Origin of the sequence: Nostoc sp. NMS2 (assembly GCF_017115105.1) — a bacterium.
GTDB lineage: Bacteria > Cyanobacteriota > Cyanobacteriia > Cyanobacteriales > Nostocaceae > Nostoc.
Genome location: NZ_JABXKH010000095.1, coordinates 95,796 through 139,834 on the forward strand (window position 1 = coordinate 95,796; position 44,039 = coordinate 139,834).

At 41.2% G+C, this 44,039-nt stretch carries 29 protein-coding genes and 2 pseudogenes (1 of these 31 only partly in view); 14 read left to right on the top strand and 17 right to left on the bottom strand.

What is annotated here, in order from left to right:
* Positions 1-276, bottom strand: the 5' portion of a protein-coding gene (locus HWQ36_RS17645; RefSeq protein ID WP_012406891.1) for a bifunctional nuclease family protein. 222 nt of this gene lie to the left of the window's left edge; only the first 276 of its 498 coding nucleotides appear in the window; it begins with the start codon at positions 274-276; its stop codon lies off the left edge, out of view.
* 340 nt (positions 277-616) lie between these two features.
* On the opposite strand from HWQ36_RS17645, the gene HWQ36_RS17650 reads away from it, so the two are divergent.
* Positions 617-1,297 (top strand): riboflavin synthase, encoded by a 681-nt coding sequence (locus HWQ36_RS17650; RefSeq protein ID WP_292704986.1) that lies wholly within the window; start codon positions 617-619, stop codon positions 1,295-1,297.
* Positions 1,298-1,629: 332 nt separating this feature from the next.
* Here HWQ36_RS17650 and HWQ36_RS17655 read toward each other — a convergent pair whose 3' ends face one another.
* Both HWQ36_RS17655 and HWQ36_RS17660 read right to left on the bottom strand, forming a co-directional pair.
* Positions 1,630-3,183: a peptidoglycan DD-metalloendopeptidase family protein gene (locus tag HWQ36_RS17655; RefSeq protein ID WP_292704987.1), complete on the bottom strand. Its 1,554-nt coding sequence runs from the start codon at positions 3,181-3,183 to the stop codon at positions 1,630-1,632.
* Positions 3,184-3,273: 90 nt separating this feature from the next.
* Positions 3,274-4,092 (bottom strand): biotin--[acetyl-CoA-carboxylase] ligase, encoded by an 819-nt coding sequence (locus tag HWQ36_RS17660; RefSeq protein ID WP_292704988.1) that lies wholly within the window; start codon positions 4,090-4,092, stop codon positions 3,274-3,276.
* Positions 4,093-4,169: 77 nt separating this feature from the next.
* Here HWQ36_RS17660 and pgeF point away from each other — a divergent pair, with 77 nt between their 5' ends.
* On the top strand, positions 4,170-4,955 hold the full coding sequence (pgeF, locus tag HWQ36_RS17665) for a peptidoglycan editing factor PgeF (RefSeq protein ID WP_292704989.1): 786 nt from the start codon (positions 4,170-4,172) through the stop codon (positions 4,953-4,955).
* Position 4,956: 1 nt separating this feature from the next.
* Here pgeF and HWQ36_RS17670 read toward each other — a convergent pair whose 3' ends face one another.
* From HWQ36_RS17670 to csaB, 3 genes are all read right to left on the bottom strand, one after another.
* Positions 4,957-5,409: a retroviral-like aspartic protease family protein gene (locus HWQ36_RS17670; protein ID WP_292704990.1), complete on the bottom strand. Its 453-nt coding sequence runs from the start codon at positions 5,407-5,409 to the stop codon at positions 4,957-4,959.
* 24 nt (positions 5,410-5,433) lie between these two features.
* Positions 5,434-6,894 (bottom strand): glycosyltransferase family 87 protein, encoded by a 1,461-nt coding sequence (locus tag HWQ36_RS17675; RefSeq protein ID WP_292704991.1) that lies wholly within the window; start codon positions 6,892-6,894, stop codon positions 5,434-5,436.
* 149 nt (positions 6,895-7,043) lie between these two features.
* Positions 7,044-8,081: a polysaccharide pyruvyl transferase CsaB gene (gene csaB, locus HWQ36_RS17680; protein ID WP_292705014.1), complete on the bottom strand. Its 1,038-nt coding sequence runs from the start codon at positions 8,079-8,081 to the stop codon at positions 7,044-7,046.
* A gap of 198 nt (positions 8,082-8,279) precedes the next feature.
* Between csaB and HWQ36_RS17685 the strand changes: the two genes are divergently transcribed.
* Genes HWQ36_RS17685 through hisA form a run of 3 tightly spaced genes read left to right on the top strand, consistent with a single transcriptional unit; the run spans position 8,280 to position 9,739 of the window.
* A complete protein-coding gene (locus HWQ36_RS17685; protein WP_292704992.1) occupies positions 8,280-8,615 on the top strand; it encodes a DUF2499 domain-containing protein in 336 nt (111 codons plus the stop codon).
* Complete coding sequence (locus HWQ36_RS17690; protein WP_174709542.1) at positions 8,612-8,911, top strand: DUF3593 domain-containing protein; 300 nt, start codon at positions 8,612-8,614, stop codon at positions 8,909-8,911. Before HWQ36_RS17685 ends, HWQ36_RS17690 begins: the two co-directional genes overlap by 4 nt.
* Positions 8,912-8,965: 54 nt before the next feature.
* Positions 8,966-9,739, top strand: coding sequence for a 1-(5-phosphoribosyl)-5-[(5-phosphoribosylamino)methylideneamino]imidazole-4-carboxamide isomerase (hisA, locus tag HWQ36_RS17695; RefSeq protein WP_292704993.1), 774 nt, complete (start codon positions 8,966-8,968; stop codon positions 9,737-9,739).
* Positions 9,740-9,929: 190 nt separating this feature from the next.
* Here the strand turns inward: hisA and HWQ36_RS17700 are convergent, their stop codons facing one another.
* From HWQ36_RS17700 to HWQ36_RS17730, 7 genes are all read right to left on the bottom strand, one after another.
* Positions 9,930-11,207 (bottom strand): glycosyltransferase, encoded by a 1,278-nt coding sequence (locus HWQ36_RS17700; protein ID WP_292704994.1) that lies wholly within the window; start codon positions 11,205-11,207, stop codon positions 9,930-9,932.
* Between the two features lie 408 nt (positions 11,208-11,615).
* The gene (locus HWQ36_RS17705) at positions 11,616-12,875 is read right to left on the bottom strand and encodes a glycosyltransferase family 2 protein (RefSeq protein ID WP_292705015.1); all 1,260 of its coding nucleotides are present in this window, start codon (positions 12,873-12,875) and stop codon (positions 11,616-11,618) included.
* 198 nt (positions 12,876-13,073) lie between these two features.
* A complete protein-coding gene (locus HWQ36_RS17710; RefSeq protein WP_292704995.1) occupies positions 13,074-13,541 on the bottom strand; it encodes a DUF2141 domain-containing protein in 468 nt (155 codons plus the stop codon).
* Between the two features lie 79 nt (positions 13,542-13,620).
* The gene (locus HWQ36_RS17715; protein ID WP_292704996.1) at positions 13,621-14,604 is read right to left on the bottom strand and encodes a glycosyltransferase family 2 protein; all 984 of its coding nucleotides are present in this window, start codon (positions 14,602-14,604) and stop codon (positions 13,621-13,623) included.
* 214 nt (positions 14,605-14,818) lie between these two features.
* Entirely contained in the window at positions 14,819-15,823 is a 1,005-nt protein-coding gene (locus HWQ36_RS17720) for an NAD(P)-dependent oxidoreductase (RefSeq protein ID WP_292704997.1), read from the bottom strand.
* Positions 15,824-16,028: 205 nt separating this feature from the next.
* On the bottom strand, positions 16,029-17,207 hold the full coding sequence (gene devC / locus HWQ36_RS17725; protein WP_292705016.1) for an ABC transporter permease DevC: 1,179 nt from the start codon (positions 17,205-17,207) through the stop codon (positions 16,029-16,031).
* A gap of 74 nt (positions 17,208-17,281) precedes the next feature.
* Complete coding sequence (locus HWQ36_RS17730; RefSeq protein ID WP_292704998.1) at positions 17,282-18,490, bottom strand: ABC exporter membrane fusion protein; 1,209 nt, start codon at positions 18,488-18,490, stop codon at positions 17,282-17,284.
* A gap of 1,484 nt (positions 18,491-19,974) precedes the next feature.
* Here HWQ36_RS17730 and HWQ36_RS17735 point away from each other — a divergent pair.
* The 7 genes and pseudogenes from HWQ36_RS17735 to HWQ36_RS17765 all read left to right on the top strand — a co-directional run bounded on the left by HWQ36_RS17735 (position 19,975) and on the right by HWQ36_RS17765 (position 37,852).
* Positions 19,975-20,252: pseudogene (locus HWQ36_RS17735) on the top strand (hypothetical protein).
* 341 nt (positions 20,253-20,593) lie between these two features.
* Entirely contained in the window at positions 20,594-26,005 is a 5,412-nt protein-coding gene (locus HWQ36_RS17740; protein ID WP_292704999.1) for a type I polyketide synthase, read from the top strand.
* A gap of 113 nt (positions 26,006-26,118) precedes the next feature.
* Positions 26,119-27,846: an SDR family NAD(P)-dependent oxidoreductase gene (locus HWQ36_RS17745; protein ID WP_292705000.1), complete on the top strand. Its 1,728-nt coding sequence runs from the start codon at positions 26,119-26,121 to the stop codon at positions 27,844-27,846.
* Positions 27,847-28,065: 219 nt separating this feature from the next.
* Entirely contained in the window at positions 28,066-32,817 is a 4,752-nt protein-coding gene (locus tag HWQ36_RS17750; RefSeq protein WP_292705001.1) for a PfaB family protein, read from the top strand.
* A 280-nt stretch (positions 32,818-33,097) separates the two neighbouring features.
* A complete protein-coding gene (locus HWQ36_RS17755) occupies positions 33,098-34,774 on the top strand; it encodes a PfaD family polyunsaturated fatty acid/polyketide biosynthesis protein (protein ID WP_292705002.1) in 1,677 nt (558 codons plus the stop codon).
* A gap of 2 nt (positions 34,775-34,776) precedes the next feature.
* The gene (locus tag HWQ36_RS17760) at positions 34,777-36,291 is read left to right on the top strand and encodes a thioester reductase domain-containing protein (protein ID WP_292705003.1); all 1,515 of its coding nucleotides are present in this window, start codon (positions 34,777-34,779) and stop codon (positions 36,289-36,291) included.
* Positions 36,292-37,048: 757 nt separating this feature from the next.
* Positions 37,049-37,852, top strand: coding sequence for an SDR family oxidoreductase (locus HWQ36_RS17765; RefSeq protein ID WP_292705004.1), 804 nt, complete (start codon positions 37,049-37,051; stop codon positions 37,850-37,852).
* Between the two features lie 106 nt (positions 37,853-37,958).
* On the opposite strand, the gene hetI is transcribed toward HWQ36_RS17765, so the two are convergent.
* Positions 37,959-38,678, bottom strand: coding sequence for a 4'-phosphopantetheinyl transferase HetI (hetI, locus tag HWQ36_RS17770; protein ID WP_292705005.1), 720 nt, complete (start codon positions 38,676-38,678; stop codon positions 37,959-37,961).
* A gap of 578 nt (positions 38,679-39,256) precedes the next feature.
* On the opposite strand from hetI, the gene HWQ36_RS17775 reads away from it, so the two are divergent.
* On the top strand, positions 39,257-39,388 hold the full coding sequence (locus HWQ36_RS17775; RefSeq protein ID WP_292705006.1) for a hypothetical protein: 132 nt from the start codon (positions 39,257-39,259) through the stop codon (positions 39,386-39,388).
* Between the two features lie 212 nt (positions 39,389-39,600).
* On the opposite strand, the pseudogene HWQ36_RS17780 reads toward HWQ36_RS17775, so the two are convergent.
* The 3 genes and pseudogenes from HWQ36_RS17780 to HWQ36_RS17790 form a co-directional block, all read right to left on the bottom strand.
* Positions 39,601-39,708, bottom strand: a pseudogene (locus tag HWQ36_RS17780) (four helix bundle protein); the annotation flags it as partial.
* 83 nt (positions 39,709-39,791) lie between these two features.
* Positions 39,792-41,405, bottom strand: coding sequence for an SUMF1/EgtB/PvdO family nonheme iron enzyme (locus HWQ36_RS17785; protein ID WP_292705007.1), 1,614 nt, complete (start codon positions 41,403-41,405; stop codon positions 39,792-39,794).
* 286 nt (positions 41,406-41,691) lie between these two features.
* Complete coding sequence (locus HWQ36_RS17790; protein WP_292705008.1) at positions 41,692-42,135, bottom strand: hypothetical protein; 444 nt, start codon at positions 42,133-42,135, stop codon at positions 41,692-41,694.
* 560 nt (positions 42,136-42,695) lie between these two features.
* Between HWQ36_RS17790 and dnaN the strand changes: the two genes are divergently transcribed.
* Positions 42,696-43,859, top strand: a complete 1,164-nt coding sequence (gene dnaN / locus HWQ36_RS17795; protein WP_292705009.1) for a DNA polymerase III subunit beta — start codon at positions 42,696-42,698, stop codon at positions 43,857-43,859.
* Positions 43,860-44,039: the final 180 nt, after the last annotated feature.

Here is a 44,039-nt window from a genome sequence, read left to right on the forward strand (position 1 = left end):
CTGGACGATTAAAGCTGCATAAAATGTATCCTTTTGCAGGGAATGAATGATCACCTTTTCTAGAGTCATATTCCAAGTCTCTAGAAGATTCACAATCAGGTCGTGGGTTAAGGGTCTGGGAGGCTTCTGATTCTCCAGTGCGCCCATAATTGCCCTAGCCTGTTCCTGACCAATGTAAATTGGCAAAGCCCGCCGATCTGAAGAATCTTTCAAAAGGACGATCGGGCTGCGGGTTATGGCATCTAATGCTATGCCAGCAACTTTCATTTCAATCATTGCCTAAGCCTCTACAATGCTTTGAGAGCCTTGGATGCTGTGTAACAAATAGCACCCCTTTTTGGGCGGTTTGGCGACAGTAATAAACATAAGCATTCGTTCTCTATAATTGCTTCTATTAAACTCCGAACTTGTGGTGAAAACCAGAGTAAGTCAAATTGGTCTTCTTAGACAATAACCTTCTTACCCAAGTATGCCTTGTGAAGGATGCTAATGTGTTAATATTCCTATACGAAAAGAAGTCAGAAAATATACTTGGATGTTCGACATTTCTGTGACAATTACCAATTGATTTCAGGGAAATTTAGGCAATAAATAGAGTTAGTTTGACAAAAAAGCCGTGTTTACAGGATTAATCCAAGCATTAGGAACGATGGAACCCTTGGGGGGCGATTCTTGGCAAATTACTTGTGAAAGCCAGTCGGGTGAAGTAATTATGCAAGATTTGGCTTATGGTGACAGTGTTGCAGTAGATGGCGTTTGCTTGACAGTGGAAAAAGTTTTAAAAGACGGGTTTATCGCCACAGCTTCACCGGAAACGCTACGCCGCACGACGTTAGGAGGTGAGCAAACGCAACAGAGATATGTCAATTTAGAAGCGTCTCTAAAGGTGGGCAGCAAAGTTGGCGGTCATTTTGTGATGGGTCATGTAGATGGCATCGGTCGATTGCTAGTGGCAGAACAAACGGCGAGTTCTTGGGAAATGACCTTTATTGCATCTGATGCGATCGCGCGGTACATTGTCCCTAAAGGTAGCATAGCTGTTAACGGCATCAGCCTCACAGTAGCCGCTTATGACTCAGAACTCTCCCAGTTCAAGGTAGCGGTAATCCCCCTCACATATAGCGAGACAAATCTTCGTTATTTGGTTGCTGGAAGTTTGGTGAATCTAGAAGGGGATATTCTCGGCAAATACGTCGAAAAATTCCTTTACTCTGGCAACCCACACACCACAGCCCATGATGAAACAAGTCTAGATGGCATTACACCCGCATTCTTAGCAGAACACGGGTATTTGTGATTGGGGAATGGGCATTGGGCATTGGGCATTGGGCATTGGGCATGGAGAAGAGACAAGGTAGACAAGGAAGAGGGGGGAGACAAGGAGAGACTCAATTTTAATAATTCCCCCTTGTCACCCTCATCCTCCACTCCCTTTCTAACGCTCTTTTATGACTCTCGTGGGATAAAAATCATCCACCCTTATTTTTAAGGACTTTGATGAACTTAGGCGTAGGTTGGGTTGAGGAACGAAACCCAACACCAACAATCTCTGATTTTGTTGGGGTTTCACTAAAGTTCAACCCAACCTACGAATATTTTATTTTTTCGGAGTAATAAAAGAGCGCTAATCTAGCTACCTGGTTCTTGGCTAACCTGGGCGGTCTGCAAGCCTCGCACTAACTGGCTGAGGGCGCTTTGTAATTCCACGCCTGGGTCAGTAGCAACCCACCCGTTAGGTGTTAGGTGGCGGACTTCAAAGTGCAGGTGAGGGCCTGTGGATGCCCCGGTGCTGCCAACTCGGCCGATGACAGTTCCAGGTTGTACCCACTGACCAGGTTGAACAAGGATCTCTGACATGTGACCGTAGAGAGTTTGTTCAGCCGATTTGTGATTGAGGATAACGGTTAAACCATAACCACCCATCCAGTTAGCAGTTTCGACTTGACCGCCTGCTGCCGCTAAAACTGGTGTTCCCGTAGGCGCACCTAAGTCTGTGCCAGCATGGAAGCGTTGATTACCTGTGATTGGATGAACTCGCCAACCAAACAATGAAGTAATGGGAGCGGGTATAGACAGGGGATACATCATTCCCGTCCCATTATATGCAACTGCCCCTGTGTAGGGGATTTGCGGCAATACTGATGCTAGTGAGAAGTCGTAAGCTACGTTGCTGGGACGGGGTGCAATGTTGCCATCTGCCATTGGTGGCGGTAAAGTCCCGCCACTGGGTGCGATAGGAGTTGCACTCACTCTTGTGGGGCTAAACTCGCTGGGATTCGGGATAAACCGATTTGGGCGATATGCGGTCTTGGTGTCACCACTAGAACCATTTTGAGCAGCACGCCATCTACTGGTGTTGCCAGTAGTTGCAACTTGCCGTGTGGTTGGAACTACTGGCAATTGGGCATTTTGACTTCTTCTCAGCCAATTAGGTGCTGCTTTACCATTAGAATCAGCTACATTCCTTTGGGGTACTTTGGCGCAAACGCCGCCTAATACGCTTTGTCCTGAAGGCAAAATGGCTCGGCAACCACTGGAGCGTTCTGTGAGAATTACAGAATTTGGTGCTTGATAAGTACCTGTAGCACCATTTTCATAACTATTAGGATCAATATAGGCGTTATTATAATCCTTGGTTTTACCCGGCGTTGCACTAACAGAACTGTTGGAGTTATTTGATGGTTGAGCAACTTCTGGGAGTTTTTCAGGTAAAGAGCGGGCAGGGGTATTGGGTTTTTCCTGTGTCACCCTTGCAGGAGTAACCTGGGAGGCCTCTACCTTGGGTTTTGCCTGTCTAATAATAACAACAGGTTCAGCATCGATTTTGGGCGTAGACTGCCTAACTGGTTCTTTTGATTGAGCTACCTCTGGCTTGCGTAGTCTCTGTTTGAGTCTGGCTCGCCGTTGGGAAAATTCCGGTTGCGCTTGAGCTGCTTCGGGTGCAACAGCCTGCGTTTTAACCGGATTTGTAACTGCTGTTGGCTGGGAAGTTTCAACAGTGGGAACGATGTTATCTACTTGTGTTTCCGTTTGGGCAAACACAAAGCCGCCGCTAAGAAGGCTGACGCTACTCAGCCAACAGAGGCTCTGGGCTGGTAGCGTTGAGGCAAAACGTTTTTTTGTTAGACCTTGCTGCCGTAAGTAATGCAAACGATGATGGGCAGAATTATTGCGCTGCGTCATTTGTTCTCTCAGTTGTGTGTAATTAGCCTAAAGAGATGATGCTAGTGGTTTGTCTTGCCCAAAGAGCGAAATTTTGAACAAACCTCAAATTTAAACGGAAGATTTATGGTACCCCAAACTGATTGTACCGGGTTGAATATAAATTTCCGGTGTAATTAGTTCCTTTGTATCATCTGTTTCTAAATCAACTCGTAAATTTCCTTGAGATGTCACCCCAACTACAGTACCTAAAAGATTATTGACATACACCTTATCGCCCATGTTTGTAAGCAAGTTTAGATAGCGAGACAAGAGTATGCTTACTCCTTCTTGCTGAAGGCACTCCATACCGGATTCTATTCCCAGTAAGACTGTAGAGGTGAGTATTTCCAGACAAGAGATGGGTCTGAAATCTTGGGATGTTTGCCACGATTCCAGGTTGATTCCTGTTTCTGGTACTGGATTTATCCAGTTAATACCAACACCAATAACTGCTTGGGTGATTTGTCCTTTGTTTACTTTGGTTTCTGTCAAAATGCCGCCTAGTTTGCGACCATTTAAAACTAAATCATTGGGCCATTTTATCCCAACATCTATACCGCGCTGACGCAATTGAGACGCAATTCCCCAAGCAGTAGCAAAAGTTAGCTGATAGCTGTCAGTAGCTTCTATTTTGTGGTCGAAAGAAATCGCCACGGAAATATATAATCCGCCAACTGGAGAAATCCATTCGCGTCCCCATTGTCCCCGTCCAGCAGATTGCTGAGTTGCAATGACTACTGTTCCTGAAATAGCCCCTTGGTTGAGTAAGTTCCAGAGGGTTTGGTTTGTTGAAGAGACGCTTTCAAAAAAGTGGAGGGAAAATGGTAAATATGTATACTTACGCCCTGCTTTCAAGGCTGCTTCCAAGTTTTGCAGATTAAATCCCACAGCAATTAACCCAAATTCCGTTGTTCAAGTTAGCATTGATTGGCTGATGAGTGATTTTTGTTTAGGTTTGGTTGAAGATGCACACTTGGCACTGGCGCAATTGGGAAGGACTGCCTTATCTAACTTGTAGTATTCTGGAACATTGGCATCACGGCTTCTTTACCCAACAGTTTTGGCCGCGATCGCCACAAGTTATCACAGAAGTATTGCAACCAGAGGCATCAGTCTATCGCTTAAAGCAGGTTCATGGCAATACTGTTCTCACCCCCCAAGAAGTTGAAAGCTTCTTAAGCTCTGCTGAGGAGGATTTAGCATCGGCGGATGGTTTAATGAGCGAACAGCCTCTCCAAGCTGTTTGGGTAGCTAGTGCAGATTGTACACCCGTGTTGATTGGGGATGTGAAAACTGGACGGGTGGCAGCATTACACGCGGGTTGGCGGGGGACAGCCAAGAAAATTGTGCCCCAAGCGATCGCTCGATTACAATCTCAAGGCAGTAAACTCGATGATTTACGGATTGCGATGGGCCCGGCGATCGCTGGTGAGGTTTATCAAGTCTCTATCGAAGTGGCTGCCGAAATCGGGGCTACCATTATACCAGATTATGACGAACAAAAAATTGTAACTGCATTACATGAGCTACCAAATTCACCTTTGCTAGAAGATGCCGATCCTGGTAAGGTACGGCTGGATGTGCGGCGAGTGAATACCTTACAACTGGAAAATATGGGAATTAGTGGAGAACAAATTGCGATCGCACCTTATTGTACTTTCCAAACTCCAGAGCATTTCTTTTCTTATCGTCGAGAGAAAGAGAAAAAAGTTCAATGGTCAGGGATTGTTAGCAGTAAAACGAGTCACTAGCCTATATTCTCATCACAGGATAGTTAGGATGTTCTGGATTCGGGATAAGTCGCTGATTTCTACAGTCCACCAGTAAATCCAGCGTCTCAAGCACCGTTTGTCCAATCAAAACTATATCGCCTGTAACCAATGTGGCTTCGGTAGTTTCCCGTCCTGTCAATTCAATGATTACGGGTTCAGTCACGCCTATAGATTCTTCACTACCGTTGGCGTATTGAGCAATCTGCTGTCCTCGAATTCTCAAACCAAGTTGCTTGACAATAGATATGGGTAGTACAGTACGTACTGCCCCGGTGTCCACTAATGCTTCTGTTTCATACACCCGTAGCATATTTGGATTGAGCATTCCTCGGCTAACAAGCGCTTCATCAATGGCATTAGTGAGCTTAACTTTGACTCGAACTGCACCCATAGGTTGATTGCTGGCAGGATGGTAACGGTTGAGATTTACCATAGTTTGTATGTTTTTGAAAATTCTTTAATCTGCTTCTAGAGTATTCTGTTTTTGACGCAGTGAACTAATTGCTAAGACTAAAATACTCAGGGTGATTCCTAGAATTGCATAACTCGGTAGGGCGAAGATAGTTACTTTCATAAAGTAGGGTAATTCCCCTGCTTTCACATTCCATCGGTTTGCTAGAGAGCCGATGAGCCAGCGATGAATAACTGCTGTTTGCACTGCTAGACAGCAAACCCCTGCTAGCCAAACAGACATTCTTCTCCTAGAGAATTTACAATGCCTGATCTGATACAGCAAATCATTTAGCAAAAAAACAACAGCAGGTACTAACATAACAGAACTAGTTTGCTGTGAATAATTAATGGCAATACTTAAGCAAGAAAATAGTAACATTTCTGGTAAGTATATTTTTTTTGACCAGGCTGTGACAGATTGTTGTAAATACCAATACCAACCCACCAAACCAACAAGTATCAGAACAATTAAGTTTGACAAAAGCTTGGCAAAGAATGGGTTATTGGGAAAAAATCTCGGGCCCACGACCATCAAATCCAGGCGACTGATTGAAATATAGGGGCTAACTGATGGATCATTTAGCCAGAGTGAAAATCCATAAGATGCATCCGACAGGAATTGTGTCAAAGAATTGCCCGTCAACACTAGACCTATAAATACTAAAGAAGTTGTTGTAAGAAGAGATACAAAAACTAGAGCAAATCTTCTTTTAAGTAGAAAATACAGAATGAATAATGCAGCTAATGTTGGTTTACAAACGGCAAGCCCCAAGCAAATTCCTGCTGGTATATCCCGATCTTTTCTAGCGAAGATAAACATCCATAAGATAAGAACTGCAACAAAAAGGGCAATATTACCAACTTGAAGATCGTAAACTAAGCCATAAATTAAGGCAGTCGAGATTGTGCAAATAATTCTGAAAGCTTTCGAGTTCGATTCTAGCAGGATATTCTCTCCCCACAAGGCCAAACCGATTGCCAATATATGCATCACAATCCAGATTGTAAATGCAGTATTGATTGAAAAATAACCGAGAAACCAAATAAGAGGAATAATATTAGGTGGATAGACAAACGGTGGGATAAATCCACACACCTGAGTTAGGGTACAGAAACTTTGCTTAAAAATCTCGACATTAAAAGGACTCAAATGCTGATGAGCCAATTTACTTGCCACATAATACCACTTAAAATCCCATAAAGGTGGATTTGGCTGATTTAGGAAATAAATTAGCCAACCTGTATAGCAGAGAAATCTTGTTACTACTAATACAACAACTGCTTGGATAATAAAGTTAACAATTGGTTGACGTAAAAATTGCATCAACCGTTGGATTGCAGAAGATTTTAAGAATAAAGAATTTTTCCAGGCTGCCTTCTCATCATCGTCTAGTCGCCAATTATTTTTGAGAACAAATGCAACTACAATTACTATAATTAGGTTCCAAAAACCAAAGTTTATCATCAGAACGATCTCAAGAATTGTTTCTGTATATTTTAGATAACATAACTGTTATAATTTGTTATAAAATATACTTGAATATTTTTATAATCGATTTACAAAATTTTGATAATTATCGATTTAGAATCTCCGCCATTTATAGCTAAGGAGTGTCAAATAAAAGCTTGGCTTAATAACTCGCGGTGCATTAATGCCCTATCTACTAAAGATTGTATTTGGTCTGGTGATAACGGATCGCCATTAGCGTAATGCTCCATCCAAGTTAGACTAATCAAATTGGGGTCATCGGGTAAACTAGCCAAATCCCACCCAGGCATTTCTAAGTCTTCCATGAGACGATTTACCTTGGGATCATAACTAAGAGCAAAGCAGCGACAACCTTCAGATGCAGCCATAATCAAGCTGTGTAGGCGCATCCCAATCGCCATTTCAACGCCGCGAAATACACCTTTCAAAAGTTGTGGATCCTCCAGACATAAAATCTGGCTGACATCTTTAAGTTGGGGTTGAATGGCTTCGGCAATACTTAAATCTTCACTTTTTTGAAATGGCAGTAGTAAAATAAATGCCTGCGTAGCTTTTTGAAAATCCACCAAAGCACGAGTCAAATTTGCTAGGCGTGTTTCTGTAAGGTGGGGATGCGATCGCAACGTTACCGCAACTCTCGGCGCTGGTAAATCCCAAAGTCCCGGTACTGGCTTAGATTCCAACGCCCAAACCGGGTCAGGAGCTATAATACAAGGAATTTGCCAATCAGATAATAAAGCAGCGGTGGCGCGATCGCGGACACTAACTTTGGTACAATTACTAAAGGTTTGCCGTGCCAACCAACGAGTTTGCGGACGCACCAATGGGCCAATCCCCTGCGCCCAAGCAACAGTTTTCAAACCCATTTTCTGCGCCAATGCCATCAGTCCCCCATAATAAAAGGGGCTAATAGTGCTGGTAACATCTTGAATAAGACTACCCCCGCCCCAAATCAAGGCATCACTTGAGCGTAAAGCTTGCAGCACAGCTAAGGGAGCCATGCGATCGCAACTTTCTACATTGTAGCGATCGCGCGTTTCCTCTGGATTACCAGAAAGCACCACAGGGGTTACGTGAGATGGTAACATTTGCAAGAGCGTTGCTAACAAAGCTTCGTCACCACCATTACCTTTACCGTAATATCCAGACAATAACGCCCGCATCTTGACCATTTTGGATTTTAGATTTTGGATTTTAGATTAACAACTTTTTTTAAACCGTTGATGCCATCCTGCCAACAAAAGATAAATTTTATTGTGGAAAAATAAGGACTTAATACTATTGACTTTTAACTCCAGTACAGACCCTAAATTTTAGCGTCTCTAATTCCTAACTCATAACTCCTAACTCCTAACTTTCTTATGCACACCCTATCGATTCCCACCTGGATTATTCATATTTCTAGCGTTATTGAGTGGATTGTTGCCATTTGGTTAATCTGGACTTATGGCGAACTCACTAATAACCGCAATTGGTGGGTATTGTCCCTTGCTATGTTACCAGCTTTAGTTAGCGCTATGTGTGCTTGTACCTGGCATTATTTCGACAACGCCGAATCTCTGGAATGGCTGGTAACACTTCAAGCTACCATGACCTTAGTTGGTAATTTTACGCTTTGGGCAGCAGCGTTTTTGGTCTGGCGTTCTACCAAATCTTCTAACACTGTTGAACCAAAACCTATCAAATTAGAGCAATGATTTCTAAAGAAACCCTGTTTGCACTTTCACTGTTTCCCTATTTGGGTTTCTTGTGGTTTATCAGCCGCAGTCCACAAATGCCGCGTTTAGCGCTGTATGGATTTTACGGTACTCTCGTTTTTGTGGCCATCACCATCCCAGCCGGAATTTATGCCCAATTGCATTATGGCGAGTCTTTGGCGAATGTAGATTGGTTGCACGGTGGCGCAGAACTATTTTTGACTCTTTCTAACATCTTGCTTGTGCTAGGTTTTGGGCAAGCTGTCAGGCAATTACAAATCAAAAATCAAAAATAGAAACCCCAGCGCTAGCTAAGGTTTTGATTGCATTGAGTTATGAGGGAGAAGTAAATGGATGTAATTCCAGCGATTGATTTACTAGAAGGTCGATGTGTGCGATTGTATCAGGGAGATTACGATCGCTCGCAAGTTTTTAGCGAAAATCCCGTTGATGTTGCCAAACAGTGGGTAGACCAAGGTGCTAATAGATTGCATATAGTTGATTTAGATGGTGCCAAAGCAGGTAAAGTAGTAAACCTGGGGGCAATTGAAGCGATCGCTCACGCGGTGTCAGTGCCTATTGAAATTGGTGGAGGATTGCGCGATCGCACCAGCGTGCAACAATTATTCAATCTAGGCGTACAGTGGGCAATTCTCGGAACCATCGCCGTAGAACAACCCCAGCTAGTACAAGAACTGTGTGCAGAATTTCCTGGACAGATTATCATCGGCATTGATGCCCGTAACGGTCAAGTCGCAACTCGTGGTTGGTTAGAAACCTCAGAAGTTTTAGCAACCCAATTGGCTGTACAAATGCAAGAATTGGGTGCAGCCGCCATCATTTATACAGATATTCACCGAGATGGTACTCTCATTGGCCCCAATTTAGAAGCTTTGCGAGAACTTGCGACGGTAATTTCCATCCCGATAATTGCCTCTGGTGGGGTAAGTTCTCTCACCGATTTGTTGAGTTTGTTGGCGTTAGAACCTCAAGGCGTAACTGGCGTAATTGTCGGACGTGCTTTGTATACTGGGGATATTTTACTCAAAGAAGCATTACGAGCGATCGGCCCTGGGCGGATTCAGGATATCCCACCCAATCTAGGTTTTTCTAGTTTTGCTTGATTATCGCTCTTCTATTAGCGATCGCGTTTGTAATCGTTATCGTAAATTCAAGGGTTTAAGACCCCAACCATTACACGTAGTATCAGTTGAGTTGGGGTTTAAAGGCCCGACTCCAAATGTCTTTAATTTTGAAGTAATAAGTAATAAGTAATGGGTATTACTCATTACTCATTACTCATTACTCATTTATTTAACGTCTCATCCTGCCTGTACTTATCTCCACCTTCTGAGATCCTTCGACGATTTGGTAAAGTTTGTCTTCAAGTTTTTGCATACATGCCGACCAATCAAATTCAAGTATGGAAGGGCGAGCGTGCCGAGTCATATCTGCCTTCAAATCGGGATTTTCTAGAATCGTAATCACCTTTTGAGCGAAGTCTGTGGGGTTGTTAGGTTGGGCAAGAAAGCCGTTCCGACCAGGCAACACCTGTTCTGAAGTTGAGGGTGCAACAACGGCAACTAGAGGGGTTCCAGATGCTAGCGCTTCGTTATTTGTAGTGCAGAAGTTTTCGGTAACTGAGGGGTTGACAAAAACATCCGCTCTAGCAAACCAGCCTAAAAGTTCTGTACCGTGGGATTCACCCCATATAGTAATACCCGATCCAAATTTTTCGGCACGCTGACGGATTTCTTCATCTAGAGGGCCACTACCAACAATCACCAGATGAACATCAGGAATTTTGGCAGCGATGAGTGGAAAGATATCAAGCAATTGGTTGACATTCTTTTCCGGGGTGATGCGGCCGACAAACAAAAGAGTTGGTCGGTTATCGTTAGGAATGGGATTGTAACAAATGTTTCGCGGATGAAATTTTTCGCAATCAATGCCTTGATAAGGGACATATTCAGCGCGTTGGCATTTCAGTTCTTCGTATTTAGTGAGTTGTTCTTTAGAAGAAAAGTAATTGAAGTCATAAGACTCACTAAATTGCTTGACTAAAACAGGAATGATGGGGCGAACAAAGTTAAAGAATTTATCCCCAAAATAATATTTGATATACGCCACGATATCAGTATGGAACAGTGATATTATTGGCGTGCGTGTTCTTTTTGCGTATTCAATACCGATGGGACGACCATAACCTTGCAAGAAAAATGAGTATAAACCTCTCATTTGCGCGGCTTCTTCAACCACGATAATATCAGGCTTAAATTTCTCCAGCAACTTGGTATCACTCCAATGCCGATAATTTAACGGTTGAGGAAGAGACTTATAGAATAACAGGGGTTCTGTGGGAAATGCGTAAGCAGAGAAATTGGGGAAAGACTGAATTTCATTCAAACCTGGCATAGGGCGATCGCCAACATTTTTGGGGTAGCGATCGTTGATTTGCGGATGGATGAGAAAAACCTCATGTCCTTGCTCTAGCAACCAACGAACTCGTTGGTGAACCGCGACGGAAACACCAGTCAAGAAAGGGGCGTACAATCCTGTAAATAGTGCAATGCGAAGTTTTTGCTTAGTCATAAAAAAGGGGAATATTTCACGAAAATGCTGGTTTTCAATTTAGGATTTACGCAGCTTATGTTTCATGAACATCCTGATTTTCTAGCTCAGAAATTCCCACTAATACGGTTAGACTAAGGATTTACGCATTTTTCAAATAGCCGAAACTCTCGATTGGTAAATGGATGTTTATAAACCTAGATTGAAACTATCAAAACATCCAAAATACTAAGTCCAAATTCCCCTTAATATATTTGTCTAAACCCTTGTCATGAATGCAAATAAATTTTGATAATTAATAAGAAGCGTGTATTCTGACAAGGGTTATAGCTAATATAGTTCTACTAAATATAAGATAATATAATTTGAATACTAGGGAATGTTTAGCGTAATAACTTTCATGCCCTAGTTCATATTTAGCGATTTAATTCAAAGAGAAACCTTGCCATCAATAGGCTGATCTAACCATTGATAAGGGCGATATTCCACTAGCCGGACATTCCAGGGCCCTTGAACCCGATAGGAGACACCGCGCCAGGTGACTGTTGAGATCCAAATGGATGATAGCATCGCTAACCCATAAACCCACTGTGTTAGCGGAATCCCAATTAACATTTTGATGATTGTAGCACCTGATAATTTTGCGATCGCCTGGTCATTAGAGAGAACCACTCGCTGTATCTCTAATTCCAACACGAGCATTATCAAGAGTAATCCGACAGTATAGACACCATAGCAGCCTAACAAGAGAGTCGCAGCTTCCCATTTTGCCTGTAAGAAGGACTCTAAAACTAAGATGATGAGTGTAGTAGGAAACAAAATGCTAGAAACAGCTTCACTGACTAAAGCTAACCAACGTGGGTGATACAGTCGAGAATAAAGTATCAGGCGCTTGAGATAGTCAATTAAGTTGGATAAATCAGTCTCTTCACGATTGACAATTAGCAGCGAAGGCACAAACTTTACCTGAAACCCATGTTTTTTGAGGATGTCGTGCATCATAAAATCTTCGCCTAAAGCTTGTCCCCACTTATCTAGGAGTTCTGTTTGGCGAAGCACTTCTGTTTTCACAGCCAAACTCCCACCCCAAGGAATCTGGAAGATAAACATTTGCACTACTGTGGATACATTGCCGATGTACCGCACTAAAGATCCCCAATACCTACCTGTAGGTACATACCAACGATTACCTGTTGTCGCCCCTACTCTAGCATCACCTAAAGGACTGACTAATTCTCGCAGCCAATTTACATGGACTATGGTATCAGCATCTACTAAGGCAACCACTTTGTAAGAATCATCCAAATCACGGACAGCTTGGACTAAGGAACTACATTTAAGACTACAATTGTTGCGTACTATTCTCAAAGGGCTAATTTGAACGTTGGTCGCTTCTTGCTCTGTGATGCTTTCACTGGCAATTTTCCAAGCGGGGTCTTCATGACTATCAACGATCAATTTTAAATCATACTGTGGATAGTTTTGGTTCAGGAGCGATCGCAAACATCTAGGCAAAAACGGATCAGCTCCGCGTAAGCAAAGAATCACTGCTGTTTTAGGTAACTGATCATCTGGCAATAAGTTTTTTTTAGATGAGCGCAGATACCATATAAAGACAAGCGTTAAACACACCTGAATAACCAACCAACCCATCAAAGACTTAGACAAAAATATCGCCAAATCTTCCATTAAATTTTTAATCTCCGGTAGAATCTTGCCTTGATTATTGGGAATTGGGAATTGGGAATTGGGAATTGGGCACTTGTACTGAGCGACTTGTGCCGAGCGAAGTCGAGGTAAGTCGAAGTATTGGGCATGGGGCATTGGTTATTCTCCTTGTCTTTCTCCCTCATCTCCCTCATCCCCACTCCCCACTCCCCATTCCCTTTACGAATCCAGCGAATATTTCATAATGATATTGACCGTTGTATTTTTATTTACAACAAAACTGGCATCACGAAACTTTGGTGTACCTGTTTGTATTGACACAGTTGGGTTTTTGGAAATTCCAAAACCTTCTGTGGGAATACCGAAAAAGTCTTTATTGAGTTTGCGATCGCCATTTTGATCGTCAACAACAGCGACAGCATAAGTTCCAGGCTTCAAACCGGAGAATTCTTTTTTAACTAAATTGCCAGTAATCTTAGCGCAGCCACTTTGAGAGCCACTAGAATTACTCATCGGAAATCCTTGTTCAGTTGCGTAAACTCTAAAGCAAATCTCACCTTTTTTGTGTTGTATGCCATTTACCACAACACTAAGTGTTGCAGTTGGTTCTGCATTCACTGTTTTAGCAAAGCTGAGGCTCATTAAAGTAGCAATCAAAACATGAGAGAGATAAGATAGTTTCAGCATAATTTTGTAGTGAAGATTAGGTTATTTTGGGGCTGGTAAAAAGCTGTATTTACCAGATTTTCTTTTTGAACTGATTCGTTCAATGTATGACTTGATGTTTTTTAATTGATGCTGGTCGCCAACCTTTCCAAAGTACTTGTAGCACTCTTAGTAAATCTTTCAGCAAAAGATATTCTGTCCCTTTTAACTGCTGATGTAGGCTTCTATGACAACAAAGCCGCTCATTAAAACTCAGGGAACTATGCCATATAGAGAGTATATACTCCCAGATTATTCTCCAATGTGGCAATAAAATTTGTCCTTTCTTTGCTGAATCGAACCACACTGCATACGCATAGAAATCAGGTAGCATACTCAATGAGGATTTTTTATTGTTGTTAGTAAACAACAAATAATTAGGAAAATACATACTCATTGATTGTTGTGGATGGCTTCTGGCAAAAAACAGGTATTCAGGAATTTCATAAAACCTACCAAGAATACCAAGTCTTAACAAGAAAATTCCATCTGCATTACCGTAACCACCCATAGGCGTTATCATTCTCAGGACACTGGCACGAATTACACCGTAACATTGGTAACATAAATGCTTGGTCAGCAATTCATGAAAACGCTCGTGTGGTTTTAGAGCATCTGCCTTGAGTTTGATATCGTAGTTTTGGAGAAAATTTCCCTGTTCATCAATGAAATATGTTTGGGAGTGACACAAGATTATGCTAGGGTCTTGGTCAAGTACCTCAACACACTTCATGATAAAATCTTGAGCATGTAGATCATCATAAGCTGCCCATTTAAAGTACTCACCTGAAGACAATTTAAAGACGCGATTGAAGTTACGAGCGCAACCGATATTCTTGTCATTGCGGTAGTAACAGATACGTTGGTCTTTGTCGGCATAAGCTCTACAAATTTCCTCAGTTTTATCTGTAGATGCATTATCTGAAATAATTAGCTCAAAATCTTCAAAAGTTTGAGCCAAGAGTGAATCTATGGCTTCTTTGATAAATTTTTCGCCATTATATACAGGTAATCCGATGCTCAATCGTGGCTGATTGCTACTCATAACAAGTATTCGGAAAATCTGTGGATTATTTTATGATCAATTGCAGATAATTGTTAGGCAGATGCAACGGAAGAATTCAGAATCCAGAATAATTTGATGCTTAAGCTGAATAATTTCAATAAAATCAATCAACCATGCTGTAGCCTCTTGATTTTCCAATCATTCTGACTCCTGACTCCTGACTCCTGAATTCTGACTTCTTAAAATTTGTTGACTATTTAATCAAGCTTTGGATATCTGTTTTTTGCAGCCATTCATGTGTTCGCTGCATTCCTTCTTCTAGGTCAATTGTCGGTTTATAATTTAACAGGCTTTGTGCTTTGACAATAGAACAAGCATAAGGACGAGTCATAAAATCTATAGACTCTGGTAAAATATCAACTTTTTTCCGAAAAAGTTTTTGTCCTTGAACACGTAACTTTAGAAACAACTTAATTTCATCTTTCGATAATGAAAGGGGTGCTGATAAACCTTCCATTGCTGCTAAACGCATAAAATACTCTTTCCACGAAGTTTCTTGTCCGTCGGTGATATTAAATATTTCACCGTAGGTTTCTTTTTCTATCGCTAGAAAGATGCCATCAATCAGATTATCTATATATACGTGATTGATTACTCCTTTAGCATCGTTGGCACAGGCAAATAATTTTTGACGCATCATCAGAAGCGGTCTGACTATCCAGGGGATACTTCCTGGCCCATAAACATCTCCAGAGCGAACAACAATGATGCCAAAACCTGGAGGATTATTCAGTTCTAAAACTGCTGTTTCGGCTTCTATTTTGGTTTCACAGTAAGGATTATTTTCGCCAGAAAGTGGCCCGGATTCTGTAACACCATTAGGATAGTTGAAACCATAAACCATTACACTAGAAAGATGTACAAATGTTTTGACACCAGCCTGTTTAGCGGCTTTAGCCATATTTAGAGTACCGCCAACATTGACATCACGAAAATGCTTAATTGCACCAGCTTCTTCGGCAAGTTGATCTGTGTGTAAAACGATATCTACTCCCTGACAAGCTTTTTGAGCAATAGTATAATCGGTGATACTACCAATGATTATCTCAACACCTAAATTCTGTAATTGTTTGTTTTGTTCTGTAGAACTTTTCAGTCCACGAACCTTCATCCCTTGTGCTATGGCTAACTCGGCTGTACGCAAACCGACAAATTCATCAATTCCCGTAATTAGCAGGGTTTTATCTTTGAGGTTCATATACGTTTGGGTATACCAATTTTGGATTTTAGACTTCGGCTTACTTCGACTTCGCTCAGTACAAGTCGCTCAGTCGAACGATTTTAGATTTTGGATTCAAGCAAAGGCATTCGCTTTGATGGTTTGTAGTAAGCACTGAAGTGCTTATAAAATAATTACTAAAGTCCTTACTACAAAATTAATTTATCCACCAACTTAAATATTTTTAGAAAATATCTCCTGGATCTGCGGAGCGAAGTTTGTTGATAGCAAGCGCTCCTGATGTTATACACATTAGAACTGTCGATGTTAAGACTATCAACGCATTATTAGTGGTCATAACTATTGGTAGTTTAGTTGCTTCTGCGGCAAAACTATATAACAAAACAGAAGTAATAAATCCTGGGATATAACCTAAAATTGCTAAAATCAAAGCTTGCTGAAATACCACATTCAACAAATAGCTATTGGCATAACCGATAGCTTTTAAAGTGGCGTAAGCAACAAATTGGGTAGCAATATTGCTGTAAAGAATTTGATAAACAATAACCACGCCAACAACCGCAGCCATTGTCAACATCAAGTTAAGAATAAAACCAATGGGTGTTCTAACAGCCCAATAGTTTTTTTCAAAATCAATGAAGCCTTGGCGAGTAAAAACTTGGACATCATTAGGCAAACTTGCTTGCAAGTTTTTCAGTACTGTTTCTACATTAGTACCAGGTTTGAGTGAAATCAAACCGATATCTATCATATCCGCCGGACGAGTATTGGGATTTATCCTCAAAAAAGTTGAGTCACTAACAAGTAAATTTCCGTCTACCCCAAAGGAAGGCCCTAATGTGAATAAACCACCAATTCTCACTCTATAACCAATTAATGAATTGTAGGGAAATATTTCAATTGTCTGTGCAGTCTCTCCCGCATTAAATTTTTCAGCTATTGGTCCAAACTCTGGGCGAGAACCCCGATCAAAAAGTACGACATCGGGAATTTTGAGTTTATCTAAATTTTTCTCCACTTCTGGGAGATTCATTACTGGTCTACCCGGATCGAAACCAATAACATATATTGAATATTTCTCACTAGTAGCCGGATTTTTTAGTTTGGCAAATTGCAAATACATGGGGCTAACTGACTGTACACCATCAAACCCCAGAGATTGGTACAAACGAGTCCGCGAAAAACTTTGATTTGAGGTCAAAGATTTATATTGCGAACTCACTAAAAATAAATCTCCTTTGAGATTCTGATGCACTGCGGTTGCACTGGAATAAAGAGCATCTTGGAAACCAAGTTGCACAAACATTAATAGCACAATAAAACCAATCCCGGCTACAGCTACTAATAAACGAACTTTTTGCTGTGCTAGCTGTAGCCATCCTAAAGGAATTTTGAAATTCATGGATTTATTTGGCAATTGTCATTGGTCATTTGTCATTTGTCATTTGTCATTTGTGAATGACCTATGCCCTATGACTAAATATGAATGGCGACATCCACTTGTAAGTTAGTTAAGCGAGCGACCTTTTCACTATCTGCGGGATTATCGATGGAGATTTTTACTTCAACTATTCTGCGGTCTGTATCTGAACCAGGGTTTAGGCTGAAGATGTTTTGCTTGTCAACTTGCCAACCAATCTCTTTTACAGTTCCTTTTATTGTTCCAGTAAATGCAGTGCTGGTAATTGTAGCTTTTTGTCCTGCACGCACTTTTTGAACATCGGTTTGATACACCTCTGCAATCACATACATTTGAGATGTTTTACCGATTTCAGCAAATCCTTTGTTAGTGCTGATTACTTCTCCAGTTTTGGCGTGAATTTTTAAAATTTTGCCATCTATGGGAGATTTAATGTAACTTAAATCCAAGTCGGCTTTTGCTTGTTGAACAGAAGTTGTGGCACTGTTGACTTCGGTTTGTGCGACCTGAACATCTACACTACGTACTTCGCTAATACTGGTGAGTTGTGCTTGTGCTTGCTTGCGTTGTTCTTGGTATGTGTCTTGAGTCCGCTTGAGGGTGGCTTGAGCTTCTGTTAGCTGCTGTTGTGTAGTCTTAAGTTGCAACGCTTTGGTATCTGCTACAGAAGCCGCGATCGCACCTTGTTTATATAATTGCTGATAGCGATCGTTCTCAGATTGAGCATTGTCTACCTCAGCCTGGATACGGGCAATTGCCGCCTGTTGTGTGGCAACATCCCCTTTATATTGTGGCTCTAAACGTGCGATCGCAGCCTTTTGAGCATCAACATCTCCGGTTTTACCTCCAGATTTAACTTGCGCTAATTTAGCTTTGGCTACTTGCAGTTGGTCTAAAGCCTGTTGCAATGCGCTTCTAGAACGACCATAATTTTCTAAATAGGCCAGTAATTGCCCTGCTTTAACCGCATCTCCTTCTTTCACCAATAGTCTTTCTACTCGCACCCCATTATTGGAAGCAGGAGCAGTCAAAGAAGTAACTTCGCCTTCTGGCTCCAAACGTCCCAAAGCAGTCACAGCAAGTTTCACAGGCGTGGCAGCTTTGGGAGGATTCGCTTGTGGTGTCACAACTTTAGGTTTAGACCAAAATGGTACTAAACTATAAAAAGCTATTAATCCGGCTGCTAAAGTTAGAGAAGCTGCCAAAATTACTTGCGATCTACCTACGGGTTTTGTGAATAATCGGCTTTCTTTATTTACTGCCATCTTTTCATTCCAATTCTGCTTTTTTAGGGGATAGCCTGGTTATATTTAGTCCATTAGAATAGACTCATCCATAAATTACTCAGAGGGCTTTTCCTCTAAGGTTTCTACCTTAATCAAGTGGATGGATCTAAATTGGTTTTATATGAATTGTTGTACGCTTGTACCGCCCAAAATCACTATTGTGGCGTGAAAATTAATGGTGGTGTTAGTTCAAAGCTTCCTAAGTTATATCCTAATTTGACATCTAATCCAGTAGCTTAAAATACAATAGCGCTAACCAGAAAACTTAACTCTCAAGAAGAACGAAGCGCCAATAAAAATGAAATCAAAACTTGGATAAACTTGTTGTTAAGTATGGCGTGGAAATTTATTTTTGTCAACGGATTAACTTTGCATAAGTCCTGATTCTCTCACTAAAATATTTGTTCACAGTAAGATTAAATGCTGAAAAAATGTATTCATCACTAATCTCTTGTCTGCTAATTTAATACCAAGTGATGTAATACTGCCTAGTTTTTGCCTAAAAAATAACTCCAATGTAGGTTGGGTTGAGGAACGAAACCCAACATTTTATTTTCAGGGCTTTGTTGGGTTTCAGTCTGTTCAACCCAACCTACGAATTTAATCTCTCGTCTGCTAATTGAATACCAACTGATGGTTAGTTATTAAGTAGATTTGATATTATTAACAGATTCTTGTTTGCAACGTTGTGTACTATAAGACATTATTATAGCGATTTCCAGTAGGGGCAATTCATGAATTGCCTCTACTTGAGCCATTAGCCCTGCAATTGATTGCACAGTGCCTCGGTTGGTAAATCCAAAATCTAAGCTTTGCTTTGGTTCACTTTTTACTAAAGGCTCATTGAATCCATATTATGTTTATCAAGTAACATAGTAAAAATTAATATTTGCTTTATAAATAACCGCTTTACTTATTAACTTGATTTATATTGAAAAATAACCAGAAACTTTGACTAAATTATGATGTTTCTCTGAGAAAACATACTTATGGTTCTTCAATTTATCTATGTGTTTATTGAATTGTTACTTAGTAGACAACAGATTTGCATTGTTAACTTAATTCACAAAAACTTCCATCTAACCCGTAGATAACAAAATCTCTGACACATTTATATAGTCACAAGTTATACTTAATTTCTTAATTTTATTCAAATTAACATCAGTAATTGTGGATGTTTATTTATAAAATAACTTTAAAGAAATGATTTAGTTTCTGTAAAGTATGTTAGTGTTTTTATTAATTCAATGCTTTAAAGTGGTTAAAGAAACTAGTTATTTAATTGAGATTTTGAAATTAAAAATAACTAAAGATAACTGCTTTACCATCACCGTCTGCTCGTTTAATTACTGTTTCAACTTGCATAAATTCGGATTAAAGGTGGTGTATTTTGTGTAACGAGCTTGTCAAATTTCATAGTTCAAATAGCATAAAATACATTATCCCGAACGTTGAAATTGACTATGACTTTGATAGAGATACAGAACGTTGTCATTAACAACAGCTATGTTGCTGTGGTTAGGCTAGATAATCAAAAGCTTTCGGGTGAAAAAACGTTTTTGTTCTCTTAGCTACTCCTGAGTTTCCATCACTCCAGTAGGATACCATTACTCAAAATCTCTACCATTACAAATGGATTAAATTCACTGGTCAAGCAGCTATTACACTCCAAGACTATTTTACCAGTTTTAACAACGTCTTTGACCTATTGCCACAATTTCAAGAGTCTAGCGTTGGATAACATTTTTTCGCGATGTCTACGACGGGCTACGCCTACGCAGTGTGCCAAAGTTGCCTGGAAACATAAGGCTTTACCCTGGCAGTATGTGTCGTGTGGTGTTGATTTAGGAAAAAAGCATTTAGCAAAGATAGAATAGCTAACTGCTTATACCAATTCGCTATGAAGATGCACTTAATATTTATTAAACGAACCGCCAAGTACGCCAAGTACGCCAAGAGAGAAGGAGTAATTATTAAGTGCAAGCTTACGGATAATTGGTATTACAAGACAAGAGTTTTTCATTATTTAGTAGGCAACAGAAATTACTGTAGCTACACAATTCACAGTACTCACTATGCCCTATGTCTGCTTATTCAATTGATACTGCCTTAGCGGAGTTAGAAAGCCTTGTCAATAATTGTGAACAGGCTGTGATTAAGTCTATCGAGGGAAAAAAAATGAAGTCAGATAAATCAGTGTCAATCAACAAAATTAACAGACAATTACAACACAATCCTATCGCTATCGTTGGGATGGCTTCTCTATTGCCTCAAGCCAGAAATTTACGGGAATACTGGCAAAATATCGTAAATAAAATTGACTGTATTACTGATGTTCCTTCCACTCATTGGAGTGTCGAAGATTATTACGATCCGAATCCTAGAACTACTGAGGATAAAACCTATTGTAAAAGAGGTGGGTTTCTTCCAGAGGTAGATTTTAATCCGATGGAATTCGGCATTCCACCCAGCATTTTGGAAGTTACAGATGTATCGCAACTATTAAGTTTAGTGGTTGCGAAAGAGGCGATGGAAGATGCAGGCTATGGCGAAAAACGTGAGTTTAGCCGCGAAACTGTTGGCGTAATCTTAGGCGTGGCTATGGCCAAGCAATTAGGAATGCCACTTTCTGCCAGGTTGGAATATCCGATTTGGGAAAAAGCACTTAAAAGCAGTGGTTTATCTGACGAAGATACCCAAAAAATCGTTGAGAAAATCAAAAGCGCTTATGTGAAGTGGGATGAGAACGCTTTCCCTGGAATGTTAGCTAACGTGGTTGCGGGTAGAATTGCCAACCGTCTAAATTTTGGCGGGATGAATTGTGTAGTTGATGCCGCTTGCGCTAGTTCCTTTGGTGCTTTAAAAATGGCAATTAGTGAGCTAGTTGAGCATCGTTCTGACATGATGTTGACTGGTGGCGTTGATACCGATAACACCATCATGGCTTACATCTCATTCAGCAAAACACCGGCAGTTTCTCCTAGTGAGAATGTCAAACCTTTCGATGCTAAGTCGGATGGGATGATGTTGGGTGAAGGTATTGGGATGATTGTCCTCAAACGGTTAGAAGATGCTGAACGGGACAACGATAAAATCTATGCCGTAATTAAGGGTATTGGTACTTCTAGCGATGGACGTTACAAGAGCATTTATGCTCCGCGCAAAGAAGGCCAAGTTAAAGCCTTAGAACGTGCTTATGAAGATGCCGGTTTCTCTCCCGCTACTGTTGGTTTGATGGAAGCACACGGCACCGGCACAATGGCTGGAGATCCGACAGAATTCGGTTCTTTAAAAGACTTCTTTGATGTACATGATGACAAAAAGCAGCACATCGCTTTGGGTAGTGTGAAATCACAAATTGGACACACAAAAGCGGCTGCGGGTGCGGCGAGTTTGATTAAAACTGCTTTGGCTTTACATCACAAAGTATTACCGCCGACAATTAACATTACCGAGCCGAACCCCAAACTCAACATTAAAAATTCATCCTTTTATTTGAATACCGAAACTAGACCTTGGATTCGTCCAGAAGGGGAAGCGCCAAGACGTGCGGGTGTGAGTTCTTTCGGCTTTGGCGGCACCAACTATCACGTCGTTTTGGAAGAATATGAAGCCGACCAAAATCACGCTTACCGCTTACATAGTGGTGCTAGTGAAGTGCTGTTGTTTGCTCCCACAGTAGACCAATTGTTGAGCAAATCGGAAGAGATTTTAGGTAAGTTGCGTTCACGAAGTGACTCCGCAGGAGTATCGCCAGATGCATCTACACACTACGCAGAATTAGTCAAGGAATGCAAATCACAACAAATTCCTCTCTCTGCTGCCAGATTTGGGTTTGTAGCTGAGAATCTGGAAGAAGCTTGCAAGTTGCTGCAAACTAGCATTGACTGGCTGAAACACAAAGGAACAGCAGCATCTTGGGAGCATCCCCAAGGAATTTATTACCGCGCTTCTGGTATGGAGTTGGGCGGAAAAGTTGTCTCTCTATTTTCTGGTCAAGGTTCGCAATACTTGGAGATGGGACGCGAACTGGTGATGAATTTTCCTTTGATGCGTCGTCTTCATGGCTATATGGATAGCCTGTTGCTCAAAGATAATTTGCAGCCGTTGTCAGAAATCGTTTTCCCTCATCCTGTGTTTGAGGAAGCAGAGAAAAATGTCCAAATTGCTGCTTTACAACGCACAGAATACGCTCAACCAGCCATCGGGGTGTTGAGTGCAGGGATGTACAGCATACTGCAACAAGCTGGATTTAAGTCAGATTTTGTTGCCGGTCATAGCTTCGGGGAACTCACAGCGCTATGGGCTGCGGGAGTTTTGAGTACTGAAGATTACTTGTTTTTGGTGAAAGCTAGGGGTCAAGCAATGGCTGCACCCGAAGACCCGGATCATGATGCGGGTAGTATGCTGGCTGTCAAAGAAGAGATCAGCAAAGTCGAAGCAGTAATCAGACATTTTCCGCAAGTTGCGATCGCTAATCAAAATTCTCCGACTCAATTTGTCTTGGCTGGGCCTACCGCAGAAATAGCCAGAGTCAGAGAGGCTTTACACGAGAAAGGATATACGGCTGTATTGTTACCTGTATCAGCAGCGTTCCATACACCGCTAATTGCCTTTGCTCAGAAATCATTTGCGATCGCAACCAAGTCTGTCAAGTTTCAAAGTCCCAAAATCCCTGTTTACAGCAACGTTACCAGTAAGCAGTATCCCAAAGAAGCTCAAAATATTCAAAAAATCTTGGAAACGCACCTTTCTAATTCAGTGCTGTTTAAACAGGAAATTGAAAATATCTATGCGGCGGGTGGTACTTGCTTTGTGGAATTTGGGCCGAGAAGAATTCTCACCAACTTAGTCAAAGATATTCTTGGCGATCGCCCTCATATTACCGTATCTTTAAACCCCAGCACTCAAAAGAATAGCGATCGCTCTTTACGAGAAGCAGTTGTGCAATTGCGGGTAATTGGTTTGGCTTTGAATAACCTCGATCCTTACCAACTTCCCCAAACTATTCCCCCAATTGAAACGAAGAAGACATTAAATGTCCGTTTGAACGGCATCAACTACAGATCCGAAAAAACGAAAAATGCCTTTGCTCTAGCTTTGCAGGATGGGCACAAAGTCACATTACCCACTCCCGAATATTCTGAAGCGGCTCCTTTGTTTAGCAGCCCCGGTGTCACTCCACCTGTAGCAGTGATAGAGACTAACGGACATAAAAAATCCACCCCAGAAATTAACGTTGTGACTGCTAATATCATTGCCCAAACAGAGCAACAGATGAATCCTGTTACCCTGTCACAACCAGCCCAGGAATCTAAGATGCAACCAACGCCAGAAAAACTTACAAATTACGAACAACTTTTAGCAAGTTTAGAATATCTCCTGACACAGTTCCAGGAAAATCAAGCCGAGAATTTACAAGTTCACGGTACTTATCTCAACCATCAAATGGAATATGCCAAAGCGTTTTTCCAACTGATGCAGCAGCAGAATTCTTTGTTGAGTGAAAGTAAATCAACAGCCGAAACTGCCAAAATGAAGCTAGTTGTCATGGAAAGCTTAGAGCGTAGCATGATGCAGTTTCATTCCCAACAAGGTGAAACTCTACGCATCCATGAGCAATATCTCCAAGAGCAGTTGGAATATACTAAAAGCTTTTTCCAACTCATCCAGCAAGAGTATTCTCTAATCATCTCTGGTGAGGGAGCAACTCAACTAACAGAGAAACTCAGCAATTTCACTCCGTTCACCACAGAAGCACCAGTACCCGCCACTACTAAGATAGTAGAAAGCCAGCCTTTGCCTGTAGCCGAGCCTGTTGTTAAAAATGTTATCCAAGAACCTCTTCCGGCTGCTGTAGAGCCTGTAGTTGAAACTCCTGTATCCCCAGAGACACGAGTGATCGAGACGCGATCAATATCTCTACTGCCCACTCCACACTTCGCCACTGTCGAGACAGTAGAGCCTGTAGTCGCGGAACCCCAAGCCGAAGTTGTAGTCAAAATTAGCTCACCTCCAGTCAATGAAGTTGTTGCATTCACCCCAGAACCAGCACCCACAACTGCTGCACCTGTATCTGGCACAACCATCGATATTGTTGACTTAGATAAAAACCTGTTAGCCATCACCAGCGACAAGACCGGCTACCCAGTCGAGATGCTGGAAATGGACATGGACATGGAGGCTGACTTAGGAATTGACTCTATCAAACGGGTGGAAATTTTAGGGGCGCTACAAGAAATGTACCCCAACTTACCCAAACCCAATTTAGAAGAACTATCAGAAAAACGCACCATCGGTCAAGTTGTAGAGTATCTGCAATCCCACGCTTCCAAAAGTGTTTCTGTAGAAATTGCAATTCACGAAGTACAACAAGTAACTGAGATTTCAGTAGAGACTGCACCAGTAGTTGAGGTAGTCACTGCACCGGAACCAAGCGTAGTTGTTGCATTCACACCAGAACCAGCTACAAGTGATGAATTTGCAAACTTAGGTGAAACCCTGTTAGCCATCACCAGCGATAAGACTGGCTACCCAGTCGAGATGCTGGAACTGGAAATGGACATGGAAGCCGACTTGGGGATTGACTCCATCAAACGGGTAGAAATCTTAGGGGCGATGCAAGAAATGTACCCCAACTTACCCAAACCAAATATCGAAGAACTCGGAGAACTCCGCACCATCGGTCAAATAGTCGATTACCTACAGCAGTTGGCTGGAGGTGAAAAAAAAAAGTCTGAGCCTGAGTTTGTCCAGCAACCACCGGAATTAGAGCATAATATTCAGCGCCATCTCGTCAAACTCAGAAGTCTACCACAACCCGATTATTTGGATTTCACGTTACCAGAGGGACACATCGGTTTAATCACCGATGATGGTTCCCTCACCACTTATAAATTAACTGAATCCCTAATCGAGAAAGGCTGGAAAGTAGTAGTTATCAGCTTTCCCCAATCGCTGATCGCCCAACAAGCGCCCTTACCCACAGGAGTAACCCGCGTCACCTTAGCAAACTTGAGTGAAGAACATCTCCAACAACAACTACAAGCGATCGCATCTCACTGCGGAGCGATTGGGGCCTTCATCCATCTCCATCCCATATTTGTAGGAAATAACACCGCGAGTATTTCTTATAACGAATCAGAAAAGGCGATCGTCAAGCACGTATTTTTGATGGCGAAACACCTTAAACCCTCTTTAAATGAAGCTGCGCGTCATGGACGTAGTTGCTTCTGCACAGTAGCTCACCTTGATGGAGCCTTCGGCTTAGAGTATAAAGTCAACTTCGGTGCGATCGGCGCTGGTTTATTCGGATTAACCAAAACTCTGAGATGGGAATGGCCAAAGGTGTTTACTCGTGCGATCGATTTAAGTCCCAGACTTGATGCTAAACAGTCAGTACAAAACATCATCGCCGAACTTCACGACCCTAACCTTTATATCAGTGAAGTTGGCTACGGTTCACAAGGACGAGTCACCATTATCGCCGATTAATCTCCTCTCTCTGCGCTCTCTGCGTCTCTGTGGTTCGTTTAAAAAAAACCGCAGAGGCGCAGAGGACACAGAGGAAGAAAAAACCCAATTTATGCAGGTATTCACGAGGATTTATGACACAAACAGCCCAGCTTAGTCCATCATCAGTCTTTGTCGTGAGCGGCGGTGCAAAAGGGATTACGGCTGAGTGTACTATCAAACTAGCCCAACAGCAACCCGGTAAATTCATCCTCCTCGGTCGCTCCGAACTATTAGAAACCGAGCCAGATTATGCTCAAAACTCTGACGACTCCGCCTTGAAAAAATGCATCATGGAAAATCTTCTTTCTCAAGGAGAGAAGCCCACACCCATGAATGTGCAAAAAATATATAACAAAATTACCTCCAGCCGCGAAATTAAAAAGACCCTAGCAGCAATTGAAAAAACCGGAGCTAAAGCAGAATATATCAGCGTCGATGTCACAGATACGCAGGCTTTACAAGAAAAACTTGCCACTGCTGTGCAACATCAGGGCCCAATTACCGGAATCATCCACGGCGCGGGAAACTTAGCTGATAAGTTAATTGAAAAGAAAACAGAAGAGGATTTTGAAAAAGTTTACACCGCCAAAGTTCAGGGATTAGAAAACCTGCTGGCTTGCGTCAACCCGAATCAACTTCAGCATTTAGTTTTGTTTTCTTCAGTAACAGGCTTTTACGGAAATCCTGGACAATCTGATTATGCGATCGCTAATGAAATTCTGAACAAATCAGCCCATATATTTAAGCAAAGTTATCCTTCATGTCATGTAGTCGCTATCAACTGGGGCGCTTGGGACAGTGGGATGGTGACAGCAGAATTAAAGAAGATTTTTCAAGAGCGAAAAATCGATATAATTCCCATTGCAGTTGGGGCACAAATGCTCGTTAAAGAAATGAATAACACCAATCATGCAACCGCACAAGTTGTTATTGGTAGCCCACTTATTCCACTGGCGACGGAGTTAGATTCAGAACTACGAACTTATCGTATTCGTCGCCAAATGACATTAGAGGCTAATCCATTTTTACACGATCATACCATTGCTGGTTCTCCAGTCTTACCAGCAACTTGTGCAATGACCTGGATTATCAATGCCTGTGAGCAATTATATCCTGGTTATAGATTGTTTTATTACCAAGATTTCAAAGTGTTGAAGGGGATTACTTTCAATGAAACATTAGCGAAGGAACACATTTTAGAAATAGAAGAAATTGCTAAAGTTAACTTAGAAAACATCGAACTTAAAGCCAAAATTTCGAGTAAAAACCCTGAAGGAAGAATCCATTATCATTTTAGCGCTCAACTCAATCTCCAGCGAGAAATCCCAGATGTACCAACTTATGAATCTCTCAATCTCGAAGAAGATAATATCATCACCGCTACCGGAAAAGACTTTTACCAAAATGGGGGAACCACATTATTTCATGGCCCCGCTTTTCAAGAAATCAAAAGAGTTTTAAACATCAGTCCTGAAAAAATTACTACAGAATGTCTTTGGCCAGAACTCACCGCCCAACAACAAGGACAATTCCCCGTCCAATGGGTAAATCCTTACACCACTGACTTGAGTATGCACGCCTTATGGGTTTGGACACAACACTTTCATGAAGAAGGTTGTTTACCTGGAAAAGTCGAAAAATTTGAACAATTTGCGATGATACCACATAACGAAACATTTTACGTTTCTTGTGAAGTACTAGCTAAGACATCGAGTAGTGCGATCGCAAACTTTATCATACACGACCGCCAAGGTAAAATCTATTCACGAATGCTCGGTGCCCACGCCATTATTTGGTCAATGAAAATGCTCAGAAGCTAGTAATCTTCCTTTACGACTCAACACCTATCTATAGCAGTCCTAAATCATTTGTGAAAACTTCCCTTTCTTTTCTTGGCGCTCTTGGCGTCTTGGCGGTTCGTTAATTTTCACAACTCAGATAGGATTGCTATAAATTGCCACTTCAAAGTTTGGGGAACAGCGTAAATCCTGCCTTTTAATTATCTCTTGCTAAATACCCAAACTCGGAGCATATAAATCGTGGAAAAAATAGCCATCATCGCATTATCATGCCTATTCCCCGATGCTAATAACCCTGAAGAATACTGGCAAAACATCGTTAATCAAAAAGATTCCACATCCTCTGCAACCGTCGAAGAAATCGGAGTAGATCCGACAATATTTCACAATCCAGTTAAAGGTACACCAGACAAAACCTATTCTATCAAAGGCGGGTACATCCGCAACTTCCAATTTAACCCTAATGAATATAATCTACCATCAGAACTTGTTGCTGGCTTAGATAACACTTTCAAATGGTCATTGTATGCCGCTAAACAAGCAATTGTAAACAGTGGTTATTGGGGTAATCAAACTGTTCTGGCAAAATGTGGCGTAATTTTAGGTAATTTGTCATTCCCAACAAAATTATCTAATCAATTATTCTCTCCAATTTACCAGCAATCTATTACCCCTGCCGTCAGAGAACTTTTGCAGTATGAAAACTTTGATTTAGCTACTCTCCCAAGTGCAACCAAAGCCTCTTTATACAATGCGATGATATCTGGATTACCAGCATCTATCATTGTTCAAGCTCTCTCTCTATCCCAGATAAATTTATGTCTGGATGCTGCTTGTTCGTCATCATTTTATGCTATTAAACTAGCATCTCATTACTTATGGTCACACAAAGCTGATGTCATGTTAGCTGGAGCCATCAGTTGTGCAGATTCCCTGTTCGTGCGGATGTTATTTTCTGGCGTTCAAGGGTATGCAGAAAACGGCATCAGCCGTCCCTTAGATAAATCCTCTAGGGGGCTAATTCCCGCCGATGGTGTTGGCATGGTGATGCTGAAAAGATATTCTGATGCCGTCAGAGATGGCGATAATATTCTCGCTACCATCTGCGGTAATGGACTCTCAAATGATGGCAAAGGTAAGCATTTATTGAGTCCAAATCCTAAAGGACAAATCTTAGCTTTTGAACGAGCCTATAATGAGGCGAAATTTAGTCCAAAAACCATCGATTATTTAGAGTGTCATGCCACTGGCACATTACTAGGAGATACAACCGAATTCAACTCCATAGAAACATTCTTTGGTCAAAATCAAGCTGCGCCTCTGGTGGGTTCTGCTAAGGCAAATACTGGTCACTTGCTAACTGCTGCTGGCATGGTTGGCTTGACTAAAGTGATTTTGAGTATGTCGCATGGTGTAATTCCAGCAACCATGAATGTTTCTGAACCTTTAACATCAGAAAATGGTACAATTTCCGCCGATAAAATTGTTAGAACAGCTACGACATGGCCGAATAATAACGCACCAATTAAACGGGCAGCTATTAGCGCTTTCGGTTTTGGCGGTACTAATTCTCATCTGATTTTAGAACAAGGAAATACAACACAATCAATTGAATCAACTCCACCTGTTCCACCTACCAAAATTGCTATTGTCGGCATGGATGCCTTTTTTGGTAACTGCAATGGTTTAGATGCTTTTGAACGCAGCATTTATGATGGAATACAACATTTTACTTCCCTACCGCCTCAAAGATGGCATGGTATAGAAAATCAAGAAAGTGTCCTGAAAGAGTACGGTTTAACAGATGGGAAAGCACCAATAGGGGCATATATCAAGGATTTTGAAATCGATACTTTATCGTGCAAAATCCCACCGAATGAGATAGAGAAATTAAATCCACAACAATTGTTGCTTCTGAAGGTTAGCGATCGCGCCCTAAAAGATGCGAAACTACAGGAGGGTGGCAATGTGGCAGTTATTGTCGCCGCCGAGACAGAATTCTCTGTGCATCAGCTACAACAAAGATGGAATCTCTCTTGGCAAGTTAAGGATGGTTTACTCAACCAAGGAATTTCTCTACCTGCTGAACAGCTTTCCCAACTGGAAACCATTGTCAAAGATAGCATTCACCAACCAGTAGAAATTGGCGAATACGTGAGTCACATCGCCAACATCATGGCGAGTCGGATTTCGGCTTTGTGGAACTTCACTGGCCCTGCATTCACCGTCAGCGCTGGCGAAAATTCCGCCCTCAAAGCGTTGGAAGTTGCCCAAATGCTACTCGCTACTGGAGAAGTAGACGCGGTGGTTGTTGGTGCGGTAGATTTAGCAGGTGGTGTGGAAAATGTCTTGTTCCGCAGCCAATTTGCCCCAATTAATACGGGTGTGAATACGTTGGGTTATGACCAGCAAGCTAATGGCTGGACGGTTGGCGAAGGTGCGGGTGCTGTCGTCCTCAAGCGCTACGAAGCTGCTAAAGAAGACAACGAACGCATCTATGCAGTAATTGATGCCATGAGTTTCGCACAAGGTAATTCTACTTTGAGTAACGCTTTGGTAAAACCTGATGCTTCAGCTATCAGTGATGTCTGCAAACAAGCCTTCCAGATGGCAGATATTCAACCCACAGAGGTTAACTATGTGGAAGTCTTTGGTAGCGGCGTTCCCCAGGAGGATGAAGCCGAAATCACAGGTTTGCTGCAAGCTTATCCGAAAGTGGGCAATGGTTTGCATTGTGCATTAGGTAGCGTTAAAGCCAATATTGGCCACACCTATACAGCATCGGGAATTGCTAGCTTAATCAAAACCGCTCTCTGTCTTTATTACAGATATATTCCCGCTACTCCCAAATGGTCTGGTGTCAAAACACCGCAAGTATGGTCAGGTAGCCCTTTCTATGTGGCAATGGAATCAAGACCTTGGTTTGTCGATAAAGGCGGCACACGCAGAATAGCAGCAATTAATAGCATGGCTATAGATGGCAGTTACGCCCATTTAATCTTATCGGAGGAACCCAGCCAAGAGGAGCGCGATAACAGATATTTGCAACAAATGCCTTTTCATCTGTTTCCGATAGCAGTTAGCGATCGCACCACCATCCCCGATCTTCTCAACAATCTCCAACATACCATAGAAGCGAGTTCTTCTTTATCAGCTACCGCCAGCGAGATATTCGCTACTTTTGAGCAGCAATCTAATGCAAAATACGTCTTATCAATCACAGGACGTAACACAAAAGATTTACTCAAAGAAATTGAATCTGCCCGTAAAGGTGTAAATAATGCCTTTGAAAACGGTACAGATTGGCAAACACCACTAGGAAGTTATTTCACCGCGAAACCATTAGGTAAAACTGGAGCAGTTGCTTACGTTTACCCCGCAGCAGTCAATTCTTATATTGGCATTGGTCGCAGCGTCTTCCGGTTATTTCCGAAAGTCTTTGAGGATTTAAAAAGCAACAATCTCTACAATCGGGCTGCCGATGTTGAAAAGCTGGTTTATCCGAGAAGCTTACCTAAATTGACCACCAGGCAACTAGAAACACTCGAAAAGCAATTGTTAGATGATTCACTGGCAATGTTTGAAAGTGAAATCGCCTTTGCTAGATACATGACAGCAATTTTTCGAGATGATTTTCAAGTCAAGCCGCAATCTGTATTTGGGTATAGTTTGGGTGAAACTAGCATGATGGTTGCCCAAGGAGTTTGGAGTGATTTTGAGGGCGGAAGTAACACCTTAAACTCATCACCTCTATTTGGCGATAAGTTATCTGGCCCTAAAAATGCTGTGCGTGAATATTGGGGATTAACAGATTCACCAAACAACAATTTTTGGAATACTTATGTTCTCATGGCGACTCCATCGCAAGTTAGAGAATACCTGAAACATGAGAATCGCGTCTACTTAACTCAAATTAACACACCAGAAGAAGTATTAATCGCTGGTGAAGATGCTGCCTGTAAGCGAGTGATAGCAACTTTAGGTTGTAATTCTTTCCCCGCACCCTTCGACCATGTGATACATTGTGAAGCGATGCGATCGCAGTACGAGGAAATTAAGAAGGTAAACACCTTACCATCGCAAAATCTCCCCGGTATTGTGTTTTACTCAGCCGCCGACTATCAACCGATTGTACTTGAAAGTGATGCGATCGCGCACAACATCGCCAAAGGATTGTGCCAGGAACTTGATTTTCCGCAATTAGTGAATCGTGTCTATGGTGATGGAGTCAAAATATTTCTAGAAGCAGGTGCTGGTAATGTTTGTTCCCGATGGATTGATAAAATTCTCGACAACAAAGAACATATCACAGTTTCTCTGAATCGTAGAGGAATGGATGACCATGCTGCAATGGTTAAAGCATTAGCAAAACTACTCAGTCATCAGGTGAACGTGGATTTATCACCACTGTACAACAAAGTTCAAGGAACTGCTAATCAAAATAAAGCAACATTGAGAACAGTTACCTTGGGTGGAAAAGCAATTGCTGCTACAATTTTGAGTGACGAAAATCGCAAACTTGTTGAAAATTTCGCTGGGGATATTAGGAGCGAACGCTTCAAAATACAGCATCCAGATATACCTAATATCCAACAATCTGAAATCACAGATTTTCTTAACACTTCCAATCAAATCACCCAACAAGAAAATTACTCCCCTAACATCTTGCCTCAGCCAGAAGAAGTAAAACCGAAAAATATCATTGATAACGTTTTTGAAGCGAGAGAACAATTACAATCTTCAGAGTCAAGCGCAATTAAACAGCAAATTCCTCCTTCTTCCCCACCAGTCACAACTCAAAAAATTAGTAGCATCATCAGCATGTTCGATTTAAATAAGACCCAGTATCAAAAGCTCAATGCTAATAATTCCAAGATAACCAAAGCGCACACAGCCTTCTTACAAGCTAGACAAGATTACAGTCAACAGATGAGCGAAATCATTCAATTGCAACTAGCTTGCGCCCAAAACTTGCTTAACGACGAATCCTGATAAATCATATCAATTCTCTCTGAACTCCTCTCTTCCTTGGTGTCCTTGGCGTCTTGGCGGTTCGTTTAAAAATTATTACGTGCATCTTCATAGAGAATTGGTATGAAAATTTAGATTTATATCGCAATCCTATCTAAGTTTTGGAAATGAACGAACCGCCAAGACGCCAAGAGCGCCAAGGAAGAGAGAAGTTTTCACATACGATTTAGGATTGCTATATCAAGAGTCTACACCCTTCAATTTTAATTATCCATTGCTTGTAATCCGAGGGATAACTGCCGTGACAACCGTAGATACGGTACTAAGTAAACACGATAATGGCCTTAACTTCTCCGCTTGGTCTTATAACAAAAACCAGGTTTGGAAAGGTTCTTTAGAAACTGTATCTTTCGAGAAACAAACCATCAAAGATAAATTGATGGTATTAGATAAACCCTGCTACATCGTGAAAGTTGCCGGAAAAATCGGTGTCACGAATGAGGGGTATTTATCCCCTGGTGATAATGGCACAACCGCACAAGTAGAACTGTTAACATTTGCCGCCCCAATCCGCATTCAACAATTTGGAGATCCGAATTTTCTCTCCTCTCATGGAGTAAAATATGCTTACGTTACCGGCGCAATGGCTGGCGGAATTGCTTCCGAAGAAATGGTCATTGCACTCGGAAAAGAGCAAATTTTGAGTTCCTTTGGTGCAGGTGGTTTAACTCCAGAACGTTTAGAAGCAGCCATAAATCGCATTCAACAAGCTTTACCTCAAGGGCCTTATGCATTTAATTTAATTCACAGTCCCAATGAACCTGCGATTGAACGCCGCGCTGTAGATTTATACCTCAAATATCAAGTGAGAACAGTAGAAGCATCTGCATTTCTCGACTTAACTCCCAACATTGTTTATTACCGGGTTGCTGGATTGGGGTTGAATAACGCCAATCAAATTGAAATCAAAAATAAAGTCATCGCCAAAATTTCTCGCCGAGAAGTTGCGACTAAATTTCTGCAACCAGCACCAGCCAGAATACTCAAAGAACTTCTGGAACAAGGATTAATTACTGAGTTACAAGCAACCCTTGCCGCTAAAGTTCCAATGGCTGATGATATTACCGTCGAGGCTGATTCTGGAGGTCATACAGATAACCGTCCCCTGGTTTGTTTGTTGCCTTCTATTATTGCCTTGCGGGATGAAATTCAAGCCCAATATCATTACCAAACACCCATTAGAATTGGTGTAGCAGGGGGAATTGGTACACCACAATCAGCATTAGCAGCCTTTATGATGGGTGCTGCTTATGTAATGACTGGTTCAATTAATCAATCATGCGTTGAATCTGGGGCTTGTGAACATACCAAAAAGTTATTAGCCCAAGCAGAAATGGCTGATATGATAATGGCTCCAGCAGCAGATATGTTTGAAATGGGAGTTAAATTGCAAGTTCTCAAACGGGGTACAATGTTCCCCATGCGAGCGCAGAAATTATTTGAACTCTATCGCGCTTATGATTCCATTGAAAGCATCCCCCTTGCAGAAAGAGAGAAATTAGAAAAACAAGTTTTTCGTAAAACTATTGCTGAAGTATGGGAAGGAACTGCGGCTTATTTGTCCCAAAAGAATCCTGAGAAACTTGGGAAAGCAGTTAATAATCCTAAACTGAAAATGGCGTTGATTTTTCGCTGGTATCTAGGATTATCTTCTCGTTGGTCTAGTTCTGGTGAAAAAGGTAGAGAAGTCGATTATCAAATTTGGTGTGGCCCCGCAATGGGCGGTTTCAATGACTGGGTACGCGGTTCTTACTTATCTGAACCAAATAATCGTGGTGTAGTTGATGTTGCTAATCAAATTATGACTGGTGCAGCCTTTTTGTACCGTGTCCAAAATTTGAAAATTCAAGGGCTGCAAACTTCTGATTATTACAGTCAATATCATCCTGTTCGTTCTACATCATTGTTGGAGATTTAAAAATGACTATAAAACAGTCTTTCACAGCAAACGATATTCAAATATTTTTGATATCTAACTTAGCTAAGTTGCTAGGAGTAGCAACTGATGAAATAGATGTCAAAGAACATTTAGAAAACTATGGGTTAGATTCAGCCCAAGCAATGATTTTAGTAAGTAACTTAGAAAAGTTGCTCGGATTTCAACCATCTCCGTTGCTGCTGTGGCATTACCCAAATATTGAAGCTCTTTCACAGCGTTTAGCTGAAGAAGTGCAAGAAGGTTCACCGATTCAAGATACAAAGGTGACAGCCTCTAATGCCAATGCTGCACCCTCTGTTCTAGATTTAGGTGCTGAGGCTGTTCTTGACCCTACCATCCATCCCGGCGCTGCATCTAATGTACTTGTGGGTGAACCTAAGAACATCTTTTTAACTGGAGGAACAGGCTTTTTAGGAGCTTTTATTATCCGGGAATTGCTACAGGAAACCAATGCGGATATCTATTGCTTAGTCCGTGCTGCCAATACTGAAGAAGGCAAAAGCAAACTCCAAAAGAATCTGCAACAGTATGCAATTTGGCAGGAAGAATTTAACTCCAGAATTATTCCTATTGTTGGCGATTTATCTCAGCCTTTGTTAGGTATTGGTTCAGAACAGTTTCAAGTTTTAGCTACCAATATTGATACTATTTATCATAGTGCTGCTTTGTTGAATTATGTTTTCCCATACTCCGCACTAAAAGCAGCCAATGTTTTAGGAACTCAAGAAGTTTTGAGATTAGCTTGTCAAATTAAAGTCAAGCCTGTACATTATGTTTCTAGTGTGGCTGTTTTTGAATCAACTGCTTATGCTGGCAAGGTTGTCAAAGAGCAGGATGAATTCAACCATTGGGAAGGTATTTATCTTGGTTACTCTCAAACTAAATGGGTAGCTGAAAAGTTAGTTAAAATTGCTCGTGACCGTGGACTTCCTGTAACTATTCATAGACCACCACTGATTTCCGGTGATAGCAAAACAGGCATTTGTAACACGCATGACTTTATCAATTTGATGACCAAGGGCTGTCTACAAATGGGATATTTCCCTGATGTAGATTATATGTTGGATATGTCTCCTGTGGACTATGTGAGTAAAGCGATTGTTTATCTATCACGGCAGAAAGAATCTATAGGTAAAGCTTTCAATTTACAACATCCCCAACCTGCCGCTTTGAAAATGCTAGTTGAGTGGATACGCTCTTTTGGTTATTCGGTTGAGATGATTCCTTATGAAAAATGGCAATCTGAGTTAATCAATAATGTGACTTCTGCGGACAATCCTTTGTACACTCTGCGACCATTTTTGCTGGAACGTTGGTCTGATGAACAACTGACTATTCCTGATTTGTATTTACAAGCTAGAAGACCCCATATTAGCTGCCAAGATACTCTTCATGCATTGGCAGGTAGTTCTATTGCTTGTCCTCCAATTGACTCTCAATTGTTTATGACTTATACTGCCTACTTGATTCAAAGTGGTTTCTTGAATATCGCTTAGTAATTCACAAATTGCGTAGGGTGTGTCAAGACTAAATTGTTGCAAAAAAAAATTGTAGGTTGGGTTGAGGAACGAAACCCAACACTCCGTTCAATGTTGGGTTTCGCGCTGCTCAACCCAACCTACGTCTAATGCAATACTGTTCGGTTAAGACAAGAGACGCGATGAATCGCCGTCTCTACAATAATCAGTCTTGCGTCTTTGTAATCTAGAATTTTCATCAAAAACCTTAACTGAACCGTATTGACATCTAATGCACTATTTTAGCCTTGACACGCCACTACAAAATTATTTTGTTTATGTCCATGTTTTTTAAAACTCAGTACTGCTGAATAGTTAATATTTCAGATGCCAGCAACAACTTATATACCAACAGTGGCAATATAATTGCCCTGTTTTTTTATGCTCAATAATGTAAACTTTTAGGATTCACTCCTTGACAGAAGCAATTGAGGATAGAATGGTTAGTGTCGGGCATAAAAGTTTGATTTTGCCTGCTGGCTTTTGTGAGTAATCAAAAGCCAGTGCTAGTAGTTTGAAATAACCAAACTTCTTTAATGCTCCACTGATTCGATGCATAAGTCCTAAATTTACGCTTGGACTGATACATCTATCCAAGGCATCACACAAGCATTTGAAAGGGTAATAACTCAAGACAGTTATTGTCGGTTCAAATATTATGCGTATTTAATTGTAGAACGAGAACCACTGTAAATGCAAGGCAGCTTCATCAAGTTGAATTCACCAATATTCTTACATGAACAAAAAACATCAAGGTCAGAGCAAAAAAACTGCTCTTATTACTGGGGCAGCCGGTGGAATTGGCTACGAATTAGCCTGTATTTTTGCTGCTCATGATTACAATCTAGTCTTAGTAGACAGAAACGGGCTAAAGTTAGTAGAAATTGCCGCTAAATTCCAAAAACAATTCGGAAATCTTGTCAAAACTATTGTTAAGGATTTATCTATATCAACTGCTCCTGAAGAAATTTTCACGGAGTTGCAAAAAGCTGATATTAATGTTGATGTGCTGGTAAATAATGCTGGATTTGGTATTTATGGATTATTTCACGAAACAGATTTAGCTACTGAACTGGAAATGTTACAGGTAAATTTGGTCTGTCTCACCCATTTAACTAAGCTATTCGTGAAGGGGATGGTAAAGCAAGGTGAAGGTAAAATCTTAAACGTCTCTTCGGCTGCGGCTTTTCAACCAGGGCCTTTGATGGCGGTTTATTTTGCTACTAAAGCTTATATCTTATCTTTTTCTGAAGCGATCGCTAATGAATTAGAAGGTACTGGTGTCACTGTGACAGTTCTTTGCCCAGGCTCAACAGAATCTGGCTTTCATGAAAGAACCGGAATGGCTGACTCGAAGTTGCTCAAGGGTAAGAGGATGATGGATGCACAAACTGTAGCCGAAATTGGTTTTCACGGCTTAATGAAGGGCAAAATCATTGTTATTCCTGGTTTTATGAATAAACTACTTGCAAAAAGCGTCAGATTTGTACCCAGAAGGCTGGTGACAAAAATTGTGAGAAATATGCAGGAGGATAAGTAATTTGTCATTTGTCATTGGTCATTGGTCATTGGTCATTGGTCATTGGTCATTTTACAATGTCTGCAAAATTTCTCTTGTTTCACCCAGGAGATGAGCTTAATCAACATTAATATTGCCAGCATTTTAAGTTCCAGTCACAATTTGCTATGGCAACGGCAGCAACATAATTGTTAGCAGGGACTAGTTCAAAAAGACTCCAGTCTTCTAATATCTGTAACTTGGCTGGTTCTGTGGGAGTCAACGACACTTCAATTTGCTCTAACTGGGATAGTCCGTCTCCAGTTGCTTTTAAATAAGCTTCCTTACAAGTCCAGTAACGGAAAAATACTTCTTGCTGTTGGTTTAGAGATAGCGATCGCAACATATCATATTCTCTCGGCAAAAAGAACCTTTTGGCAAGGGCTTCCAAATCAGACATCGGGCGGATATATTCTAGGTCTACACCAATTGGGTGAGTACAATTCACCGCACACAAACCCAACCCTTGGGAATGAGACAAGTTAAACGCCAGTCCACTATCAGCAAATGTATCTGCTAATACTGGTTTGCCACGCTGTTGATAATTAAACTGCACTTGTAAAGGCTGGATACCTAAATAGCGACCTAATATTGTTCGCAGGATACCACGACCAGCAATGAAACGCTGTCGATGTTCCTGAAAATAGAACCGTTCAGCACGAGCCGTTTCGTCACTGGAAAGAGTCGCTGCTAAATTTTGCAGTTGTAGTTCTGGTTGGTCAAGTTCTATACGCCAGACATGAATCTCATCTGGTAACAAAGTTAAATCTGTCGGTGCAGCTAGCCAGTGATGATGAGTCGCGGTCATTGAGTCTGATTTGATTTGTTTGTAACCTTTACCGAAGTTTAGCTTTGCTAGTCTCTATTTTATCCTGAAGATATATTTTAAGTTTTCCACAACCAGCAGTGCGATCGCTAGCCTTAATGGTTGAATAATTAGTCGAGAATATTAAGTAACGTATAAAAATTGATTAAATCTAACTTAGATTGTGGAAGAATATTGCTTTTTGTGGATATATCTGTGAAAAACTTTATATTTAACTGGTAAAACTTAATTAAGTATAATTACTTTGTGGAAAAATACCATAGTTTTTCCACAAGTTTTCCACAAGGTAAACTTGGCAACTTATATCTTGCACCAGGCGACTAGAAGTCGCGGCTACACAGACAAAACCTGCCTCCGCAGGTTGAAAAGCCTTGATTTTGCCTTAGTCCGCGTAGGCGGACTTCGTTTGTATAGCCGCGATTTCTAATCGCTAGGGCTAGATGCAAGATGTGAGGCAAGGGGGACGGCGTTAGAATAAGGAAAACACGAAGCTTCGTTGTTGTCCTAATACCTCTGTGTTCTACCATTTCCACTTTAGTTTTTTAAGTCAGTGAGAAATTATGAACGCTTACAAAAAATACATTATTATTACAGATCCAAAGCAAGTGATTTTATCTGATTTACCTTTTCAGGTAGGACAGCGAGTAGAAATCATTATCTTAGCAGAGGAGAATACCAGAGCAGAATATTAGTAAAAAACTGAGAGATTTATTTGATAAAACACAGTCGCTACCCAAAGTACAAGATATTACTGAAGCAGAAATAGCAGCAGAGATTGAAGCTTACCGACGCGGAGAATAAAGTTAGAGCGTTATGCGGTTCCCAATCTGGTGAGGTACATTTTCAAAGCTACTAACCTTGGTAACAAAGATTTGGGTGTACCTCAGTTGCTTAGGAAACGCTATATCCGATTTCTCAGCAAAAATTTATGATCTATAGGCAGACGATTTAAAATTGGTATATACCAGTTGATTAAATCATAAGTCTTCTGTATTATCGGTAAATCACTCATTCAAAATTTAGCCAAAAAATTTTATCGCGCAGAGCGCAAGACAAAGAAGAGAAGAAGGGAAAAGAAAAAATTGTAAAGGGCTACTAAGTCCTGCCCCGAATCACCACAACCCGAAAACTCACGCAGTTGAACCTGTAGTCACGCGTGTAAGCTAGGCGAAACGCAGAGCGGCAATCCCTGGGAGAGTCGTCCCACGAACCACTACGCAGCAGCCGCTTACCATCATCACTCATCCAAGGGCTACCGTCTGCTGGCGATCCGTTATAATTTTTGTGCCAAGCATCATGACACCATTCAAATACATTACCATGCATATCAAATAAATCAAAGGCATTTGGTAGAAAAATTCCGACATCTGTTGTTTGCTCACGATATTCACCCTTTGACCCAGCACCGTAAATATAGTTACCGTTGTAATTCGCTAAGTCAGTCGTAATCGTCTCACCAAAATAAAATGGGGTAGTCGTTCCCGCACGACAGGCATATTCCCACTCTGCCTCACTAGGCAAGCGATAGGTTTTCCCAGTCTTGTTAGACAATCTGGCACAAAATTCAATTGCATCATCCCAAGAAACACAGTCAACAGGTCGATTAACGCCTTTGAAGTGCGAAGGGTCGGGATTTAAATCAATATTTACCTTTTTTAGCCCAGCAACAACAGCCCATTGGCTTTGTGTAACTGGATATTTACCCATGAAAAAGGGTTGAATGGTAACAGTGTGCTGTGGACTTTCAGAATCGTATCGTTCTAGCTCATTGTCTGGGGAACCCATCAAGAATTTACCACCAGGAATTGGAACTATTTCCAGAACTACGCTATTGCCCAATTTTTCTGTAAAAAGCTCTGCTTTTTGTTCTTGCAGAAGTTGTTCTGCTTGCCGTTTTTGATGCTCTACTTCTTGTTCTTTCTCTAAGCGAACTACATCTCCATCCTTAAGCACATAGTATTTTTGTAATTTCTTTAATTCATTTTTAGCTTTTTCATCTAATGGATATCCTTGTTTATCGACAAAATTTATTAAGAATAGCCTGTATTTGTCTATATTTTTCTTATATATGCCGTAAGGCTCTAATGCTTTCTCTCGGACTATACTGGCTTCTATATCTGTTAATTTTAACTTTTCTTGTAAATCTTTCAATATTTCCGATTCCACAAGAGAAATCTCGCCATCAGACGCAAAATCTTCAGCGTGCTGACGATACTCAGCTATGGCGGCTTCCCTTTCCCTGCTTAACCGTTTTTGCTCACGCTCTTTAATTAGTTGTTCAGCAGCAAACTCAATTCCCTCAGCTATATTTGTGAATGCATCGTCTTGATCGTTCCAAGACTTAACAGGTAGAGCATTTTTGGGCAAAGCTTGTAGTTTAGCAAATGGTGCTGATTGCCAAGAAACTTTTCGCAGAATAATTGGAATGACGCAAGCCTCTTTAGCTTCGTGGCGTTCTATTGCTCTGGTAACTTCAACACCCCAGCAGTATTTAGAAGCGATAAAGTCTGAACTTACCAGCAATAGAATGATGTCGGCTGTGTCCAAATTTTCATTAATCTGCTGATCCCATTCTCTTCCAGGTGGTATTTTGCGATCGTGCCAAGTTGAAATTACACCTCGCCGTTCCAACATAGTGAGGTGGTTAACTAGCTCATTTTTTAGGGGTTCGTCGTTGTGAGAGTAGGAACAGAATACTTTGAGCGACACCGACGATACCTCTTGCGTCTTTAGGAGTAGGATAAATTAGTCTGTTCATAAATTATAGTACTACACCGGGCGACTGGAAGTCGCGGTTACACGAGACTTTACCCGCCTTCGCGGGTTAAAAATCTTGATTGTTTATCAGTTACAGACCTAACCCCTAGCCCCTTCCCTGCAAGGGAAGGGGAGCAAGATTCAAAGCCTCTCTCCTTTTAGGAGAGAGGAATGGAAGTGAGGTCAAAGTCTATTGCTTCCATTCGAGAACCGCTATATAAACCCTATTGGATTTTAGCTAACTGACGATCGCAGCCGATGCCCCATTCATAGATCCATTGACAGAAGAAAGCTTAACAGAATCGGTTGCTAAAGGATTGGTGACTTTGGAATTGTCTAATACAACACCTCGCTTCTTTTTGGTATTACCTCGTCTAGCACCACCCGCCATCTCATATTCCTGGCTGGTTTTACCGTAACGGCTGCCAACTCCTAGTAACATTTTTTCTGACATTGCTATTACAGCCTGTTCTGCGTTATTCACGTCATCGGTGAGTTTGTCAATGGTCGATAACGCAGTGTTGTAGGCAGCAAGCTTAGATCGTAGATCGTTAATTGTCATGGTGTAGGCTTGTATATTCACTCCTTCGCCAAAGTCAAGTTCTACGCTGATAGATTGTAAACTTTCAATCCGGCGATCGGCTCGTTCTAAAATGCTGGAATTTCTTTTACGACGTGCCATAATGCATCTCTGCTACTAGGTTGATAGTACTGTTTTATACAAATATATGTTTGGTTGTCATGGGAAAATACTACAAATAAGTTGCGATCGCATCTCAAAAGCTTTAGTTAATTTTACTTAGACAAAATTTATTTCCAGGTAATAAATAGATTCATAAGTTCATTACAACAAATGCTGCAATGATTTAAGCGTTTCTTATACATGGAAGAGCATTTGTTGCAAAGTATTAAGTGTTTGCTGCAACTACTTATACATTTGTAAGAAATGCTTAAGCGTTTCTTATACATGGAAGAGCATTTGTTGCAAAGTATTAAGTGTTTGCTGCAACTACTTATACATTTGTAAGAAATGCTTAAGCGTTTCTTATACATGGAAGAGCATTTGTTGCAAACGTTTAAATTTTTACAATCTGAAGCGTAAGAGCGTAAAAGATTTTAATATTTATCGGCGCGATCGCAACCAACCGTTTAAACGAGTTTTTTACCCTTAAGCAAATTTGTCAGCGATCGCCTATAAACAATAAGGATGTTACCATATCCTTCACCAGCCGAATCTCACTTATGAAATTAGTTTGCTCCCAAAGCGATCTTAGTACAAACCTCTCACTCGTTAGTCGTGCAGTACCTTCACGACCGACTCATCCAGTACTTGCTAATGTGCTGTTACAAGCGGATGCTGAAACTAACCAGGTAAGCTTAACAGCCTTCGATCTCAGTTTGGGAATTCGCACCAGCTTTAACGCAGAGGTATGGCAAGGAGGTGCGATCGCACTTCCTGCTAAGTTACTTGTAGATATCACCTCTCGTCTTCCAGAAGGAGAAATCACTCTAGACGATGAATCAGCCCTCACAGGTGCAACATCCAGTGGAGAAGGTTTAATAGTTACACTCACACCCAAGAGTGGACATTATCAAGTCCGAGCAATGGGGCCTGAAGAATTTCCTGAACTACCTGTAATTGAAAATACAGAAGTAATCCATCTCACCACCGCCGCATTAGTTGAGGGATTACGGGGTTCATTATTTGCTACCAGTGGTGATGAAACTAAACAAGTACTCACTGGAGTGCATTTAACAGTTAAACAAGATACCCTAGAATTTGCAGCTACCGACGGACATCGCCTCGCAGTAGTAGAAACTAGCAACGAACGTCCGCTAGGTGGAACTAGTCAACTAGAGGTGACAGTACCAGCGAGAGCATTACGCGAACTCCAACGGATGCTAGCTCATAGCGCCTCATCAGATGAACCTGTAGCTTTATATTTTGATCAAGGTCAAGTTGTGTTTGCATGGCAAAATCAACGCTTGACTAGTCGTACATTAGAAGGGCAATATCCCGCTTATCGACAATTAATTCCGCGTCAATTTGAGCGACAAGTGACAATTGAACGGCGGCAATTTGTCAGCACTTTGGAACGGATTGCTGTGCTAGCAGATCAAAAAAATAATATTGTCAAGGTGAGTATTGATAGCGAAGCTCAAGAAATTACCTTATCTTGTGAAGCTCAAGATGTGGGTAGTGGTAGAGAGTCAATGCCGGCGCAGATATCTGGAGAAAACATTGAAATTGCTTTTAATATTAAATATTTGATGGAAGGCTTGAAAGAGTTACCCTCTTCCGAAATTCAAATGCATCTAAATCAAAGCCTGACTCCAGTTATTTTTACACCATTGGGTGGTTTGAAAATGACCTATTTAGCTATGCCTGTGCAACTGAGAAGTTGAAGAAGAGGCAGGAGAGCAGGGGGCAGGGGGGCAGGGGAGAAGACCAGATTAAAACCTCTTTATTTAGATGTTGCTTAGGAAACTTCATATCACACCCTAAAACTTGTTGATTACGCAAGGCTACACGGGAGCATCCCGTTTTGGCGGATCGCCCTCAGACTAGAAGTCTGGGGCTATACA

Bases quoted from the DNA above. Each gene is read 5' to 3' on its own strand.
- HWQ36_RS17655 (WP_292704987.1), bottom strand. From the start codon at position 3,183: ATGACGCAGCGCAATAATTCTGCCCATCATCGTTTGCATTACTTACGG.
- pgeF (WP_292704989.1), top strand. From the start codon at position 4,170: ATGCACACTTGGCACTGGCGCAATTGGGAAGGACTGCCTTATCTAACT.
- HWQ36_RS17670 (WP_292704990.1), bottom strand. From the start codon at position 5,409: ATGGTAAATCTCAACCGTTACCATCCTGCCAGCAATCAACCTATGGGT.
- HWQ36_RS17675 (WP_292704991.1), bottom strand. From the start codon at position 6,894: ATGATAAACTTTGGTTTTTGGAACCTAATTATAGTAATTGTAGTTGCA.
- csaB (WP_292705014.1), bottom strand. From the start codon at position 8,081: ATGCGGGCGTTATTGTCTGGATATTACGGTAAAGGTAATGGTGGTGAC.
- HWQ36_RS17685 (WP_292704992.1), top strand. From the start codon at position 8,280: ATGCACACCCTATCGATTCCCACCTGGATTATTCATATTTCTAGCGTT.
- HWQ36_RS17690 (WP_174709542.1), top strand. From the start codon at position 8,612: ATGATTTCTAAAGAAACCCTGTTTGCACTTTCACTGTTTCCCTATTTG.
- hisA (WP_292704993.1), top strand. From the start codon at position 8,966: ATGGATGTAATTCCAGCGATTGATTTACTAGAAGGTCGATGTGTGCGA.
- HWQ36_RS17700 (WP_292704994.1), bottom strand. From the start codon at position 11,207: ATGACTAAGCAAAAACTTCGCATTGCACTATTTACAGGATTGTACGCC.
- HWQ36_RS17705 (WP_292705015.1), bottom strand. From the start codon at position 12,875: ATGGAAGATTTGGCGATATTTTTGTCTAAGTCTTTGATGGGTTGGTTG.
- HWQ36_RS17710 (WP_292704995.1), bottom strand. From the start codon at position 13,541: ATGCTGAAACTATCTTATCTCTCTCATGTTTTGATTGCTACTTTAATG.
- HWQ36_RS17715 (WP_292704996.1), bottom strand. From the start codon at position 14,604: ATGAGTAGCAATCAGCCACGATTGAGCATCGGATTACCTGTATATAAT.
- HWQ36_RS17720 (WP_292704997.1), bottom strand. From the start codon at position 15,823: ATGAACCTCAAAGATAAAACCCTGCTAATTACGGGAATTGATGAATTT.
- devC (WP_292705016.1), bottom strand. From the start codon at position 17,207: ATGAATTTCAAAATTCCTTTAGGATGGCTACAGCTAGCACAGCAAAAA.
- HWQ36_RS17730 (WP_292704998.1), bottom strand. From the start codon at position 18,490: ATGGCAGTAAATAAAGAAAGCCGATTATTCACAAAACCCGTAGGTAGA.
- HWQ36_RS17740 (WP_292704999.1), top strand. From the start codon at position 20,594: ATGTCTGCTTATTCAATTGATACTGCCTTAGCGGAGTTAGAAAGCCTT.
- HWQ36_RS17745 (WP_292705000.1), top strand. From the start codon at position 26,119: ATGACACAAACAGCCCAGCTTAGTCCATCATCAGTCTTTGTCGTGAGC.
- HWQ36_RS17760 (WP_292705003.1), top strand. From the start codon at position 34,777: ATGACTATAAAACAGTCTTTCACAGCAAACGATATTCAAATATTTTTG.
- HWQ36_RS17765 (WP_292705004.1), top strand. From the start codon at position 37,049: ATGAACAAAAAACATCAAGGTCAGAGCAAAAAAACTGCTCTTATTACT.
- hetI (WP_292705005.1), bottom strand. From the start codon at position 38,678: ATGACCGCGACTCATCATCACTGGCTAGCTGCACCGACAGATTTAACT.
- HWQ36_RS17775 (WP_292705006.1), top strand. From the start codon at position 39,257: ATGAACGCTTACAAAAAATACATTATTATTACAGATCCAAAGCAAGTG.
- HWQ36_RS17790 (WP_292705008.1), bottom strand. From the start codon at position 42,135: ATGGCACGTCGTAAAAGAAATTCCAGCATTTTAGAACGAGCCGATCGC.
- dnaN (WP_292705009.1), top strand. From the start codon at position 42,696: ATGAAATTAGTTTGCTCCCAAAGCGATCTTAGTACAAACCTCTCACTC.